At 37.1% G+C, this 57,671-nt stretch carries 62 protein-coding genes (2 of these 62 only partly in view); 16 read left to right on the top strand and 46 right to left on the bottom strand.

The window, feature by feature from the left end:
- The 4 genes from NST98_RS01455 to NST98_RS01440 all read right to left on the bottom strand — a co-directional run.
- Positions 1 to 722 carry the 5' end (the start) of a site-specific DNA-methyltransferase gene (locus NST98_RS01455; protein WP_340714213.1) on the bottom strand. Its footprint begins 883 nt before the window's first position, so the window shows 722 of its 1,605 coding nt (coding positions 1-722); its start codon is at positions 720 to 722; its stop codon lies beyond the left edge, outside the window.
- 372 nt (positions 723 to 1,094) lie between these two features.
- Complete coding sequence (locus tag NST98_RS01450; RefSeq protein ID WP_445684016.1) at positions 1,095 to 2,741, bottom strand: site-specific DNA-methyltransferase; 1,647 nt, start codon at positions 2,739 to 2,741, stop codon at positions 1,095 to 1,097.
- On the bottom strand, positions 2,726 to 5,599 hold the full coding sequence (locus NST98_RS01445) for an SNF2-related protein (protein WP_340714211.1): 2,874 nt from the start codon (positions 5,597 to 5,599) through the stop codon (positions 2,726 to 2,728). The genes NST98_RS01450 and NST98_RS01445 overlap by 16 nt, the downstream gene beginning before the upstream one ends.
- 462 nt (positions 5,600 to 6,061) lie before the next feature.
- A complete protein-coding gene (locus NST98_RS01440; protein WP_340714210.1) occupies positions 6,062 to 6,262 on the bottom strand; it encodes a hypothetical protein in 201 nt (66 codons plus the stop codon).
- A gap of 89 nt (positions 6,263 to 6,351) precedes the next feature.
- Between NST98_RS01440 and NST98_RS01435 the strand changes: the two genes are divergently transcribed.
- Positions 6,352 to 7,251 (top strand): aldo/keto reductase, encoded by a 900-nt coding sequence (locus NST98_RS01435; RefSeq protein WP_340714209.1) that lies wholly within the window; start codon positions 6,352 to 6,354, stop codon positions 7,249 to 7,251.
- Positions 7,248 to 7,733: a VanZ family protein gene (locus tag NST98_RS01430; RefSeq protein WP_340714208.1), complete on the top strand. Its 486-nt coding sequence runs from the start codon at positions 7,248 to 7,250 to the stop codon at positions 7,731 to 7,733. The genes NST98_RS01435 and NST98_RS01430 overlap by 4 nt, the downstream gene beginning before the upstream one ends.
- A gap of 75 nt (positions 7,734 to 7,808) precedes the next feature.
- On the opposite strand, the gene NST98_RS01425 is transcribed toward NST98_RS01430, so the two are convergent.
- The 3 genes from NST98_RS01425 to NST98_RS01415 all read right to left on the bottom strand — a co-directional run bounded on the left by NST98_RS01425 (position 7,809) and on the right by NST98_RS01415 (position 10,443).
- Complete coding sequence (locus NST98_RS01425; RefSeq protein WP_340714207.1) at positions 7,809 to 7,958, bottom strand: hypothetical protein; 150 nt, start codon at positions 7,956 to 7,958, stop codon at positions 7,809 to 7,811.
- Positions 7,959 to 8,453: 495 nt separating this feature from the next.
- The gene (gene ltrA / locus NST98_RS01420) at positions 8,454 to 9,716 is read right to left on the bottom strand and encodes a group II intron reverse transcriptase/maturase (RefSeq protein WP_340715641.1); all 1,263 of its coding nucleotides are present in this window, start codon (positions 9,714 to 9,716) and stop codon (positions 8,454 to 8,456) included.
- Positions 9,717 to 10,308: 592 nt separating this feature from the next.
- Positions 10,309 to 10,443, bottom strand: a complete 135-nt coding sequence (locus tag NST98_RS01415) for a hypothetical protein (protein ID WP_340714206.1) — start codon at positions 10,441 to 10,443, stop codon at positions 10,309 to 10,311.
- Positions 10,444 to 10,726: 283 nt separating this feature from the next.
- Between NST98_RS01415 and NST98_RS01410 the strand changes: the two genes are divergently transcribed.
- On the top strand, positions 10,727 to 12,067 hold the full coding sequence (locus tag NST98_RS01410) for an amino acid permease (protein ID WP_340714205.1): 1,341 nt from the start codon (positions 10,727 to 10,729) through the stop codon (positions 12,065 to 12,067).
- Positions 12,068 to 12,222: 155 nt separating this feature from the next.
- Here NST98_RS01410 and NST98_RS01405 read toward each other — a convergent pair whose 3' ends face one another.
- Positions 12,223 to 12,465, bottom strand: a complete 243-nt coding sequence (locus NST98_RS01405) for a YqkE family protein (RefSeq protein WP_016836889.1) — start codon at positions 12,463 to 12,465, stop codon at positions 12,223 to 12,225.
- Positions 12,466 to 12,504: 39 nt separating this feature from the next.
- Positions 12,505 to 13,686, bottom strand: coding sequence for an acetyl-CoA C-acetyltransferase (locus tag NST98_RS01400; RefSeq protein WP_016836888.1), 1,182 nt, complete (start codon positions 13,684 to 13,686; stop codon positions 12,505 to 12,507).
- Positions 13,687 to 13,918: 232 nt separating this feature from the next.
- Between NST98_RS01400 and NST98_RS01395 the strand changes: the two genes are divergently transcribed.
- Positions 13,919 to 14,848: an alpha/beta hydrolase gene (locus tag NST98_RS01395; RefSeq protein WP_340714204.1), complete on the top strand. Its 930-nt coding sequence runs from the start codon at positions 13,919 to 13,921 to the stop codon at positions 14,846 to 14,848.
- A gap of 762 nt (positions 14,849 to 15,610) precedes the next feature.
- Here the strand turns inward: NST98_RS01395 and NST98_RS01390 are convergent.
- The 4 genes from NST98_RS01390 to NST98_RS01375 all read right to left on the bottom strand — a co-directional run bounded on the left by NST98_RS01390 (position 15,611) and on the right by NST98_RS01375 (position 18,535).
- Positions 15,611 to 15,838, bottom strand: a complete 228-nt coding sequence (locus NST98_RS01390; RefSeq protein WP_096550754.1) for a YneF family protein — start codon at positions 15,836 to 15,838, stop codon at positions 15,611 to 15,613.
- A 304-nt stretch (positions 15,839 to 16,142) separates the two neighbouring features.
- Positions 16,143 to 17,228, bottom strand: a complete 1,086-nt coding sequence (gene phaC / locus NST98_RS01385) for a class III poly(R)-hydroxyalkanoic acid synthase subunit PhaC (RefSeq protein ID WP_340714203.1) — start codon at positions 17,226 to 17,228, stop codon at positions 16,143 to 16,145.
- A 35-nt stretch (positions 17,229 to 17,263) separates the two neighbouring features.
- The gene (locus tag NST98_RS01380) at positions 17,264 to 18,043 is read right to left on the bottom strand and encodes a beta-ketoacyl-ACP reductase (RefSeq protein WP_340714202.1); all 780 of its coding nucleotides are present in this window, start codon (positions 18,041 to 18,043) and stop codon (positions 17,264 to 17,266) included.
- A gap of 39 nt (positions 18,044 to 18,082) precedes the next feature.
- Positions 18,083 to 18,535, bottom strand: a complete 453-nt coding sequence (locus NST98_RS01375; RefSeq protein ID WP_096550752.1) for a polyhydroxyalkanoate biosynthesis repressor PhaR — start codon at positions 18,533 to 18,535, stop codon at positions 18,083 to 18,085.
- Between the two features lie 210 nt (positions 18,536 to 18,745).
- Here NST98_RS01375 and phaQ point away from each other — a divergent pair, with 210 nt between their 5' ends.
- Positions 18,746 to 19,315, top strand: a complete 570-nt coding sequence (phaQ, locus tag NST98_RS01370) for a poly-beta-hydroxybutyrate-responsive repressor (RefSeq protein ID WP_339288779.1) — start codon at positions 18,746 to 18,748, stop codon at positions 19,313 to 19,315.
- A 76-nt stretch (positions 19,316 to 19,391) separates the two neighbouring features.
- Positions 19,392 to 19,886, top strand: coding sequence for a hypothetical protein (locus NST98_RS01365; protein ID WP_016836881.1), 495 nt, complete (start codon positions 19,392 to 19,394; stop codon positions 19,884 to 19,886).
- Between the two features lie 108 nt (positions 19,887 to 19,994).
- Here the strand turns inward: NST98_RS01365 and sirA are convergent, their stop codons facing one another.
- Positions 19,995 to 20,420, bottom strand: coding sequence for a sporulation inhibitor of replication protein SirA (gene sirA / locus NST98_RS01360; RefSeq protein WP_340714201.1), 426 nt, complete (start codon positions 20,418 to 20,420; stop codon positions 19,995 to 19,997).
- 227 nt (positions 20,421 to 20,647) lie between these two features.
- Between sirA and NST98_RS01355 the strand changes: the two genes are divergently transcribed.
- The 5 genes from NST98_RS01355 to NST98_RS01335 all read left to right on the top strand — a co-directional run bounded on the left by NST98_RS01355 (position 20,648) and on the right by NST98_RS01335 (position 24,167).
- Positions 20,648 to 20,995 (top strand): lmo0954 family membrane protein, encoded by a 348-nt coding sequence (locus tag NST98_RS01355; RefSeq protein WP_016836879.1) that lies wholly within the window; start codon positions 20,648 to 20,650, stop codon positions 20,993 to 20,995.
- A gap of 13 nt (positions 20,996 to 21,008) precedes the next feature.
- Positions 21,009 to 21,653, top strand: coding sequence for a PspA/IM30 family protein (locus NST98_RS01350; RefSeq protein WP_340714200.1), 645 nt, complete (start codon positions 21,009 to 21,011; stop codon positions 21,651 to 21,653).
- 102 nt (positions 21,654 to 21,755) lie between these two features.
- Positions 21,756 to 22,439, top strand: coding sequence for a cell wall-active antibiotics response protein LiaF (gene liaF / locus NST98_RS01345; RefSeq protein ID WP_340714199.1), 684 nt, complete (start codon positions 21,756 to 21,758; stop codon positions 22,437 to 22,439).
- Entirely contained in the window at positions 22,436 to 23,536 is a 1,101-nt protein-coding gene (locus tag NST98_RS01340; RefSeq protein ID WP_340714198.1) for a sensor histidine kinase, read from the top strand. Before liaF ends, NST98_RS01340 begins: the two co-directional genes overlap by 4 nt.
- Complete coding sequence (locus tag NST98_RS01335) at positions 23,529 to 24,167, top strand: response regulator transcription factor (RefSeq protein ID WP_340704188.1); 639 nt, start codon at positions 23,529 to 23,531, stop codon at positions 24,165 to 24,167. The genes NST98_RS01340 and NST98_RS01335 overlap by 8 nt, the downstream gene beginning before the upstream one ends.
- 208 nt (positions 24,168 to 24,375) lie before the next feature.
- Here the strand turns inward: NST98_RS01335 and tkt are convergent, their stop codons facing one another.
- The 4 genes from tkt to yneA all read right to left on the bottom strand — a co-directional run bounded on the left by tkt (position 24,376) and on the right by yneA (position 27,781).
- The gene (gene tkt, locus NST98_RS01330) at positions 24,376 to 26,370 is read right to left on the bottom strand and encodes a transketolase (protein ID WP_340714197.1); all 1,995 of its coding nucleotides are present in this window, start codon (positions 26,368 to 26,370) and stop codon (positions 24,376 to 24,378) included.
- 129 nt (positions 26,371 to 26,499) lie between these two features.
- Positions 26,500 to 26,730, bottom strand: a complete 231-nt coding sequence (locus NST98_RS01325; RefSeq protein ID WP_016836873.1) for a DUF896 domain-containing protein — start codon at positions 26,728 to 26,730, stop codon at positions 26,500 to 26,502.
- Between the two features lie 66 nt (positions 26,731 to 26,796).
- Complete coding sequence (locus NST98_RS01320; protein ID WP_340714196.1) at positions 26,797 to 27,453, bottom strand: YneB family resolvase-like protein; 657 nt, start codon at positions 27,451 to 27,453, stop codon at positions 26,797 to 26,799.
- Positions 27,440 to 27,781: a cell division suppressor protein YneA gene (yneA, locus tag NST98_RS01315; protein ID WP_340714195.1), complete on the bottom strand. Its 342-nt coding sequence runs from the start codon at positions 27,779 to 27,781 to the stop codon at positions 27,440 to 27,442. The genes NST98_RS01320 and yneA overlap by 14 nt, the downstream gene beginning before the upstream one ends.
- 167 nt (positions 27,782 to 27,948) lie before the next feature.
- Here yneA and lexA point away from each other — a divergent pair, with 167 nt between their 5' ends.
- On the top strand, positions 27,949 to 28,566 hold the full coding sequence (gene lexA / locus NST98_RS01310; RefSeq protein ID WP_016836870.1) for a transcriptional repressor LexA: 618 nt from the start codon (positions 27,949 to 27,951) through the stop codon (positions 28,564 to 28,566).
- A gap of 51 nt (positions 28,567 to 28,617) precedes the next feature.
- Here the strand turns inward: lexA and NST98_RS01305 are convergent, their stop codons facing one another.
- The 12 genes from NST98_RS01305 to NST98_RS01250 all read right to left on the bottom strand — a co-directional run bounded on the left by NST98_RS01305 (position 28,618) and on the right by NST98_RS01250 (position 39,662).
- Positions 28,618 to 29,322, bottom strand: a complete 705-nt coding sequence (locus NST98_RS01305; RefSeq protein WP_340714194.1) for a gamma-glutamyl-gamma-aminobutyrate hydrolase family protein — start codon at positions 29,320 to 29,322, stop codon at positions 28,618 to 28,620.
- Positions 29,323 to 29,683: 361 nt separating this feature from the next.
- Positions 29,684 to 29,929, bottom strand: coding sequence for a hypothetical protein (locus NST98_RS01300; RefSeq protein ID WP_340714193.1), 246 nt, complete (start codon positions 29,927 to 29,929; stop codon positions 29,684 to 29,686).
- A gap of 361 nt (positions 29,930 to 30,290) precedes the next feature.
- The gene (locus NST98_RS01295) at positions 30,291 to 30,578 is read right to left on the bottom strand and encodes a hypothetical protein (protein ID WP_340714192.1); all 288 of its coding nucleotides are present in this window, start codon (positions 30,576 to 30,578) and stop codon (positions 30,291 to 30,293) included.
- A gap of 95 nt (positions 30,579 to 30,673) precedes the next feature.
- Positions 30,674 to 31,429: a prepilin peptidase gene (locus NST98_RS01290; RefSeq protein ID WP_340714191.1), complete on the bottom strand. Its 756-nt coding sequence runs from the start codon at positions 31,427 to 31,429 to the stop codon at positions 30,674 to 30,676.
- A gap of 28 nt (positions 31,430 to 31,457) precedes the next feature.
- Positions 31,458 to 32,147, bottom strand: coding sequence for a potassium transporter (locus tag NST98_RS01285; RefSeq protein ID WP_340714190.1), 690 nt, complete (start codon positions 32,145 to 32,147; stop codon positions 31,458 to 31,460).
- Positions 32,144 to 32,731 carry a hypothetical protein gene (locus tag NST98_RS01280; RefSeq protein ID WP_340714189.1) on the bottom strand — a complete coding sequence of 196 codons (588 nt, stop codon included), beginning with the start codon at positions 32,729 to 32,731 and terminating at the stop codon, positions 32,144 to 32,146. Before NST98_RS01280 ends, NST98_RS01285 begins: the two co-directional genes overlap by 4 nt.
- Positions 32,728 to 33,705, bottom strand: coding sequence for a type IV pilus biogenesis protein PilM (gene pilM / locus NST98_RS01275; RefSeq protein WP_340714188.1), 978 nt, complete (start codon positions 33,703 to 33,705; stop codon positions 32,728 to 32,730). Before pilM ends, NST98_RS01280 begins: the two co-directional genes overlap by 4 nt.
- Positions 33,706 to 33,823: 118 nt before the next feature.
- Positions 33,824 to 34,270: a prepilin-type N-terminal cleavage/methylation domain-containing protein gene (locus NST98_RS01270; protein ID WP_340714187.1), complete on the bottom strand. Its 447-nt coding sequence runs from the start codon at positions 34,268 to 34,270 to the stop codon at positions 33,824 to 33,826.
- Between the two features lie 112 nt (positions 34,271 to 34,382).
- On the bottom strand, positions 34,383 to 35,591 hold the full coding sequence (locus NST98_RS01265) for a type II secretion system F family protein (protein ID WP_340714186.1): 1,209 nt from the start codon (positions 35,589 to 35,591) through the stop codon (positions 34,383 to 34,385).
- Positions 35,588 to 36,631, bottom strand: coding sequence for a type IV pilus twitching motility protein PilT (locus NST98_RS01260; RefSeq protein WP_340715640.1), 1,044 nt, complete (start codon positions 36,629 to 36,631; stop codon positions 35,588 to 35,590). Before NST98_RS01260 ends, NST98_RS01265 begins: the two co-directional genes overlap by 4 nt.
- Positions 36,632 to 36,644: 13 nt before the next feature.
- On the bottom strand, positions 36,645 to 38,312 hold the full coding sequence (locus NST98_RS01255; protein WP_340714185.1) for a GspE/PulE family protein: 1,668 nt from the start codon (positions 38,310 to 38,312) through the stop codon (positions 36,645 to 36,647).
- Between the two features lie 15 nt (positions 38,313 to 38,327).
- On the bottom strand, positions 38,328 to 39,662 hold the full coding sequence (locus NST98_RS01250) for a VanW family protein (RefSeq protein WP_340714184.1): 1,335 nt from the start codon (positions 39,660 to 39,662) through the stop codon (positions 38,328 to 38,330).
- Between the two features lie 491 nt (positions 39,663 to 40,153).
- Here NST98_RS01250 and NST98_RS01245 point away from each other — a divergent pair, with 491 nt between their 5' ends.
- The 4 genes from NST98_RS01245 to NST98_RS01230 all read left to right on the top strand — a co-directional run bounded on the left by NST98_RS01245 (position 40,154) and on the right by NST98_RS01230 (position 44,306).
- Entirely contained in the window at positions 40,154 to 40,612 is a 459-nt protein-coding gene (locus NST98_RS01245) for a hypothetical protein (protein ID WP_340714183.1), read from the top strand.
- 884 nt (positions 40,613 to 41,496) lie between these two features.
- A complete protein-coding gene (locus NST98_RS01240) occupies positions 41,497 to 41,901 on the top strand; it encodes a type IV pilus modification PilV family protein (RefSeq protein WP_340714182.1) in 405 nt (134 codons plus the stop codon).
- On the top strand, positions 41,894 to 42,400 hold the full coding sequence (locus NST98_RS01235) for a PilW family protein (protein ID WP_340714181.1): 507 nt from the start codon (positions 41,894 to 41,896) through the stop codon (positions 42,398 to 42,400). The genes NST98_RS01240 and NST98_RS01235 overlap by 8 nt, the downstream gene beginning before the upstream one ends.
- A gap of 1 nt (position 42,401) precedes the next feature.
- Positions 42,402 to 44,306, top strand: a complete 1,905-nt coding sequence (locus NST98_RS01230) for a hypothetical protein (protein WP_340714180.1) — start codon at positions 42,402 to 42,404, stop codon at positions 44,304 to 44,306.
- Between the two features lie 60 nt (positions 44,307 to 44,366).
- On the opposite strand, the gene glnA is transcribed toward NST98_RS01230, so the two are convergent.
- From glnA to mutL, 16 genes are all read right to left on the bottom strand, one after another.
- A complete protein-coding gene (gene glnA / locus NST98_RS01225) occupies positions 44,367 to 45,701 on the bottom strand; it encodes a type I glutamate--ammonia ligase (RefSeq protein WP_340714179.1) in 1,335 nt (444 codons plus the stop codon).
- A gap of 43 nt (positions 45,702 to 45,744) precedes the next feature.
- Entirely contained in the window at positions 45,745 to 46,149 is a 405-nt protein-coding gene (locus NST98_RS01220) for a MerR family transcriptional regulator (RefSeq protein WP_016836852.1), read from the bottom strand.
- A gap of 204 nt (positions 46,150 to 46,353) precedes the next feature.
- Complete coding sequence (locus NST98_RS01215) at positions 46,354 to 46,971, bottom strand: Bax inhibitor-1/YccA family protein (RefSeq protein WP_340714178.1); 618 nt, start codon at positions 46,969 to 46,971, stop codon at positions 46,354 to 46,356.
- A 62-nt stretch (positions 46,972 to 47,033) separates the two neighbouring features.
- Positions 47,034 to 47,636 carry a histidine phosphatase family protein gene (locus tag NST98_RS01210; protein WP_340714177.1) on the bottom strand — a complete coding sequence of 201 codons (603 nt, stop codon included), beginning with the start codon at positions 47,634 to 47,636 and terminating at the stop codon, positions 47,034 to 47,036.
- The gene (locus NST98_RS01205) at positions 47,626 to 48,702 is read right to left on the bottom strand and encodes a pyridoxal phosphate-dependent aminotransferase (RefSeq protein ID WP_340714176.1); all 1,077 of its coding nucleotides are present in this window, start codon (positions 48,700 to 48,702) and stop codon (positions 47,626 to 47,628) included. Before NST98_RS01205 ends, NST98_RS01210 begins: the two co-directional genes overlap by 11 nt.
- Positions 48,677 to 49,630 carry an adenosylcobinamide-phosphate synthase CbiB gene (cbiB, locus tag NST98_RS01200; RefSeq protein ID WP_340714175.1) on the bottom strand — a complete coding sequence of 318 codons (954 nt, stop codon included), beginning with the start codon at positions 49,628 to 49,630 and terminating at the stop codon, positions 48,677 to 48,679. Before cbiB ends, NST98_RS01205 begins: the two co-directional genes overlap by 26 nt.
- Positions 49,627 to 50,307 carry an adenosylcobinamide amidohydrolase gene (locus NST98_RS01195; protein WP_016836846.1) on the bottom strand — a complete coding sequence of 227 codons (681 nt, stop codon included), beginning with the start codon at positions 50,305 to 50,307 and terminating at the stop codon, positions 49,627 to 49,629. Before NST98_RS01195 ends, cbiB begins: the two co-directional genes overlap by 4 nt.
- A gap of 188 nt (positions 50,308 to 50,495) precedes the next feature.
- Entirely contained in the window at positions 50,496 to 51,746 is a 1,251-nt protein-coding gene (locus NST98_RS01190) for a methionine gamma-lyase family protein (RefSeq protein WP_340714174.1), read from the bottom strand.
- Positions 51,747 to 52,020: 274 nt separating this feature from the next.
- Positions 52,021 to 52,164: a hypothetical protein gene (locus NST98_RS01185; RefSeq protein WP_172597779.1), complete on the bottom strand. Its 144-nt coding sequence runs from the start codon at positions 52,162 to 52,164 to the stop codon at positions 52,021 to 52,023.
- Positions 52,165 to 52,628: 464 nt separating this feature from the next.
- On the bottom strand, positions 52,629 to 52,931 hold the full coding sequence (locus tag NST98_RS01180) for a rhodanese-like domain-containing protein (RefSeq protein ID WP_016836844.1): 303 nt from the start codon (positions 52,929 to 52,931) through the stop codon (positions 52,629 to 52,631).
- Positions 52,932 to 53,045: 114 nt separating this feature from the next.
- Positions 53,046 to 53,195 (bottom strand): hypothetical protein, encoded by a 150-nt coding sequence (locus tag NST98_RS01175; RefSeq protein ID WP_340714173.1) that lies wholly within the window; start codon positions 53,193 to 53,195, stop codon positions 53,046 to 53,048.
- Between the two features lie 464 nt (positions 53,196 to 53,659).
- Positions 53,660 to 53,884, bottom strand: a complete 225-nt coding sequence (gene hfq / locus NST98_RS01170) for an RNA chaperone Hfq (protein ID WP_096550720.1) — start codon at positions 53,882 to 53,884, stop codon at positions 53,660 to 53,662.
- 54 nt (positions 53,885 to 53,938) lie between these two features.
- Positions 53,939 to 54,865, bottom strand: a complete 927-nt coding sequence (gene miaA / locus NST98_RS01165; protein ID WP_340714172.1) for a tRNA (adenosine(37)-N6)-dimethylallyltransferase MiaA — start codon at positions 54,863 to 54,865, stop codon at positions 53,939 to 53,941.
- Positions 54,849 to 55,739: an alpha/beta fold hydrolase gene (locus NST98_RS01160; protein ID WP_340714171.1), complete on the bottom strand. Its 891-nt coding sequence runs from the start codon at positions 55,737 to 55,739 to the stop codon at positions 54,849 to 54,851. Before NST98_RS01160 ends, miaA begins: the two co-directional genes overlap by 17 nt.
- Positions 55,732 to 57,399 (bottom strand): glycerol-3-phosphate dehydrogenase/oxidase, encoded by a 1,668-nt coding sequence (locus NST98_RS01155; protein WP_340714170.1) that lies wholly within the window; start codon positions 57,397 to 57,399, stop codon positions 55,732 to 55,734. The genes NST98_RS01160 and NST98_RS01155 overlap by 8 nt, the downstream gene beginning before the upstream one ends.
- A gap of 36 nt (positions 57,400 to 57,435) precedes the next feature.
- Positions 57,436 to 57,671 carry the 3' end of a DNA mismatch repair endonuclease MutL gene (gene mutL / locus NST98_RS01150; RefSeq protein ID WP_340714169.1) on the bottom strand. The gene runs 1,639 nt beyond the window's last position, so the window shows 236 of its 1,875 coding nt (coding positions 1,640-1,875); its start codon lies beyond the right edge, outside the window; the stop codon is at positions 57,436 to 57,438.

Raw genomic sequence — 57,671 nt, 5'->3', positions numbered from 1 at the left:
GTTAAAACCCAACATCGTCCCTCTGGCGGCAAAACCCTTCTTCCACTAGGCGTAATTATTTCATAGACTTTTTCCTCAACTACAGGACCTACTGATAAATTATCCGACATCCAAGGTCCTCTAGGATCGTTATCTGGATTTGAATATCTATTGTTGGCATCTTCTCCCCTTGGTAATTTATTCAATTGAAACCCTTCTATTTCTTTAGCGTAGACTAATATTGTATCATGACTTCTTGATAACGTTTTCTTCAAATTAATTGGCGAATAGGCCCTTTGCCAAATTACCTCATCCACGAAATTTCTACGTCCAAAAATTTCATCACATAGCACTTTCAAATAATGACTTTCGTCCGCATCTATAGAAATCCATATACTTCCATCATTTGAAAGTAAATTTCTTAAAATTTCGAGCCTTGGCTTCATTAATGATAACCAGGCTGAATGCTCCAATCCATCATCATAATGTTCAAACGCATTTCCTGTATTATACGGCGGGTCGATATAAATACACTTAATCTTTCCCGTAAACTCTTGTTCCAATGCTTTCAATGCTAACAGGTTATCGCCGAAAATAAGCCGGTTATCAAAAATATCATTTTCCGTCACTCGTTCCTTCGCATGATAAGAAAGCTCCGGATCTTCAAGAAGAATGCGCGGTTCGAGCTTTGGTTGTTCGTCTTTGCCAATCCATGTTAGTTCTAATCTTTGTTTTTGAGCCAATGTACTCCCTCCTATTGTTACACGATTCTCCAATGTTATCACAAAAAAAGATGTTCTGTTTAGATGCACTACTCCAACTTTTTCTCTGCTTCTTCAAATAGTCGATCGTTTTGTGCATCAATGTATGTTCATATTGTGTTGCGGGTTCTGCCCCATGCACGTCAAGTTAAGAAATAACTTTCTTCCCTTTCCGGTATTCCATCGGATTAGGAGAAGAAATTGAAACGCGAAAGGATATGAAAGATTCGCTGATGATGAAAAAAAAGTTTTCTTAAGTTGATGGCTATGGGGTCTGCCCTGGGCTTAGTGATTCTTTTTGCGGTTTTCAAAGGTTAAGCCGGGATAAAGCAGCTTTCACAATGCGATTCATAACTAAAATAGCTCTAATTGTTCCGGTTCTTTTTCTTTCATTGGTAATTCATTAATTTTTAAACTGTAATCATCGCGACCAAACTCGCATTTGTTTAAAATAGCTTGCGGAATTTTTTTAATCGTCACTTGCGGGAAATCCTCAACGTTAACGTTATATGCTTTACAGCAAATTAACAATGTTTCATGTTCTTTCATTTGTTCAACGATTCCCTCAACCATTTGTTGCGTGACAAGCTGTGTTGTTGTATAAATAAAATCGTTCTCCGTCGATTGACCTTGCTTCCAAAACACTTCCGGGTCTGGATTGTACGTAAATCCTTCATGTTTGCACATCGCTTCCGCCAGCATTTCCGCATTGTATTCCGGATTAATAACCCAATTCCCAAATTTATCCTTCTTTAATAAACTTGGCGCTAACTTGTAATAGCGAAAACCGCCCCCACCTTTCCAATTCACCGCTTTACTTATCCCGCCTTGATCGGTCCCATCAATGACTTGTTTCATGCGCGGAATAATATGCGTATGGCAATGCTCACCAAGCTCAATCATTATCCAACGCCGTTTCATTTTATGAGCTACCGCTCCAGTCGTACCAGAGCCAGCAAACGAATCAAGAACCCAATCTCCTACGTTTGTTGCAAGTTCAATTATTCTTTTTATTGTCTTTTCTGATTTCGCCGTTGGAAAATATCCATTATTCTCATATGTTAATAAATCGGTCCAGTTATTATTGATCATTATCCCACCTTTAGGCGGAATCCAATATCTAATTCCTTTATCCTTTGCTTGACTTCCTTCTACTTTTTTAATATACGACTCTGTTTTTCCTCTCATTTCCCAATAATCCTTTAACTCGATAAACCCATTTTTTTTGCAATATTCTTCATATCTCTTGTAATTTTCCACAGCCTCATACGCTTTTTCCTTGCTCCATATCCAATGGCCGCTATCTAACGTTTCACCAAGTATTTCATATTGCATAGTTTTTCTGTCATCGCGTTGATAAAAAGTTTTCCACTGTCCTTCCAAGTGCTTTTTGTCATCAGAAGGTTTGTAAACCTTATTTAATCGACTTTTTTCGCTTTTTGCATAACATAAAATCTGCTCCACTGCGTTATTGTAAGATTTTAAATATTCATTTTGACTATTATTCGTTTTTATAGTCCTGGAGACATAAAAACGATTTCTAAAGTTTCCTCTTCCGAAAACTTCATCACAAAGCACTTTTAAATAATCTGCTTCATAATCATCAATCTGTATAAATATAAAACCGTCCTCAGATAACAGTTTTTTCAAAATTTCTAACCTAGGTTTCATTAGATTCAACCACGCGCTATGTTCTAAACTATCATCATAATACTCAAAGGCACTTCCTGTATTATACGGCGGGTCGATATAAATACACTTAATCTTTCCCGTAAACTCTTGTTCCAATGCTTTCAATGCTAATAGGTTATCGCCGAAAATAAGGCGATTATCAAAGATATCATTTTCCGTCACTCGTTCCTTCGCATGATAAGAAAGCTCCGGATCTTCGAGAAGAATGCGCGGTTCGAGCTTCGGTTGTTCGTCTTTGCCAATCCATGTTAGTTCTAATCTTTGTTTTTGAGCCAATGTACTCCCTCCTATTGTTACACGATTCTCCATTTTATCGTAAAAAGATGTTCTGTTGAGGTGCGCTGTTCTAGCCTTTTCTCTACTTCTTCGAATAGTCGATCTTTTTGTTCATCAATTTCATCTTGCTGATCATAGAGATTTCGCCGCATCTCGTTTCGCTTCTTTTCAAGTTCCTTAATTTGCTTATTCATTTCAAGCTTTTCTGCTAGATTGCGCGTCAGTTTTGCTTCTCTTTTTAAATGTTCAATTTCAACTGTCATTTCATCTATATCTTTTTCGAGCTTATTTTTCAAGTCTTGTGACCATTTTTCCAGCTTTTCTAACTCTGAATCAAGATAAGCCGATGCCCTTTCCATAATTTCATTTAAGATTGCTTCTTGTTGTCCTTCACTAATACGGCGAAGCGTATTGCAAATCGACTCGGAAAGCTCAATCGCTTCCCCTTCAACAGCAGGTAGTTCAAACATTTTTTCGCACATTTCTTGATCGAGTTGCTGTCCTTCTAAATCCATCGCTGAAAAAACAAGGTGCTGTTCATTTTCTAGCGATTCGACATGAAGCAAATCTAACGATAGCCACCCTTCTTTCCCTATCAATCGCTCTAATATACTAACTTTCCCTTCATAATCAGAATAACGGAACGTAATTTCTTTTGGTATGAGTTTTCTCTTCTTTGCTTGCTCAATCCATTTTTGTGCAAGCGGATGAGAAAAACGATAGTGATGAACATTTGGTCTGTCTTGCTTTTTCACTTGCGAAATCATTTGATATGTTTCATGCTCTTTGACAAAACTCAATGTTTCATCATCAAACGTTGCTTCCCTCGCACCTTCATATTTCGATAGATTCCAAAGGTAGCGTTCCATGCGATTGAGATGTAAGCTCGTTTGATGGTAATGGTCACGTAGTTTTTCTCTTACCTCATCATCAAAATTTTCCAATAAATGCATACGCGTTTCTTTCATTTTTAATTGTATTTGCTCATCCAGCTCCGCTTGTAAATTTTTAAATGCTTGTTCAATTTCTTCTGCGGTGCGACAAGTTTGATAGATTTGTTGAATTCGTTTTTCAAAATCGACACCAGATTCTAACGACCCTAGTACCTCATCTGAAGAACCAAACACTCCTTCAAACAAGCGGAATTTTTCTGAGAGAATTTCATACACTTTTTTATCGGCTTCATTTTTATGGTTTAAGAAGTTAATCACAACGACATCATGCTTTTGACCGTAACGGTGACAACGGCCGATCCGCTGTTCAATCCTCTGTGGATTCCAAGGCAAATCATAGTTAACGACTAAACTACAAAATTGCAAGTTAATCCCTTCTGATGCCGATTCTGTCGCAATCATAATCGACGCTTGTTCTTTGAAATATTCAACAAGGGCTGCACGCATATCCGCAGTTTTCGAACCGGTAATTTTGTCATCGTGCTGATGTTTTTCTAGCCATTGTTCATAAATTTGCTTCGCCTGTTCATCTTGGTTTTCTCCATTAAATAATACAATCTTGCCAGCGTAGCCGTTGCGCTCGAGAAATTCACGTAAATAAGCTTGCGTTCTTCGTGATTCTGTAAAAATCACCGCCTTTTCATTTGCACCTAGCATTCTTAATTTCTCAAATCCTTTTTCAAGCGCAATTAACAATGCTTCCGCTTTTGAATTTTCTTTAATCGATTTAGCTAGCAAGTAATATGCTTCTAATTCTTGTTTTTCTTCTTGAATAAGGCGTTTCATTTCATCTAGCGATAATTCACCTGTGTATGATGACTGTTCCTCTTCTCCCCACTCTTCCATTGTATCATCAAATTCATCTACATCTGCATAAACGTCCGAATGCTCTGCTGCTATTTCTGTTTTTCCTCGCTCTAGTTCCAGTAGTAACTGCTCAAGTCGTTTAATTAGAGAAAGCAATGTGTCAGAAATAGCGAAGGAAGAAGATGCCAGCAATTTCCGGACAACTAATGTCATTAATGCCCTTTGGCTTGTCGGTAACGCAAAAAGTTGTTCTCTCTGCAAGTACGCAGATACTTTTTCGTATAATTCCCATTCCGCATTCGTTGGCATAAACTCCTGAGTAATCGGAATACGCTGTGTATAATTCACATACTCGGTAACTTGCCGTCTTAACGTACGATGACAAACAGGCTTAATACGTTGCTTTAAATCAATAAAATCCATTTCCGACATTTCTTTCGTGCCGCGGGCAAATTGACGTCTAAACGTTGTTTCATCTCCAAAAATATGAGGGTCGATAAAGCTAATAAGCCCGTATAATTCCATTAAAGAGTTTTGTAATGGCGTCGCCGTCAATAAGATTTTCGGATAACCAGCTGTTGCCGCTCTCAATGTACGTCCAATTTTATTTGATTTTTTATACACATTCCGCATACGATGCGCTTCGTCAAAGACAATTAAATCCCAATTTACTTTTTGTAGCATATCCGCTTTATTTCGAGCGTATTGATACGAAGTGATAACAATTTGATCTTGTTGCAAGAAAGGATTCCGATGACCAGAACGTACCATCTCGTTGAAGTTTTTACTTTCTAGAATAATAGATGGGATATAAAACTTTTCCCAAAGTTCTTGATTCCATTGTTTTCTTAGTGGAGGTGGCACGATAATAAGAATATTCCGCTTTCTTTCTGCCCACAATTGACTAATAATAAGTCCCGCTTCAATTGTTTTTCCTAATCCTACTTCATCCGCTAAGATCGCTCCTCTCTCTAATGGAGCACGAAAGGCGAATAAAGCTGCTTCCACCTGATGTGGATTTAAATCCACCGTCGCATTAATGAGTGATTGACTTAACCGCCCTATCGAATGTGAGGAATTTTGTTTCGTTAATTCATAAGCAAAGTATTTGCTCTGATATGGTGTTGTCACTCATTAGACCTCCCAAATGTAAAATCCCACTATTACTTTTATTATATTTTACATTATTTTACAACATCGGACATTCGGCAATAAATGACAATGTTTTTTAAGTCTCATTTTCTTCCCACCATTATTCTCGAATGTCTAACAAGAAGAAAGCTACCTATTCGATTCAATCTTTTCTAATAGAATAAAATAATAAGTGTGCTTTGAAATTAGGTATGCTCTTTAGAAAGTTTTTGAAGAATCTGATTACCTTTATGCGAAATAATCTCCAAAAGTATTCCCTTCCAATTTACTATAATGCAATCATCCCATCCTGAAGTCCCATTTTGGGTATTTCAAAAAATGGGAAAGCATATCATCAATTGCTCTACCGTCCCATATTCAATCGCGGAATGAGTTATTCCCATTCCGCGTGGATAGCCTTAATTGAAAATGTATTTCCAAGCCCCATTGCTTCAAAGCTTTTCAATTTTGCCGAATCCAACTTTTTTTCAATCGAGCCATCTTTTCTTTGATTTCAGCTGATTTTTCACGATAATTCGCAACGATTCGCTGCTGTTCTTTCAATGGGATTCTCGGATTCGGCAATGATTCAACCTCTTTATTGAAAGATAGATAGTGCTCATGATGGGCGTTTAATTTAAATGAATGATCCGTATTCTCCAACCCCTTGCTATTGCTAGCTTTTGAATGCGTTTTATGATAATTTTTTTATGACCATAAGTGAGAGAAAACGAAAGAATGCGGGGGATTCCATGAGAAAAAGAAGATTAGGATCAAGCGCTTTTGAAATTTCTGAACTTAGTTTAGGATGCATGTCTCTGCCGACATCAGTGGACGAGGCAAGACCAGTGATTGAAGCCGCCCTTGAGCACGGCATCAATTATTTTGATACGGCAGATCTTTATGATAAAGGCGTCAATGAAGAAGTTGTCGGGGAATGTTTAAAACCTTACCGCGATCAAGTCTACATCGCCACAAAAGTGGGAAACCGCTGGAATGAAAAGGGCGACGGCTGGTACTGGGATGCCTCAAAAGAGCATATCGAAGAAGGCATCAAAGACAGCCTCCGCCGATTAAAAACCGATTATATCGATTTATATCAACTTCATGGGGGCACCATTGACGATCCGTGGGACGACATCATTGAAACCTTTGAAAAATTAAAACAAGAAGGCCTCATCCGCGAATACGGCATCTCCTCCATTCGTCCAAATGTGTTTCAGCCGTTTTTTGAAAAAAGCAACGGAATTTCAAATATGATGCAATACAGTATTTTCGACCGCCGTCCGGAAGAATTTTTCCCGTTTTTTGAAGAAAAGAAAGTTTCGGTTGTCACAAGAGGCTCTATCGCACAAGGATTATTGACGAATGAATGGAAAAGACGGGTGGAAAAAATCAACTCCTATTTAAACTATTCTAAAGAGGAGCTCGTTTCAATTTTAGAAAAAATCGAAAAGGAATTCGGCTCCGTCCATAAAGCTGCTATCGCCTTCAATTTAAGCCAGCCTGCTGTTGCATCTATTGTCGTTGGAGCGAGAACAAAGGAACAGCTGCTGACAAATATTAAGGCTTATGAGGAAGCACAAACTATTCAAGGCCTTTCTTTCATACAAACCATTACTAAACAAAATATTTACACCGATCACCGATGAAAAAATATTTGTTTTTTGTCATCATCGCGCTCCTTGTTTTATATTATTTATCTAGCATGCCTTATGAACAGCAGACGATTGTTCCTGAATTAAGAGTGCTTCTAAGCAACCAACCTTTTTATGACTTGTTAAGTAAAATTGAAGTAACATATTGGGGAAGAACTATTTCTGTCGAAACCCGTGGATATTATTATTTTGTTGAATTTTTAATTCGTAAAGCATTGCATTTTATTGGCTATGGAATCGTTGCTGTGCTATTATATTTGCTATTTCGTCGCTTGAAATGGACATTTGCAGCGATTATTTCTTGTGTAGTTACATTCTTCATTGCCATGTTAGATGAATATCACCAAACTTTCGTTGATGGACGTACCGGTGTATTTGATGATGTTTTAATTGATACGGCTGGTGCCATTACTTTTATTTTTTGTCTCAAGGTATATTTTTTTATAAAATATTTGTTGAATCGAAAATCTTTTTAAATTGCATCGAGTAGGAGGGAGCGATTAACTCCCGTCCTCTCACACCACCGTACGTACGGTTCCGTATACGGCGGTTCAATTAAGATCATTGACGCAAGTCTTTATATAACTTCCGTGAATAGCTGTTCTCTTTATGCCAGTGGTCACTCCACCCTCCAAGAGGTCCCCCACGGGATTCACCGCTTCCTTCCTCAAGTGAGGTACTACGTTTTCTGTGTTCATCATGACTCACTGAATGCCAAGGGCTATTCTCTCTTAATTGTTCGGTCCTTCTTAGTAGTTCTAAACCAACTAATACTATGACCTCTGCTGACTTCTGACGGTTCAGCTACTTATCACTAAGTAGGTTATGAAGCGTACTTCACCTATCCGCCAGACCTCCCCGGGTAAGTACATGCACTTTCACACCATCTATCCGCCTCATTTACTCGATATGACCTTCGACAGAAAGAGCTTTGTTTTGTTTGGCAAACTCACTCAATCATACCTAGCCTTATATGAGGTTCGTGTTCCTCGGACCGGTGTTTTGCCTCCAGCTTCCTTCAGATTCCGCGTCACCACGGACACCCTTGCTCTTGGCTAACCTCTACTTCTGTCTTCGGGGTTCGGGACTTACACCCTATAGTTCATGTACATGCCGGGCGCAATCGAGTAGGAGGGAGCGATTAACTCCCGTCCTCTCACACCACCGTACGTACGGTTCCGTATACGGCGGTTCAATTAAGATAATTGACGCAAGTTTTCATAACGAGCTTCAAGACTTTTCAGCCCTTGGTTTCTCCAATAGGAGTTACCAAGGGTTCTGTGTAATATTGGACTTTTTGAAATACGCCAATAACTCTTCCGAGTATTTCCCCATTCATACGCTTGCCATTGTGGTACGCCAAGTTGAATAAGGTTGCGTATCTTTGTTTTCGGTTTCTTCCAGTTCTTCCATAGACACATTCGAAGTCTTCTACGAATCCATTTATCTAATTCAGGGAATATAGATTTGGTGTCTGCTAACGCAAAATATCCACACCATCCCATTAGATATTGATTCAGTTTCTGAATGCGGTATTCCATCGGGTAGGGCATCTTGCGTGATGTGATTTCACGAACTTTATTCTTCATTCGTTTAAGGCTTTCTTTTGCGATACGAACCTTTGGCTCTTTATGATAGGTAAAGCTAAATCCTAGAAACTTACGTTTCCATGGACGGTCGACCGCTGATTTCTTTTCATTTACTTTCAGTCGTAGTTTTCCTTCAATAAATCGCTGGATACTTGCCATTGTGCGAAGTCCTGCTCGTTTACTTTTCACGTAAATGTTACAGTCATCCGCATATCGAACGAATTTGTGTCCTCTTCTTTCCAATTCTTTATCTAGTTCATCTAGTACAATGTTAGATAGTAGCGGACTTAATGGTCCTCCTTGTGGAGTTCCTTCTAATGTGCTTGACACCACACCATTAATCATGACGCCCGATTGTAAATACTTACGAATCAATTTCAGTAATGGTTTATCTTGGATTCTCTTCGCGAGTGTACCCATTAATCTGTCATGGTTGACCTTATCAAAGAATTTCTCCAAGTCCATATCTACAACCCATCGATATCCATCTCTTATATATTCTTTCGCTTTCCTCACCGCATCATGAGCACTTCGGTTTGGTCGAAATCCGTAGCTGTTTTCAGAGAATGTAGGGTCATACACTTTTGAAAGTACTTGGGCGATTGCTTGTTGAATCAAACGGTCTGTTACGGTAGGGATTCCTAGTAAACGAACACCGCCATCAGGTTTCGGGATTTCGACTCTGCGGACTGGCATCGGTTCATAAGTTCCCTTGAGAATTGCTTCTTTAATCGATAGCCAGTTTTCAACTATGTGCTGTCGTAGATTTTGTACGGGCATCATATCTACTCCGTGGCTTCCTTTATTCTGTTCTACACGTTTTAGTGCTTGAAGCATGTTCTCCCGTGACAGGATTTGATTCAAAAGCATCGTTATTCTCCTTCCGTGAATAGCTTGTCTTCTTATGCCAGTGGTCACTCCACCCTCCAAGAGGTCCCCCACGGGATTCACCGCTTCCTCCCTCAAGTGAGGTACTACGTTTTCTGTGTTCATCATGACTCACTGAATGCCAAGGGCTATTCTCTCTTAATTGTTCGGTCCTTCTCAGTTGTTCTAGACCAACTAATACTATGACCTCTGCTGACTTCTGATGGTTCAGCTACTTATCACTAAGTAGGTTATGAAGTGTACTTCACGTATCCATCAGACCTCCCTGGGTAAGAATGTAATCTTTCCTTCCATCTATCTGCTTCATTTACTCTGTATCACCTTCGGCAGAAAGGACTTTGTTTTGTTGTGCAAACTCATCCAATGATACCTAGCCTTGTATGAAGTTCGTGTTCCTCAGACCGGAAGTTTGCCGCTCGCTTCCTTCAGATTCCGCGTCACCACAGACACCCTTGCGTTAAGCTAACCGTTACTTCTGCCTTCACGGCTCGGGACTTGCACCCTATAGATTACATCCATGCCAGGCGCACCCAAAAAAACAACCTAGCTTCTATATGCTAGGTTGTTTTTCTTTTTATCTATTATCATCTAATAATATATCATGCTCTCTTACTGCTTCTTCCACTTCGCTGAACGCCCAATGTGTTTTTGGAACATCTAAAAACGTTGGAGTTTCTACATTAGTTAATGGCCCTCGTTTGAAAAGCATGTTTATTACTTTTACCGCTTGAGCTCTTGTTAGTTCCGGGATGATAATACGAGCAGTGTCAAAACCTTGTTAAAAATTCTCGTCTCGTTGGTATTTTCTACTCAAAATTACGTTTACGAATTCTATTTCGATATAAGATATTGAAAGAAAAATAGTTTATTGATAAACTTTTGAAGTTACCATCAAAAAAAATGATGATTTTGTTTAATAAAAGTGATAACTAAGATTAGGAAAGCGCAAATTGTCATTCCTTTCCTAGTTAACGAGTCTTGGGGGCAACAAGATGAAACAGAAAGAATTAAAAAGAGAATTAAAAAACAGGCATGTACAATTAATTGCAATCGGGGGAACAATCGGTACCGGACTGTTTTTAGGATCTGGTGCTGCAATTTCTAAAGCAGGTCCATCCATTTTATTAGTTTATCTTATTGTTGGGACTGCCCTATTTTTTGTGATGCGTTCCCTAGGAGAGATGCTGTTATCCAATGCTGGGTATCAATCCTTTACCGATTTCGCTACAGATTATATAGGTTCTTGGGCAGGGTATGTAACAGGATGGACATATTGGTTCTGCTGGATTATGACAGCGATGGCTGATGTGATTGCTGTTGGTGTATATGTTCGTTATTGGTTCGATATCCCTCAATGGATTCCAACATTGATTGCGATTATTTTATTGCTCTTATTGAATCTATTAACTGTAAAACTATTTGGAGAGTTGGAATTTTGGTTTGCAATTATTAAAGTAATTACGATTATTGCTTTAATTGTAATCGGTTTTTTCTTAATCATGATTGGATTTGAAACGGATACTGGTCATGTGTCAGTAAGCAATATTTGGAGTCATGGTGGAATTTTTCCTAATGGTATGATTGGGTTCCTTTTTGCATTCCAAATGGTTGTATTCTCATTTGTAGGGGTTGAACTTGTGGGGGTAGCGGCTGCGGAGACTTCGAATCCCGAAAAAAATATACCCTCTGCAATCAATAAAATTCCTGTTCGTATATTGCTGTTTTACGTAGGAGCCATTTTTGTTATTTTATGTATTAATCCTTGGACTGAATTAAGTGCTGCCAATAGCCCGTTTGTACAAGTCTTTACTTTGGCGGGAATTCCATTGGCTAGCGGCATTATCAATTTCGTTGTGTTAACATCAGCAGCTTCCGCCGGGAATAGTGGTTTATTTTCAACAAGCCGCATGATGTTTAATTTAAGTAAAAACCATTTAGGGCCTAAATTCCTATCAACATTAAATAAAAACTTTGTCCCTGGTAATGCACTTTTCATTTCTTCCATCGTTGTTTCAATAGGGGCTCTATTAAGTTATGTTATTCCAGATACAGCTTTTAGTATTGTCACCACAATTAGTGCTATCTGTTTTATTTGGGTTTGGAGCATTATTTTAATTGCTCATATAATTTATTTAAGGAAAAGACCGGATTTACATAAAACATCCATTTTTAAAGCTCCTCTTGCACCATTTGTAAATTATATTGTGTTGATATTTTTTGTGGCTGTATTAGTCGTGATGTTGATTTCCGAAGAAACAAGAATAGCGGTTTTACTTACTCCGATTTGGTTTATTATTTTGTTTATTACTTACGCCCTTCGCAAGAAAAAATAAGCGCAGGGCGTTTTTTCTGGAAATTCCCTTTTATGTATGTGATACGTAGATTGAGGTATGATGATTGAAGAACTCATTACCGAGACAGAGATACGAATCAATCTTTAAGCACACTAAATGAAAAAAGTGTCGCATTATTTTGCGACACCTTTTTATTAGTACTTAGAGCCTTTATCTCCATACTTTTCAAGCAATTCTGCAAAGCTCATATTTTTCTCCCGCTGTTTTCTTTCAAATTCGAGCTGTGCTTGTCGTTCTTCCTCTTTTCTTTTTTCCTCAGCGGCTAATTCTTTCTTTGCTTCTTTTAATTTTGCGATTAACTCGCTATCTAGTTGATCTTGAAGAGTAATCCCTTCATTTGTTGCTTGATGATTAGTGTTCTTATTCTTTTTAGCCATATTCTCACCTGCTTACTTTTTTGCGGTGGAAACAACAGCTTATCGTTGAATAATTGTTGCGACTCCTTGTCCACCACCAATGCAAAGTGTGGCAAGCCCGTACTTCACATCTCGTTTTTGCATTTCATGAAGAAGCGTCACTAAAATACGTGTTCCACTTGCACCGATTGGATGTCCAAGGGCAATTGCTCCACCATTTACATTTAGTTTATCAGAATCAAAGTGAAGTTCGCGATCAACAGCAATAGACTGAGCTGCGAAAGCTTCATTTGCTTCAATTAAATCGATTTGATCGAGCGTTAAGTCAGCTTTCTTTAAAGCTTTTCGAACAGCTTCAGCTGGACCAATACCCATAATCGCAGGATCTACCCCAACTGCAGCGTTTGCCACAATCGAAGCGAGCGGTTTAATTCCTAACTCTTCCGCTTTTTTCTTAGACATGACCACAACTGCTGCAGCACCATCGTTAATTCCGGAAGCGTTTCCAGCAGTGACTGTTCCATCTTTTTTGAAAGCTGGACGTAATGCGGATAATTTTTCTACCGTTGTGCCAGGGCGTACAAATTCATCTGCATCGAAAATAATTGGATCCCCTTTGCGTTGAGGAATTTCTACTGGCACAATTTCATCTTTGAATTTCCCTTCCTCAATCGCTTTTGCTGCACGAGCTTGGGAACGTGCCGCGAACTCATCTTGTTCTTGTCGCGTAATATGATATTGAGAAGCTAAATTTTCTGCTGTTACCCCCATATGATAATCGTTAAATGCACACCATAATCCATCATGAATCATGCTATCAATTAGGTTTTGATTGCCCATTTTAAAGCCGGAGCGAGCATTTTTTAATAGATAAGGTGCTTGACTCATATTTTCAAACCCGCCAGCCACAACGATGTCGGCTTCACCTACTGCAACGGCTTGTGAGGCAAGGTGTACCGTCTTTAAACCGGAACCACAAACTTTATTAATTGTCATAGCCGGAACTGTTTTTGGAAGTCCCGCTTCTATTGCTGCTTGGCGAGCTGGATTTTGTCCTAACCCTGCTTGCAGAACATTTCCCATGATGACTTCATCCACTTGATCCGGTTGAATTCCTGCACGACGTAACGCTTCTTTAATGACAATCGCGCCTAATGTTGTGGCAGGGACATCTTTTAACGAACCTTGGAAAGAACCTATTGCTGTTCTAACCGCACTTACAATAACTACATCATTTAACATGAACATCTCCCCCAATTTCAGTTTACATTGTATACACGATTTTGTGTGAATCCTAGAAACTAAAAATGTATTAGTAGAAAACAATTCAAAACCGTGCAATATTATTCTACCAAATGATATGTTATATTTTGTTTCATAATCAACATTTTTTTGTTAATTTGCGTTCATTTTCGACTTTTCAAAATTTATTGTCTTTATACATATTATCAAAAATGCGAAGGAGGAGTCCTAGATGAAAAAGAAAAAACGTAAAATTCTTTGGTTTTCAACTTTCATTACAATGACAGCTAGTGTACTGACTACAATTTTTGGTTTTGCATTAACAAATCGTCTTATGTACATCCAAAAGAAAGATGACGATTTTATATTAGATCGAGAATTGAAAGCGAATCGATTTGATGAAAACTGGTATAATCACGTGAAAAGAGATGAATTTACAATCGATTCCCCTAACGGCTATCCAATTAAAGGCATACTTTTACAACCTTGCCCTACGAAAAACACTGTGATTATTTGTCACGGTGTCACGGAAAATAAAATAAATTCAATTAAATATGCGCGAATGTTTGAAAGGTTAGGATTTAATTCTTTTGTTTACGATCATCGAAGACATGGAGAGTCCGGTGGAAAGACAACAAGCTATGGCTATTATGAAAAGTTCGACTTAGACGCTGTTGTCAAAATGGTTCGTTCAGTTATTGGAGAAGATGCAAAATTAGGGATTCATGGTGAGTCGATGGGTGCTGCAACCATGATTTTATATGCAGGTACGGTTGGAAATCATGTAGATTTTTATATTTCGGACTGCGCTTTTTCTGATTTTGAAGAATTATTGCGTCACATCGTCAAAAATTCAACCCGCATCAATCCTGATATTCCTATTCATTTAGCGGATTTCTTTATTCGTTTCCGAGATGGCTATCGCTTTAAACATCTCACACCGAAAGAAGCAGTAAAAAATATTAAGAAACCTATGCTATTTATTCATAGCATTCCAGATACATTCATTCCTTGTAAAATGACAGAAGAAATGTATGAATTGAAGAATGGCCCAAAAGCATTAAAACTATTTGAGATGGGAGCTCATGCCCAATCATTTAATGAAAACCCAAGAGAATACGAAGAAACGGTTCGCGAGTTCTTAGAGAAATATATATATTAGAGAGGTTTGATTAGCATCAAATTCTTTTCCTATACTTCTTTTGTATTTAATTCGGACAAAAGAAAACAAGCCCTGGATTGATAAAGCTTCTAATGAGGGCTTGTGTAGAATCCAGCGCCATTATAGATGGATTTAGTGCAATAGTTTCCCTTTTTATGTATATTTCAAATCCTCATATGCTGAAAATCCATCAGCTAGTGTATTTATCTCACCAACTTGTGCACTTACTTCTCTTGCTCGTGCATTTCTCTCACCAACTCGTGCACTTAGCTCAATCGCTTGTGCATATAACCACTAGCTTGTGCATTTACTTCTCTTGCTCGTGCATTTCTCTCACCAACTCGTGCACTTAGCTCAATCGCTTGTGCATATAACCACTAGCTTGTGCATTTAGCTCACTCACTTGTGCATATAACCACTAGCTTGTGCATTTAGCTCACTCTCTTGTGCATATAACCACTAGCTTGTGCATTTAGCTCACTCTCTTGTGCATATAACCACTAGCTTGTGCATTTAGCTCGCTCGCTTGTGCATATAACCACTAGCTTGTGCATTGATCATACCCGCAAGAGCAGATACATACCAATCTCGTGCATATCATTCATCAACTCTGCAAAAAACTCACACGTATAATACAATCATATCTGCATAGATCTCCTCAACTGCAAATACACTATGACCAATGCATAAACCTCATCAATCCACAATAAAAAAAGGTTATCCCTTTCCAGAATAATTCCGATACAGGACAACCTTGTATGATTATTTTTGTTTTTCTTGAATTTTATTTAATTGAGCCATCATTTGACGAACTTGTTTTTCAGATGGTTTACGGCCCATTTGTGCCATCATTACACGAATCATTTGTTCATTAATTGGTGGGTTTTCTTTTAAATATTTCATCATTGATTGACGAGCTAGGAAGAATCCTAACGCAACGCCAGCTACTAACGCAATAATAATTAATAATATCGCTAGCCAAGTTTCCAAAATACTTACCTCCCTCTCAACTTTTCCCGAGAAAAACTTTACTCTCCACGATGGATTATACACTATCCATAACAGCGATTCTAGTTTTTCCCGAATTTTTCTAAACCCATACACTTTGCATACCTTATGTATTTTAACCAAATTCCTCTATAATATAAAGATATTTTTCCAAAATAAAATATTTTTAATTTTCATACTTTATTAAAATGATACCTTTTCCAACTCAAAAAAATCCGAACTTATTTGAAACTCTCTGTACTAGAGTTTCAAATATTGTTCGGATGCTGTGATCATTCAAAATTCGTTATTTCGAATTTTCAGTAATCCATTGTTCAATAAATGGATAGTTTTCAGCTACGGCGCGTTTACCAGTAATAACCGAAACGTGTCCAGCATTAACAACATGCAATGTTTTATTTTTGCTGGAGACTTTATCATTCAACGGTTCAATTTGTTGCGGTAACACAATATTATCGCGAGTGGCAACAATATTTAATAAGTTCGCTGTAATGTTTGACAATAATACTCTTTCACCACGAACTTCTAATTCATCGTTATTCAATTTGTTTTCTTGGTAAAAATTGCGTATCCATTGGCGATATGCCTCACCCGGAAATGGCACACCATCATTTAGCCATTTTTGCATTAGCTTCCAGTTTAAAATTTTCTCTTCATTTTCAATATTAGAAGCAACATTGACGTAAACACCTACAGTATTTGAAAGTGGATTTAATAATTTATTACCAAAATCAATGAATTCAAACGGTACATTTCCGAAAGTTTCTACAATATTATCTAATTTGAAGTAGCGTTTATCTAACCAATTTGTATAAAGTCCGGCATCTTCGAAATCAATTGGACTTGTTAACAAGACTACATTGCGAATCGGCAATTTCTTTTGATAAAGAGCAGTAAAAATCGCCGTCATCGTTCCGCCCATGCAATACCCAAACATCGTGATTTCTTTTGCGCCAGAATGTTTTAGCACTTTTTTTACAGCCCGTGGTATATAATCAACAATATAATCTTCTAATTTCATATGGCGGTCCTCGAAACCAGCCGTACCCCAATCTAGTAAATATACATCATGGCCGCGGTCTGTTAAATACTCTATAAAACTATTCCCAGGGTACAAATCTAATATATAAGGTTTATTAATGAGTGCATAAATCATTAAAATTGGCACTTTATTCGTTTTTACTTTATTTGGCTGATAACGATATAATTTCGCTTTATTTTTTGTCCAGATCATTTCTTTTGGCGTTTGACCCACTTGAGGTTCTGGATCGGTAAATAATACTTTATTGAAACGTTGCAATTTTTCGAAATCTTTGTTTTTAGGCAAACTTTCAAACCATTCTTTTAATGGTGTTGTATCAACAGTAACCACAAAATCCCTCCCAACAATTGTTCCAATTAAACGATTTACATATATAGACCACCGTTTACAGCAATCGCTTGACCTGTTACATAGTCTGCTTGAACAAGATATAACACCGCTTGAGCAACTTCGCTCGGCAGTCCTAATCGTTTCATTGGAACTTTTTCTACAATATTATTCAGTACTTTTTCCGGCATAGCAGCTACCATTTCCGTTCCGATGTATCCAGGGCACACTGCATTCACCGTAATACCTTTGGAAGCAGTTTCTAATGCTAAAGATTTCGTAAAACCTAAAATCCCTGCTTTTGTCGCTGAATAGTTAGTTTGTCCAAAGGCACCAGCTTGGCCTACGATGGAGCTAATCGTTACAATGCGGCCATCATTTTGCTCTAACATATGTTGGATGACTGATTTCGTTGCATTGAACACACCATTTAAGTTTACATTGATTACGGCATCCCAGTCTTCTTTTGACATATTTTTAAATGTTCGATCTTTTGTAATTCCTGCATTGTTTATTAAAATATCAATTTTTCCAAACTTCTCTATTACTTCTGCTGCTAGTTTTTCAGTATCATCAAAAACGGATACATCCGCTTGAAGGGCATGGAATTTGCCGCCTTCTTCTTCAATTACTTTCGCAACATCTTCAATTTGTTTTGGGCTGTTATTATATGTGCCAATAACCGTTGCACCATTTCTGGCTAACACCTTTGCAATCTCTGCACCAATTCCACGGGATGCACCAGTTACAATTGCCACTTTTCCTTCCAATGGTTTTAATGAATTCACTTTTTCTACTTCAAATACTGTAGTTGTCATAAAACAGTCTCCCTTTCTGAATATATTTTTATCTAAAGATTATTTTGAAACCGTTTTGTTTGCTGTTGCCGCTACAGTAGCATTTGAGTCTGATATTGATTCAATCGACTTATTTAATAATTCAATGACCTTATCGAGTTTCTTTTCTAATGAAGAAACGGATTTTTTCAGAGCATCCATTTCTTTTACTAAGCGCTCTTCTTTCTCATCTATTTCATCTTCCAATTGATCAATTTTTGAATCAACATCAATAATGAGGGAAGCCACATTGGCAATTTCATCACGTGATGGTATATTTGTTTGTTTTAAATAGCTTTCCGTCATTTTATTGACAAGTTCTTGAAATTGAACATATTGACTTTGAATTTGTCCTAAACTTTCAGCAAAAGATTTTTTCTCTAGTGTTTCTTGAATGGCATCATGCCATGCACTTTCTGTTTTGTTATAGATTTCTTTCCATAAAGAAAAAACATCAAAGGTTGATTGGGTCAACGAAGATCATCTCCTCTACAAATCTTTTTATTTTTTTCATAACATATTTCAATATATTATTTATGCAGAAATTTCATTCTTATGAAAAATTTACAAATTTATGAATTTTTTGTAATAAAATAAATAATTTCAAATAAAAACAGTTGACAACAAATACATCTATGTGTAAATTACATATATAAGTAAATATCAGAGGGCGGTGTAAAAATATTGGTATCGAAAGATGAAAAAAAGAAACCGAAAAGTCCAAGTATTGGAGCGCCGAAAAACTTTTTAATCCCCATCATGTTGTTACATTTACGTGAATTTAACACTCATGGTTATGAACTGATGGAGAAAATTACAAAGTTTGGCATTGAATCATTGGATCACGGAAATTTTTATCGCCTATTAAGACAGCTTGAAAAAGAGAATTTAGTAACTTCTGTTTGGGATACAAGTTCTGGAGGACCAGCAAAACGCATTTATTCCATTACAGAAGCTGGCGAAAAATATTTAGATATGTGGGCTAATTCTTTAAGTGAATATCAACGTTTATTAAATCAATTTTTCAATTTATATAATCCATTTTTCACACCAAATACGACATCGAAACGATTAGAAGAACAATTCGCAGCAACTCCTCAAGCAACAGACGTACCAACCAAAGAAAAAACATCTACGAAAACCACTTCAACGAAAGCAAAATCCACAGCATCCACGACAAAACCTAAATCCACTCGTACTCGCAAAACAAAAGCACAAAGTTCCAATGCACCAGAAGAGCAACCACAATCTTAAATTTTTGGATGTAATGCATGAAAATGCATTCATTATAAATATAAAGTCTGCTTACATTAAAGGAGGAAATCAAGTAATGGCAAAAGAGCAACTTGCAAAAGGTGTAGATTTAGTATGGGACAGCTGGGTAAATAGCTTAAAGACGATTGAAAAAGTCCAAGAAGACTTTGAAAAAAGAGCTCTACAAACATTTAACGTACAAAAGGAATTTATTGAATCTTCCGTAAATGCCATTAATGCCATTGAAGAAGAAGGGAGAAAAGCTTCAAGAGAATGGCAAGAAAGACTTGAAAATAGCTTCAAAGAATTAGGTAAAGAAGGTCAATTCGATGACATTTCAAAATGGTTGGAAAGCGTTCAAGAAATTACAGACAAAGCACAAAATTTAGCTTGGAAACCAAACAACGCACTTCTTGATTTATTTACAAATGCGCAAAAACAAATCGAAATAACACTTCAACAAGCAATCGAGCAACAAAAACAAGAACGCATTGAAACATTAAATAAAATTGAAGAAATTGCTAATCAATTAAAAGAAACTCATAAAAAATTGTTGGCAGTTGCAGAATAATTTTTCCTACTAAACTTATAGTTAAATCCCCTTTTAATTAAAAAAATCCCCTAACTCCTCATTGAAACCCTGTTGTCCCATGTTGCCAACAGGGTTTTTCATTTCATTCTAATACGACGCATATTTCACCGGCTTTAACCAACCACATTCATGTTCCTCTTTATTAAATGCAAGAAAAGAATCATTCATTTGGCTTAAACTTTGGAACAAATCTAAATCAAGCATTCGCGATCCTTCACAAATGGCTTCAATATAATATTCGAACACTTTAATTTTAATTCGGCCTTTTAATTTATGTTCAAACCCTAAGTAATCATCCATCCAATGCATTTCAGGAAAAGATTTTTGAAGATGCTGATAAATTTTTCCCTCTACATCCCCTTCAATTGGTTCGCATAGATAACTTAATTGTTTTCTTGTAGAGGACTCCTGTTGATCATCTATTTTTGCAACCATTTCTAGCAGCATTCTTTCCCTTCCAAAAACGAATGATTGATATTGTTTTTTTATGATGAATATTGAATATATTCTCATCTGTCTGTCCTCCTCCCTAATCTCATTATAATTGAAAGATTTTGAATTTTTTGTCAAACCTTGTCCCAATTATCGATATTTTTTTGCCAAATTCCGATAAAATCTTTCTTCTATTTTTATATTCCAAATCTCGGTCTTGAGTCTTAGTCGAAAATACAATTCAAGGTCATTTTGAGAAATAGTGATGCATTGTAACATTAAGGTACAAACGAGAAAGGAGAATGAAAATGAAAAAATTACTCTTATTGCTTGCAGCAGTGGTTCTAGTATTCATTATCCTTGGAACATTAGGACCTTTGTTAGGGCTAGCTTTTGCCTTAGCTTTTGTATTCCTAGGAATGCACTATTACGTTAAAAGTAATTCTGTTTTTAGCAAGGTGATTTGGATATTCATTGGTTTAATTGGATTATTGATGGCTGTATCCAATATCCCTGCTTTAGTTGGTCTTGTAGCAATCGTCCTCTTATATGCGCTATATAAAAAATGGAAAAATGAAGATATTACACTTCCTATCAAAGAAGAGGATGATCCTTTCACAAACTTTGAAAATGAATGGTCAAAAATTACAAAATAAGGAGAGATTTTAAATGATGAGTTTATTAAAACGTTTCCGCTATACATTAGAAGCAGATTTACATGCACTGTTTGACAAAAAAGAAGCGAAAAATCCAATTGCTATGTTAAATCAATATATTCGCGAAGCTGAAAAACAAACAGAACAAACAGGGAAACTATTAGAAAGACAAAGATTATTAAAAGAAGAATTGGAACAAAATTTAAAAGAAACTGGCAAAATGCTGGAGAGAAGAACAAATCAATTGGAGTTAGCAAAAGCTAGCGGTGAAGAAGATTTAATTCTCTTTGCGACACAAGAAGTGGAAACTTACAAAAGCCGCCAAATGACATTACAAGAAAGCTTAAATCAAGCGAATGAGGAAGTCATTCAATTAGAACAAAAATTTGAAATGATGAAGCATAAGATTCAAGATATGAAAGTTCGACAACTGCAATTAATGGGGAAAGAAAATGTCGTGCGAGCGAATGTAAAGATGAATCGTGTATTAAATTCTGAAGATATGAACTTCCATGAGCTATCAACTTATATTGATCAACTATCAAATAAAATTGAGAAAAACTACGAATATACTCAACTCGAAACTCGCTTAGCCCTATTAGAACAACAATCAACCAAAAATAACGATGAAACATCGATACTCTCATTAAAGGAATAATCGAACATGCTATAATGAAAAAGATAAGAAATTAAGAAGGGAATTTTCTCCCTTCTTTATTATTATTAAACATTTATCGTGCAACATGAAGGAGGAACCACGTTGAAAAGTTTGACGACGAAGCAGTTAACAACCATTTTTATTATGATGTTGCTTATTGTTTTTGCGGAGCTAACCATTTTCAATAACGGTGGTGCCTTCTTTCTAATTATTGGTGCATTTCTTCTTTATAAAAGTTTTGTAAAAGAGAAAAAGCTGTATTTTTGGTTAGGTGCTTTTTTTATCTTTTTAGCTATTATCACCATTTGGAGTTTGCGATTCTTTATCGTCTGCGTAATCATTTATATTCTCTTTAAACATTTAACAAAACATCATAAAGAAGTAACCATATTAGCAAAAGACTTTGAATTAGGGACAGTTCAGAAAAATGATTTTCTACACACCTCATCCATTCCAATGGAAAATTATAAATGGCAAGATATCCAAATCCAAAACTTTTTAGGCGATTACACGATTGATGTGACAGAAACGATTTTACCAACAGGTACTTCTGTCATAACGATTCGCCAAGGGATAGGAAAAATAAAAATTATTTTACCTTATGAAATTCCTTTCCGCATTCAATATTCTACTCTAATTGGTGAGGCAAAATTATTGCATTATTCACCGAAAAGATTGTGGAATGAACGGCTTGTTTTTGAAGATGGTGACCCGAATGAAGCAAAACGAAAACTAGTTATTCATGTGGCTACTTGGCTTGGGGATGTGGAGGTGATTCGGAAATGATTTCACTGATATTCCGCACCTTTACGATTTCACTGATTATTTTAGGTATGTTTTTTGGACTTTTCTATTTATTATATGGTGTACCAAATGAAACAACTTGGAGTCCTATATGGGAAAATTATTATAACGAGCTGCCGCTTTTTGCAATTATTGTAATTGGTACGTTCATTATCAGCTTTTTCATAAGCTTATGGTGGATGATTGTAGAAAAATCAAAAGAATTCACTACATTACATTATGTAAAGCAATTGGCTGAGCCTGAGCTAACTGTTAAACGAAACGTTTCCTATCCACTCCGAAAAGCTTTAATTGAAACGAATGAATTAATCGAAACGCAACGAAAAAGTCTGCAACGTTTATCCAATGAAAAAGCAGAAGCAAGTGACAAAATCATTCAGGAACGTATTATCGCAGAAAGACAAAGACTTGCAAGGGAACTTCATGATTCCGTTTCTCAACAATTGTTTGCTGCGTCGATGTTGTTATCTTCCATAACAGAAACGGAGACTCCACCGGATAATGCAAAACATACGCTAATACAAATTGAAAAAATGGTGCAGCAAGCCCAATTAGAAATGCGTGCATTGTTATTACATCTCCGACCAATCGCATTAAAAAACAATACCCTTGCTCAAGGGTTAAAAGAATTAATTAACGAATTAAAGCAAAAAGTCAACGTTGAAATTGAATATGAAATTGAAGAGATTCAGCTTTCAAAAGCTGAGGAAGACCATTTATTCCGCATCGCTCAAGAAGCGTTATCGAATACGTTGCGCCATGCAAAAGCAACGGAAGTGGAACTGCTACTGATCGAAAGAGATCAACTGGCAATATTAAGAATTCAAGACAATGGCCGCGGATTTGATATGAATAAAGAATCCAATACGACTTCTTATGGATTACGAAACATCGCGGAGCGTGCTGTGGAAATTGGAGGAAAATATAAAATAGTTTCGGTGCCTGGCGAAGGAACCATTGTTGAAGTAAAAGTACCATTGAAAGCACAAGATGAGATGGAAGAAAAGATTTCACTTGATGAAATACGGGAAAAGCATTTGATGGAACAGAAAAATTCGGGAGGTGAATCAGATGATTAAAGTATTCATTGCCGATGATCATGAGATGGTTCGCATCGGTGTCTCTGCATACCTATCAGCCCAATCAGATATGACCGTTGTCGGAGAAGCAAGTAATGGTCAAGAGGCAGTGGAAAAAATTCTCCAGCTTAAGCCTGACATTGATATTATCTTGATGGATAATGTGATGCCAGTTATGAACGGTGCTGAAGCGACGAAAGTAATTTTAAAAGCATGGCCGGAAGCAAAAGTTATGATGGTGACAAGTTTTCTTGATGATGATAAAGTTTACCCTGCACTAGAAGCTGGCGCTATCAGCTACATTTTAAAAACTTCCAATGCCAAACAAATTGCAGAAGCGATTCGAAAAACCGTTAGTGGCGAATCCGTTTTGGAGCCTGAAGTCACTTCAAAGATGATTAACCGGATGCGAAATACAAATAGCCATCCCCTTCATGAACAATTAACTGATCGGGAAATGGAAGTATTATTACTTATAGCCCAAGGTAAATCAAATCAAGAAATTGCAGATGAATTATTTATCGCTTTGAAAACCGTAAAAACGCACGTGAGCAATATCTTATCGAAATTGGAAGTTCAAGACAGAACCCAAGCAGTGGTATATGCATTCCAAAATGGGCTGGTGAAATAACGCGTTACGGGGTGTTTAGAAAGTTGTATGCTTTCTGGGCATCCTTGCTTCTTCTATGCTCCCCCGCTAGTCGAACGAATTCCCACGATTCTTTCAAATAAACTCAAAATGTCCTTTCAAGGTTCGCCTAAGGAAATTTACTTTAAATTCTTCTATTTCACTAAAAAAAGAGGATACCCTCTATATAGAAGATATCCTTCTTTCACCATTATAATGCTTTTACTTTTGCCACTACATTGTCGACAGTAAATCCGTATTTTTCCATTACCACTTCTCCTGGGGCACTTGCACCGAACTTATCAATCGCAAGTACATCTCCTTCAGTGCCAACATATTTATGCCAGCCTAAAGAAGAACCCATTTCAATAGCCAATCGTTTTGTCACCGCTTTTGGCAACACAGATTCTTTATATTCATCAGATTGCTGTTCAAATCGATCAACAGACGGCATCGATACAACCGATACATCGATACCATCTTCACGTAATTTCTCTTGGGCTTTCACCGCTAATGCTACTTCAGAACCTGTAGCGATTAGAATAGCATCGGGTGTATCTTTTGTCGCTGGTGATACGACATATGCACCTTTTGCAACACCTTCTTTAGCTAGAGCTGCTGTATTTTCAAGCACAGGCAAGTTTTGGCGTGAAAGCACTAAAATTGTTGGTTGATTTGTTGATTGAATGGCAAGTCTCCATGCTTCTTTTGATTCATTTGCATCAGCAGGGCGAATTACAGAAACATTTGGCATAGCACGGAAAGATGCTAAATGTTCAATTGGCTCATGTGTTGGCCCATCTTCTCCTACAGCGATTGAGTCGTGCGTGAACACATAAGTAACTGGTAGTCCCATCAATGCAGATAAGCGAACTGCTGGTCGAATATAATCAGAGAAGACGAAGAATGTACCACCAAATACTCTTAAACCACCATGTAGCGCCATACCGTTTAAAGCTGCACCCATCGCAAACTCGCGCACGCCAAACCAAATATTGCGACCTTCAGGTGTTTGCGCTGAAAAATCGCCTCCACCTTTAATTGTTGTTTTGTTAGAACCAGCAAGGTCGGCACTTCCTCCAAAGAAATAAGGCACTTTTTTCGCTAATGCATTAATTACATCGCCAGAAGATGAACGAGTCGCAATAGATTTTCCAGGCTCATATGCAGGAATCTCTTCATCAAAATCTTCTGGAAGTTCATTATTCATAGCTTTCATAAATTGCTCTGCTAATTCTGGATATTCCTTTTTATAGTTTTCAAATTTCTCGTTCCATTCTGCCTCAGCCTGTACACCGTTTACTTCAGCAGCTGCTTTGAATGTTTCATACACTTCTTCCGGAATTTCAAACGGCTCGTGCTTCCAGCCATAGAATTCCTTCGTTAACTGAACTTCGTCAGCTCCAAGTGGTGCACCGTGAACATCGGATTTTCCAGATTTATTTGGTGAACCATAACCAATTACTGTTTTTATTTCAATTAATGTTGGTTTCCCTTTTGACTGCTTTGCTTGTGCAATGGCGTCATTAATTGCATCCACATCTGTGCCATCTTCTACACGAATATAGTTCCATCCACAAGCTTCAAAACGCTTTTGAATGTTTTCAGAGAAGGCTTTTGAAAGATCGCCGTCTAATGAAATATCATTTGAATCGTACAGTAAGATTAATTTTTCAAGTTGTAAATGTCCTGCTAATGAAATAGCTTCGCCAGCAACGCCTTCCATTAAATCTCCATCACCGCAAAGAGCAAAAGTATAATGATCTACTATTTCATGACTAGGTTTATTGTATATAGCTGCTAAGTGACGTTCAGCCATCGCCATACCAACAGCCATTGCAATACCTTGTCCAAGTGGGCCAGTTGTTGCTTCAACCCCTACTGTGTGACCGTACTCAGGATGCCCAGGCGTTTTTGAACCCCATTGGCGGAAATTTTTGATTTCTTCCATATCTAAGCCATATCCACCTAAATGGAGAAGGCTGTATAATAACATGGAACCGTGTCCTGCGGAAAGAATAAAGCGGTCGCGGTTAAACCATTTTGGGTTTTTTGGATTATGGCGCATTTGTTTCGTCCATAATGTGTATGCCATTGGAGCTGCACCCATTGGAAGACCTGGATGCCCAGAGTTCGCTTTTTCAATGGCGTCAATTGATAAAGTTCGGATTGCGTTAATTGCGAGTAAATCCGCTGTAGTCGTCATATGATTGACATCCTTTCTCGTGCTAAATATTTGTTCCGTATTCAGTTTAGACAACATTTACAGAGAAAACAATCTAATTTTTAGGAATGTCATATTTTTTACTTTAGATAGCAATATACTTATAACTCGTTAATTTAATTTATTGCGGCGAAGCTGTTTTATTTTATCCGGTGTGACATCGTTACCTTCGATATCATATACTTGCACATTTTCAATCGTCTTTCTAAATGACTCACGGAAAGCCTCTAAATATTCTTTCCTTAACATTGTGCGCTCTTTCGCTTCTTCTTCTGTTAATTTGCCCTCCTTCGCTTTTCTCGTCAATTCATTGATGCGGGCAATTTTTTCTTTAGACAACATTCCATTCACACCTTTCCTTTTCAATACATAAAAGGATATGCAAAAAAGACTCGAAGTGCAAGTAGATTAATCTTCGAGTCTTTCTTTATATTCCATATATCTGCGATGAACAGTTGCTTTACTTACCTCATATCCTAAACCTCTCAAAATTGAAGCAATTTCTTGGAATGTTAACCCCTTTTCCCGTAAATTGACAACTTCTTCAATCGGAACATCAATCCGTTCTCTCCCTTCACGTTTATGTTTATTTTTAAAATTCCGTTCAGGGCGATATCCGTTTTCCACTGCTCGACGCATTCCTCGTTTTATTTTGGCATTATGTATTTTCCGCTGATATTCTTCAACAATAGCTAAAATTTCTAACAGCATCGTATCCATTTCATTCATTGTTAATGGACCGGCATCATTAAGAGAAAATATTTCTATATCGCTTTTTTTTAGCAAATGCAATACTGCAACGCGGGCATGTCCACGGCCTAAACGCGTTTCATCTTGAACGAAAACACTTCCAATATTGTGTTCCACAATATAATCCATCATTTCGAGCAACCCTTCTCGGTTTACATCATATCCGCTATGTTGATCTTCGAAAATATTGACTACTTGAAACCCTAATTGTTGGGCATAGATTGAGAGTTCCTCTTTTTGTCGTTCTAATGAAGTTTCTTGCTCGTTTTTTTCAGTGCTTACCCTTGCATATATAACCGCTTTATTTTCTTTCATTGTCTTTTACAGCTACCTTTATTGATTGAATTTCTTCTTCATTCATCGCAATATAGATTGCATCTTTCGGAATAGGAATCATTAATGTCTCACCTGCAATGATATAATCAACGTTGATGTTGTTTTCCTTCGCTACTGTTCGAATCCATTCCTCCGTCGTCATATATCCTTTATAGCGCTCTGCTAATGTCCAAAGCGTATCGCCTTCTTTAATTGTAATTTGTTCAAACGTCATATCTCCATCATCTGTAATGAAAATATAAGCAATAATGAGTAATGTTACAATAGATAGAATTTTAATATAATGATTCTTCTCTAACCAACTCATTTTCCGTTCCCCTTTTCTCGAATGTTTGTTCGGAATATCTGTTCTTAATATAATACGAACGTACGTTTTTGTCAATAGGTTTTTCGAACTTGTGTTTGCATTGTTCGAGATGTGCTGTTATACTATATGTAAAATATGTAAAACTATTCACATTAGAGGTGACCAACATGGAGAAATTATCAAAAAGACAAAAGGATATTTTAGAATTTATAAAAGAGGAAGTTCGAGCAAAAGGGTATCCTCCATCCGTTCGCGAAATAGGTGAAGCAGTTGGGCTTGCCTCTAGCTCAACAGTACACGGTCACCTTACGCGCCTAGAACAAAAAGGATATATTCGGAGAGATCCTACTAAACCTCGAGCAATAGAAATATTGGATAGTGACGAAGTGGTTCAAAAACAGCCAGTTGTCCATGTGCCATTAGTCGGTAGAGTAACTGCTGGTAGTCCAATTACAGCGATTGAAAATATAGAAGAATATTTTCCGCTACCTGCTACATACGGAACAAGTGAAGATCAGCTGTTCATGCTAGAAGTAATGGGAGATTCGATGATTGAAGCCGGTATTTTAGATGGAGATTACGTCGTTGTGAAAAAGGCATCTACTGCAAACAACGGAGAAATTGTAGTTGCCATGACGGAAGAAAATGAAGCGACTGTGAAACGATTTTATAAAGAAAAGAATTATTTCCGCTTACAACCTGAAAACTCTTCTATGGAACCAATCATTGTCGATAATGTCACGATTTTAGGAATTGTAGTTGGTTTATATAGAAAATTTCATTAATTACTAGAAAAACTCGCAAACTATTCATCTGAATGCGAGTTTTCTTCATTATTATTCTTTTGTACAAGCAGCAACAAATGCTTTGAATAATTTTATTGCTCCTTCCTCACCATTAAAAGCCAGCTCTTCTGGATGCCATTGAACACCGATGCAAAATGGTGAAGTTTTATGTTCTACCGCTTCCACGATACCGTCGCTAGCCACTCCGACAATTGTCAGGTCTTCTGCAATTTCTTTTACAGCTTGATGATGGAAGGAATTCACTGCTATTTTTGTGGAGCTTACAACTTGCTGCAATTTACACTTATCTTGAAGATGAACAAAATGGGATGTTTCGGAACGATGAGAATTTTGGGTATGCAGAAGAATTTCTTTTTCATTTTGTGAGTAAATATCTTGGATAATTGTCCCACCTAGCGCTACGTTTAACACTTGCAATCCACGGCAAATTGCAAGAATCGGGATATTTCGTTGAAGTGCAATCTTTGTCCATTGAATTTCCCTTTCGTCACGCTTTGTTACAACTCTCCCCAATTTTGGAAGCGGTTCTTCACCAAAAAAAATGGGATTGATATCTCCTCCTCCTGTGAGCAATAATCCATCGATTTTATTTATCAATTGTTCTCCATCTTCTTCTGAAATATAAGGAAGGCAAATTGGAATTCCACCTGCATTGAGAACGGCTTGCACGTATGAATCATTTACCCGATATGTTCCCCCCTCCCAATCCATTGTTATACCTATAATTGGTTTCATATAGTCATCCCCCTTGCCATTATATTATGTAATATATTTTATTATATTTGAATTGTATAGGAATATTTTGGTATTTTTTGAGTATTCATTTTATAGGAGACTCTTTGCATAATTGTGAATCTTTACACAAGCGAAACGAATTATTTGCTCCTGATACTTCATATCTGCGCAAGTGGGCACCCTTTTCGCACAAGAATACTCTATCTACACTAGTGGGCACTCTAAACATGTTGTTTTTTTTATCTGCTCAAGTGGACACCCCTTTTATACACACATGTTGGTATTATTTGCACTTTATTCGCACAAGTGGCTGTTCTATCTACACAAGCAAGTACTCTATTCGCACAAGTGGCTGTTCTATCTACACAAGCGGGTACTCTATCTGCACATGTTGGTACCCTATCAACACAAGCGGATACCTATTCGCACATGTTTCAACTTTATCTACACGAGCGGACACTCTATCTGCACAAGCAAGTACTTTATCCGCACGAGTTGCCACCTTATCTACACAAGCAGACACCCTATCCGCACGAGTTGCCACCTTATCTACACAAGCAGACACTCTATTCGCACATGTTTCAACTTTATCTACACAAGCAGACACTCTATCTGCACATGTTGGTACCCTATCTACACAAGCGGATACCTATCCGCACGAGTTGCCACCTTATCTACACAAGCGGACATTCTATCTGCACAAGTTGGTACCCTATCTACACAAGCAGACACCCTATCCGCACGAGTTGCCACCTTATCTACACAAGCGGACACTCTATTCGCACAAGTTGCCACCCTATCTACACAAGCAGACACCCTATTCGCACATGTTTCAACTTTATCTACACAAGCGGGTACTCTATATGCACAAGTTGGTTCCTTATCTACACAAGCGGACACTCTATTCGCACATGTTTCAACTTTATCTACACAAGCAGACACTCTATCTGCACATGTTGGTACCCTATCTACACAAGCGGATACCTATCCGCACATGTTTCAACTTTATCTACACGAGCGGGTACTCTATCTGCACAAGTTGGTTCCTTATCTACACAAGCAGACACCCTATTCGCACATGTTTCAACTTTATCTACACGAGCGAACACTCTATCTGCACAAGCAAGTACTTTATCCGCACGAGTTGCCACCTTATCTACACAAGCAGACACTCTATTCGCACATGTTTCAACTTTATCTACACAAGCAGACACTCTATCTGCACAAGCAAGTACTCTATCCGCACAAGTTGCCACCTTATCAAGCTTCCAAAACCTAACCTCACACACTATTGTTTTAACCCAAACAAAAAAGCACCACCCAAAATAGGTGATACTCTCCTTGATGAATTTTAATGAAACAACCACCAATACCACCGGATGATTGTATCGCCGTAAAAATACACGATGACCGCTGCCAATGCAATGGACGGGCCAAATGGAACAGGAGTTTTGCGACCTTGATTTCGCACCGATAACACAATCATACCGACAATCATGCCGATGACGGATGCTAAAAATAAAGTTAGCAAGGTTTTCAAAGTCCCTAAAACCAGACCGATTAAGAAAAATAGTTTAATGTCGCCGCCACCCATTCCTCCTTTTGAAATTACCGCTATCAAAAGCAATATTCCAAAACCTATCACCGCACCAAGAAAAGCATCCCACCACGGTTCAATCGGCGAAAGAATGCGACCTAAGATTAGCAATGGTAAAAAGAAAAGAAGCACTTTGTCCGGAATAATCATATATTTTAGGTCAGATACGACAATGATCACTAATAATGAAATAAAGAAAAGCGCAATGGCCAATTCAATGGACAATCCGAGCTGTATATAACTAAATGTAAACAGTAAACCTGTTGCAAGCTCTGAAACTACATAAATCGGCGAAATCTTCGCTTCACACGTCCGGCATTTTCCTCGTAACCATATGTATGAAAATACAGGAACTAAATCAATCGCAGTCAGTCGCCTTTGACAATTCGGACAATGGGATGGTGGAGTAATGATTGACTCTTTCTTAGGAATTCTTAGGCCTACAACGTTAAAAAATGACCCAAACACAATTCCAAATAGAAAGAAAAAAATTCCATACACAATTTCCATGTAAAGCGCTCCTCACAAAATCGATTGACTATTCATCTCCTTCATAATAGAAGGTTGTCACTTGAACAGTTGCTTCGATGCTATCCACTGGATCCTCAGCGAATTCATTTTCTTCCCCAGGCAGAGAAAAATTGATAATATCAATATGCATAATACGTTCTATTTTTTCAATTTCTTTAATAAAATGGACTAGATGCTGGAAATCTGGGGATTCCACATTGACTTCAAATGTAATTAATTTTAACTCTGGAGGTAAAGATTCTTTTGCAATTGTCGAAACAGGTCTTTCGTTTGAAGACGTTTCTTCCCCAGAGTCATCTACATTTTCACTGTCTTCTGTTGGAGCGTTAGGGTCTTCCAACTCGGAATTAGAAACAAGCGTATCGTAGTTGTTAAAATCAACCGATAAAATTTTTGTGCCCGATACATATTGAGTTTCTTCTATATTTAATATGAGATCATCTAAATTTCTTGTAGCAGGAACTTTCTGACGCATTTCAAAAAGCGTTGTTTCGTCAATGCTTTTACTAGCATTAATCTCCTCAATTTGTTGTTGAATTGTGGTCATTTCAGAGCGAGTCGAAGCAATGGACGTTTCGAGTGAGGCGACTTCCTCTTTTTTCGGTAAAATAACGTAATAATATACAGCAAATAACAGTGCTGCTACGAGGGCAATAATCAACAAGGTGGATGAATTTTTGCCACTTGTTAATTTCATCTGTCAACACCTCCAGCAGCTAAATATTGTTGATCGATAAAGAGCGTAAATACTACTTCATATCGAGGAATTTCGTTGAAGTTTGTTGCGTCATCCTCTTCCTCGAGATCACTAGGATCAAAATGTTCTATGGAAGTCACTTGCACATCTTTGAAGTAAGCGCTTCCTGTTAGTCGAGACAAATAGTTCGCTATGTCGCTTAATGTTTCAAAGTCCATTGTTACCTCTGCTGTCTTTGCGTCAAATGTATATTCCCTTAAATAAGAATGTCCCGTCTGCAAACGAATCGTTTCATCGATTATGGGTGAAACTGGATACGAAATTGTCTCAACAAATTCAATGGATTGCTTTAACGAACCTGTGTTAACGGTCATGCTGTCGAGTTCTTCTTGCAATTGATTCCGCTCTGCAATCACTTGTTGTTCTTCGCTTCGCAAATGTGCAATTTCGCCTCGAATTTTAAAATATTGGAACACAAAAAAAGCAACGAGAAGTAAAACAACAATTGTTAAGAGAATATAGAGATTTTTCGATGCGGACTGCCTTTTATCGACTCTCGGCAACAGGTTAATATCTGGGATCATGATTTAACCTCCTTTAAGGCCAGTCCCATTAACGATGCATGTTTTGCCTTCAATTCGGGATAATATTGTTGAATAAACGAATCATTAATTAATTGCATAGGTAAATCAAAACTTTGTTGCAGAAAAGAATGAATTTCATCAAGATAGGGGTTATCCCCCATGACGATGATTTCATCGACTCCCTTTTCTCCTTTATTTAAAGAGAAACGGAAGAAATTCATGATGCGATCGAGCTCTAACACCTGGTCTGAAATGAGCATGCGATAATCTTCAAATTCGCCAATGTACGAAAAATCGAGATGGTGCTCGTCCGTTTGTTCCGCTTTCCAACCGTTCAAATCCGTTTCAATCGGTTGGAAGCGTTGGAACTCCACATTTCCTTTGGAATAAATGGTAATGGACAATTCATTAATCAGCCAATTGGTCAGTAAGTATGTTTTCTCGTCATCCAAAAGGTTCAGCGATTCGAGCAGTCGCAAATTGCAAAGGGCCCGAACATCCGCCGCTTCCGGATGCATCGAAATATCTAAAAATAAATGTATGTATTTATTCACTTGTTCAGAGCTTGCGGCAAACAGCATCGCCTTGCCGTCCCCTTCTTCCGGGTCAAACACATCAATAAGGGGCTCTTCAAATGGAAGATGAATGGAGTAACCTATTTCCATTTCCGCGTATTCTCTTAATTTAGTTGCTTCAATATCATTCGGATGTTCAAAAGATTTTAATAGAATGAAAGAATCCGGAACGAGAAAACGAACATGTTGGTTTTTCCCACCCCATTTGGGAGCGTATTTTTTTAAGAGTTCATACAGAGTCAACTCATCTTTTACGTCAGATTCTTCAATTACCCCTTCTGGAATGGCAAACTCCACTACTTTCGCCTGCGATAGATCTGATCCCTTCATTACAAGGGAGCGAAGTACGTAATCATTGATTTCAATGGATACATGAGATTTTTTCTTTCGACTAAACATACGCAGGCCTCCTTTTAAGTAAGTTAGTAAAATTTTTTCTGATATTTAAAATTTAATTGCCTAATGAGACAACTAACCAAGTATGGGTTAGTTGTCTGATAGGGAATTAATTATTTAATTATTTTGTAAAACTAAAAGAATCAGTAGGGTCAGGGCTATCAATTTTTAAATTATCTACTGTTGCCCCTGAAATTTTTACTGTTTTGCCTGCAACTGTTATTGTCTTGTTATCTGAAAGAGATAATGAATTTGGTGAACCTTTAGTTACTTGAACTGATTCCTTTACTTCATCTAATACTCCCCACGTATCAACATAATCTTTTAACTGAGTATATCCTACAGTTTTACCGTTAGTTTCTCCTTTATCAGCAAAATAAATATTAGCTGCTGATAATACATTCGCAACATCAGCTTTTGCGGATTTAATCTCACTATTGTTAATAATATTCCCGATAGCCGGTATTGCAATTGCTGCAACAATTGCTAAAATTACAACTACTGCTAACACTTCGACTAACGTTAAACCTTTTTCATTTTTCAAACGTTTTTTCAATAATTTTAACATATAAAAACCTCCTTTAGGATTAGCATGTAACTCGTTATGACTTAGTTCGGACTACACTTTTACCCGTTAACCTCACCCCCTTAAAATAGTCTGAAACTATTAATCTATTTTCCTACATTTGTTCATACAAGCTGAACATCGGCAAGAAGATGGCTGCAACGATTCCACCTACGATTACTGCCAGAAATAGAATCATGATAGGTTCAATTAACGACTTTAACGTATCCACATTGCGTTCCACTTCTGCCTCATAAAATTCCGCAACTTTTTCTAGCATATAATCGAGAGAACCCGTAGATTCTCCAATCGATATCATCGATGTGACAAGCGGTGGAAATAACCAACTTTTCGCTAAAGGTTCTGATAGTGGACTCCCTTTTTCAAGACTATCTCTTGCTTCTCTTACAACTTGTGAAATCACCGGATTCCCGACCACTTTTTCTACAATCGTTAGACTTTGCAAAATCGGTACTGCACTACTAAACAATGAAGACAAAGTGGATACCATCCGTGCAATAACAGATTTTTGCAATAGTGGACCAAATATTGGAAATTTCAACAATAAATAATTCATCATATAGTGAAACACTTTATTGTTTTTATAAAGAAAATAAGACAGCACAATTGCGATTACAAGAATACCAAGTACTACCCACCAAAAATTTCGTAACCAATCGCTAATTTTGATGGTGATGATGGTAACTGTTGGCAACTCTGCCCCCATGCTTTCAAAGGATTCAGTAAATGAAGGAACAATAAAGACCATCATAAATATGGCTACTGCAATAGTTAAAACAAGCAATATTAACGGATAAGTCATCGTCGATTGAATCTTTTTCTTTAAGTTGTATTGCTTTTCGAAGGTTGTAGCCAATTTATCCAAAGTAATATCCATATTCCCCGATACTTCTGCGGAAGCGATCATGTTAGTAAACAATTCGGGAAACACTTTCGAATGTTTTTTTGTCGCATCGGAGAAGGAAATCCCCGTTCGAATATCCTCCTCCACCATCTCCAAGGCTTTTTTTAACGGCTTGCTCTTTGTTTGGCGAGATAATATATTTGTAGAATCAACAATCGATACACCTGCGCGAATCAGCGTAGCAAATTGTCGGCAATAGATGACGAAATCCTGGTTTTTTACTTTTCCCCCACCGAAATTCAGCTCTTTGTCAAGGATGCTCGACGATTGATTGACTTCCCGAGGGTTGATGCCTTTCTCCCGAAGTTTTGCAATCGCAGCTTTTTTACTTGTTGCATCGATTTTGCCTTTTATGACTTGACCTGTTTTCGTCCTTCCTACATACCTGTAAATGGTCAATGGTAATCACCAACGTTCATGTAAGGTTTCACTTCCTCAAACGACACGATGCCTCTTGAAAGCAACTCTTGAATTGAATGTTGCAACGTATGCATGCCTAGTGCACGGCTCGTTTGCATGATATTTTGAATTTGGTGAATCTTTTCGTTGCGAATTAAATTTGTCACTGACGGCACAGCCACAAGAATTTCGGTTGCTGCTACACGGCCGCTTCTATCTTTTCGAACGAAAAGTCGTTGGGAAATTATTCCTTGCAACACATTAGCAAGTTGATTGCGAATTTGATTTTGCTGATGTGGTGGAAACACATCGATAATACGATCAATCGTTGTCGGTGCACTGGATGTATGAAGTGTACCAAACACTAAATGCCCTGTTTCTGCAGCAGTAATTGCAGTTGATATCGTTTCTAAATCCCGCATTTCTCCAACGAGAATGACATCTGGGTCTTGACGAAGAGCAGCTCTTAGTCCTGTTGCAAAATCTTTTGCATCAATTCCAATTTCCCGTTGATTGACAATGGATTGATTATGTTGATGAATAAATTCAATCGGGTCTTCTAGCGTAATGATGTGTTTTGCCTTCGTTTCGTTGATATGGTGAATCATTGCTGCCAACGTAGAAGATTTACCAGAACCTGTAGGCCCCGTTACGAGCACAAGTCCTTGTGGTTTATCCGCCAAATCATATAACACTTTCGGCATTCCGAGCGATTCAATGGTCGGGATTTTCGTTGGAATTAATCGAAAAGCTAATGCTGGTGCATTTCGTTGATGATAAGCATTGACACGGAATCGAAAATTTTCGTTAAAAGCGTAATTAAAATCTGCATCTCCTTTTGAACGATATTCTTCTAATTTGTTATCCGGAATAATAGCGTTCACCATGTCAATAATCTCTTCAGCAGTCAACTCGGAATCTCCAAACCTTTCTAATTGACCGTGAATTCGGTACACTGGTGGAGTTCCAACCGTAATGTGTAAATCTGAAGCATTGTATTCATAAGTTTTTTGTAGTAAATCTTGGATTGAATATCCCATCGCATATCCCTTTCTATTCAACCGTTGCTACGCGTAGTACTTCTTCTGTCGTTGTCAAGCCATTTAATACCTTTAAAAATCCGTCTCCAAGTAAAGTTCGATAGCCTTCCCGCTTCATGTAGTCCATGATGGTTGGAATTCCTTTTCGTTGTAAAATGTAATCTCTCACCGTACGATTAATTGGTAAGATTTCATGAATTGCAATTCGGCCTTTATATCCCGTGTGGTTACATGCGGGACATCCTCGACCTCGAAGCACCTTATCAATTTGCAATCCTTCCCTAGAAAAGATTTCCTTTTCTCGAAGGGTTGCAGATACTGTTTCTGCGCAGTCGCGACATACCCTTCTTACTAATCGTTGTGCAATAACTCCTACGACAGAAGAAGCGATTAAAAACGGTTCTATTCCCATGTCCTCAAGTCGAGAAATCGATTCAACGGCACTATTAGTATGAAGGGTGCTTAAAACTAAGTGACCAGTAAGGGACGCTCGAGTTGCAATTTCTGCTGTTTCGGTATCCCTTATTTCCCCAATCATTACAATATCTGGGTCTTGACGGAGGATGGATCGCAACCCTGCCGCAAATGTTAATCCAACCTCTTCTTTTACTTGAATTTGATTGATTCCCTCGAGTCGATATTCCACTGGATCTTCAACGGTAATAATGTTTACCCCTTCTTGGTTCAGTTCAGATAAAGCGGCATACAATGTCGTCGATTTACCTGAACCGGTTGGACCGGTGATTAACACGATGCCATTTGGTCTTGAAATCATGTTACGGAATAATTGTTCGTTTTGTTTACTAAATCCTAATTTATCGATACTTGTAGCCGCATTGCTCAAATCGAGAATACGCATAACGATTTTTTCACCGTAAATCGTCGGCAATGTCGATAAGCGAATATCCACCGGCCGGAAATTAACGGTCATTTTAATGCGGCCGTCTTGTGGTATACGATTCTCAGTAATATTTAAATTCCCCATAATTTTAATGCGGGCTGTCACCATGTTTTGCATATGTTTTGGAAGGGAACGCTCCGTTCTGAGCACACCATCTATCCGGTACCTTACCCGAAATTCCGTTTCTTGCGGGTCAAAGTGAATATCACTTGCCTTTTGCAATACCGCATTGGAAATTAATTGGTTTACTAATCGAACAATCGGTGAATCGTCATCGGTGATTTGCTGATCTACTGTTTCTTGAGCGGTGATATTTAAATCAGCCATCGCCGCATCCATCGATTCTTGTAAATCATAATATTTCGCAATGGTTCTGTATAAATCATCTTTCGCAGCTATCCCCGTCTCGATGTGACATCCAGTTGCCATTCGAACCTCTTCTATAGCAAAATAATCCATCGGGTCTGCCATTGCGATAAACAATCGATTTTTATCTCTGCGAATGGGCATAATTTGTGCTCGTTTTGCCAACTCTGCAGGCACTAACTGAAGTACTTCTGGATCGATTCGATATTGGCTTAAGTTTATATGCGGAACACCTAATTGAAACTCAAGCACTTCAATTAATTGTTGCTCTGTTAAAAAGTTTTCTCGGATTAAGAAATCCCCTAATTTTTCGTTGCTCGATTTATTTTTTAGTGCGTATTCAAGTTGCTCAGTTGATATAACCCCTGCTTCAACGAGCAGATCCCCTAATCGCTTCCGATTTTTCGTAATCATTTTGCCCTCTCCTTTCTATGGAGTTACTAAATTTCCGCCTTTATCATAGTAACTTCCAGGAGGCAACCCATCCTCGAAATGATGATTTTTGACTTCGTAACGGTCGTCATAATCCGGTAATCCATCACCATCTAAATCCACATTCTCCACAAGATTAAAGCCTGCTTGATTACCTTGTTCTTCCATCACGCCGCTGCCTTCAGAAACTGGTTGTCTTGCTGAATTCAAAACAATTCGATTTTTTGGAGGATAATAATCTCTACTAATCTCTTGTATTCTTTCGTCCCCATTTTTCGAAATTGTTCTCGTAACCGTTACTCGAAGCCCTTGTTTTCCTTCTTGAATGAGCTTTGTTGTTCCCATTGGTAAATCATTAGAATAGCGGTTAATGATTCGAGGATTAATAGTCTGTTGATGAACAGAAATGTGAATAGTTGCATCTTTTACTGTAGAATGTAACGCTACTTTTAATTGGTCACCTTCGACTGTTGATTTAAATAGATAAGGATGTTCAGAAACATTGACAAATTGCAAATCTTTTTCGAAAAATGCATCTACATATACGTCCATTCCTGGTTGCAAATAAGTAGGAATTTCTTTTTGAGAATGTCTCTCTAAAATATCAACTTCCCCTTGTAATACGGTATTGTAAATCAGCGAGCCAAAGAAATTGAATCCTTCCATATTTGCCGCATCTGTTAGATTCTCGAAATAGGTTAATAGAGAGAATGGTTCGTTTGGTTTTAATATGTAATCGTTCAACGATTCCGCTAATACTTGTACGCCTCTTGCCTCAGTTGGAATTTGTTCAATAGATAATGCGATTCTTTCATTTTCAAGTTGCGTCGTATCTGTGACTGTTGCCTCAACTTCATGGGATTTTAAATAAGAAGCTTGCATAACAACTTGATTGTATGTTTCTTCTGTATCCCAAACGGAAATGTTTGAAATTCGATTTTTTACAACTTCACTATCTGAAATGTGAATTGGTATATGAACGACCTTTTCAGATGTCCAAAATAGAAAAAAAGGCTTGTCTGTTAAATCTCGATAATTTTGTATCGACCGTTCTATATCAAATTGTATTTCTTGCGGATCAATTGAAAGTTCCGCACCGCCACCCTGTATGATAATTGGTTCTGATTTCCATTCAACAATTGCACTTTCTAGTACTTCTTTTATTTCATCATCTTTTAGACCAGAAACGCTAACTCCTCCAATCGTAGAACCGTTTGTTTGTTTTCCGTCCGCAAAAGCTTTTAATGAAGTTTGCATCGGAATCAATATACAAATCATTGCAACAATCACTAGGATGAAGGTGAATGCTTTGTGAGATTGTAAATATTTCAACGTATCCACCTCATTACACAGCACTTTTTGTGCCAATATTAATCATAATTTACTATATCTCCTAGTAAAAAATACCCCAATCAAATTCATATAAAATAGGATACATTAATTTACAATTTTTAGCATGATTCTTTATACCTATTATCTTTAAAATTTTTTGTACAATAAATTTATAGACTAAAAATCATCCATTTTACTGGAAATTTTTTATTTTATAATATATATCCATTCCTGAGAAATAATAGTTCCCTTCTACTATTATTATATTTTTGATCGCCTTTGTTATATGTATATAAGATTTGTAAAAAATGGTTCATTTTTGTTACAAAAACAATATGTTACGATTCCATAATGTTTTGTAAGCAAGATAAATCAAAGCATCAATAGATTGTGACAATGAAAGCACAATTCTCTATCTTCTATAGCAATTTTCAACGTTTTTCATTACATTGAAATTAGAATTCATTCTACATGATAAGTAGGTGCTTATAGTGAAATATCTATTCAACCAAAGAGGCGGTAAATCGCTAGTTGTTACAGCAATCACGATTTGTGTACTTTTCCTTATTTCAGGCGGTGCAATGATTTATTTTACAATTAAAGATCAAAATATCGAATTTTCTGAAGAAGTGGTAGCTGAGGCTACAAGAGTGGCAGAAGCGGAACTTAATAAAGCCTATGCGGTTGCGGAACAATATCCATTTGAAAAGCGTTTCGAAGCAATCCAATCGATTGGCTATCGCGAACCAAAGGAAGGCGAATATGCCATCTTCACCTTTGAAAAAGAATATAAAGAAGATGATGAATTTTACGTTATTTTAAAAATGAAACCACATGCTGAATATGAAAATCTTACAAGAGTTTATGTTTCAGTTTTTGATAAAGAAAACGGAGCACTTATTGTTGAAAAAGAAAATGTTTTGAAATGGGAAGCGGAAGGAAAGGAATAAAAAAAAAGGGGGCTGTCCAGAAAGTCGAACACTTTCTGAACAGCCTTACTTCTTATAGTAATCTTCTCTTAAAAACTTTGTTCCTGCAGTGGTCACATCAAACACGCCTCCTCGTCGCAATTTATCTGCGGCGAAAGCATGTGCGACAGCCGCAATTTATATACGGCTAAGCATGTGCGACAGCCGCAATTTATCTGCGGCGAAAGCTTGTGCGACAGCCGCAAAGGGGGCGTCTTGAAATGACTTTTCAGACGCCCCCTTTTTTATTGGATTGATTCAATATTAATATAAACATTTTAAGGATCTCTAATGAGTGAGCAGAAAAAATCACTTTATTGTCAATATTTCAATAGAAATGTAATTTTCTTCATTTATCCTTCACATATAATGATATTGAATAAGAAAATTTTACTACTCATCCCTTAACGAGAAAATATATTGTTTTATTACACACAATGACATTTATTGTTGCAAACAAACTGGATATTAAAAATGTAAAAAAAAGAAGTGGAACGACCTACACTCCAAAAGAAATTATTACTAATTCCTAAGTCATTAATGGGAGTTCATAGCATTTTTATGCACTTTATACCTATTTTCAACCACCTATTACATTTGTATTATATTAATAATTAATCTTAAATCTATTCTATTTAAAATATGTCTTTATTACTACTATTTCATCAAATCTGAAAGTTTACTCATAAAATACAATGAAAAAGATTTCTTCAATATTTGGGATCATTCATTCAATAAATAATAATCACTGCTACTCAAATCCATACTTTATGCATTCGTTTTTCATTGATCAATCTCTATTCATCAAAGACATTTTTTGTTGTTATGACAGGTAGGTGAAGAAATTGTATTTAAAAATTTTTAATATGATTAAGAATAATCAAGGTTTTTCGTTAGTTGAAGCTGTCGCATCAATTGTTTTAATTACAATCGCTTTACTTAGCTTTTATTCATTATTCATTTCTTCGTTTAATACTGCTAATTACAATAATGACAAGTTAATTGCTATCAATTTAGCTGAAGCAGAACTTGAAAGAATAAAGTTATCTCCTTTTGAAACCGGTAATTTACCCCCAGTAGATCATTCGGTAAATTATAATCAAACTATTCGAAAAACAAAAGAAATATATTCGGGCGGCGATACTTACGACCTCGAAATTATTGCAACACAAAATAACAATGAAAAAAACAACAAATTAATTAACGTTATTGTTACTGTCGAATATAACGGTAAAAAAAGTACTGTAGAGGGGTACGTAATATATGAATAATCAAAGAGGTCTCACTTTAGTTGAGCTACTTGCAGCAATCATTATTTCCAGCTTTGTACTTCTTTTTTCTACTACCCTTTTAATCAATTCTTTTAAAACACAAGAAAAGGTAACCTCCGAAATTGCTATAAGAGACGCAGCGGATTTTATTATGTCGAGTCTAATAAAAGAAATATATACCTCAAAAAATTCTGAATTTAAATTTATAGAAGATCCTAGTCACAATAATTATTATCTTGAAAAAATTGATGATTCTTCAACTATTACCGGATTTAAAAATGGGCAAATTTATTTAAATGGTTCAACACTTCAATACAATGATGCAATCGTTGAAGTTGTATGGGAAAAAAGCGAAATTGGGTACACTGAGGATACCAATCTTAATCGTACATATACTATCATGTTGACTTTACAATCTACCAAAAATAATTTTGAAAAAACCTTTAAAACTGAAGTTCGATCAATCAATAATCTTAAAAAAGAAGAAGAGGAGGGTTAGTATGTTAAAAAAATATATTAACAATTCACAAGGATACACCCTATTCCTTACCTTTGCGATTATCATATTATTTTCAGTAATAGCTTTTTCATTAGTTACATTATCAATGAACGGGACCGTAAGAAACACTACTCGCGAAGAAAGTGTTCAATCATTAAATTTAGCAGAAAAGGGTTTAGATTATATTGTAAATGATATCAATACTAGCCTTGCCGATTTTACAAAAAGCGGAAAATCAAAAGATGATTTTATTGATGAGTTAGAAAAATATGACAAAAATCATCCGAAATATCGATGTACATTCGACTCTAACGGGAATCTTATTAGCGGATTAGTCGTTACAACAAGTAAGGCTTCCGATCAATCTATCGCTTGTATTAAAGATGTACATCCAGTTTATGATGAAGACGGGGAATTAAATGTATTAAAAAGAAAATTAGAAATAGTAAGCATTGGTAATGTTAATGGGAAAAGAAAACAATTAACAACATTTGTAGAAATTGGAGCAGATAAAGTTCCTGAACAGTTAAAATATGCACTCACTTCACAAGGAAATATTCATTTAAACGGTGCGGTACAAATAACTGGCGATCTAAGGTTTAACGGAAGCTTAACCACTTACGAAAAAGCTCATATAATAAATAATTCTAGTCACTATTGGGTTGAAAGCTTAAAGCCAAGTATGAAATCAACAAGTAAACGTAGTAGCCCAAAAATTGTAGTAGGTAATAATAGTAAATTTTATCAAGTGGTAGACAAACTAACTAATAAAGAACGTTACGATGGGATTCACTTATTGAATAATAGCGTATTAAGTAACATCGAAAAAGATAAAATAAGCGATTTATTTGATACTAGCGTATTTGATACTGCTCCTTCGATTATAACTACCGATTCAGAAATAAAACCAGTGGATATAGAGAGTAAAAAATCTGCTTATAAATACGAAAGAAATTCACCCAATACAACAGATTTACAATCAATTTCAAATAGTTACAACATATCAAGTGGTACTTATAAAGGTAAAAGATACTTAGTTTATACAGAAACTTATTTAGATTGGTGTGGATTATTCTTTTGTACAAAAACAAGATACTATGTACCAAATAATACAAAAACCTTTGAATTAAACGGTAATTTTGAGTTTGATCGCCTCGCTACGAATGCGAATATAAGAATTGCAGGCGGAGATAGAACTTCTACAAAAGTCAATATAAACGATACTTTGTATGTAAATGGTGATTTGACGATTACAGGTAAAGTTGAACTGCAAGGTAGTATCTTTGTGAATGGAAACCTCATTATTGAAAATTCTGACTTATCAGCTAATGCATTAATTTATGTAAATGGTCAATCAGGAGTTGATATTCAATATTCGAAAATAAACAGCCTTACTTACAAAAATGATAATGGCGAAAATTCAAATGGTACGTTAGTTATTTTCTCAAAAGGAAAAATAAAATTAGCTAATAATTCATTATGGTCTGATCATGATAATCCGAGTGAAATTTATGGTTATTTTTATTCAGATCAAGAACTTGAAATATACGGTGTAGGATCCAATATGAAAATCCATGGCGGTATTTATGGGAATAGAATTACTTTACATGCTATCAGGGGAAAATCTAGTGAAAGTTCGTTTTCGAATAGTAAAAAATATGGAAGCGATTATTTCTTAATAAGTGAAAAACAAGATGATTATGATACTTACAATTCGTATCAATATCCGAACGATTCTCGCTGTAGTTATCCGAATAAAAATAACCAACAAAAATGCTATAAATACCACTCACGTTTGCAAGTTCATTATAACGAAGATGTAGTTGCCACATATCTTCAATTAAATCGAACAGAAGAACTAATCTACAATGTTGACATACCGAGATATATAGATAAACAAATGTAAAAATGTAAACCAGCAGCCAATAGGTAATTCTAAGGCTGCTGTCTTTGTATACTTCACTAATTAATACATCTTCAAATAATGCTCTCTCTCCCACGGGTGAACTGTGGAGCGGTACATTTCGAATTCGATTTCCTTCGCTTCTTTAAAGTTTTGGTAAATATGTGGTCCAAGTGCGTTTTTCACCACTTCATCTTGTTCCAACAAGCGTAGCGCATCGTCCAATTGCGCAGGCAAGTTTTCAATTCCGTTTTCACGGCGCTCTTCCTCAGTCATGATATAAATGTTTCGGTTAATTGGTGCTGGCGGCGTTAATTTATTTTTAATTCCGTCAAGACCAGCCGCTAAAATAACTGTCATTGCTAAATATGGATTCGCTGATGGGTCAACGGAACGCACTTCAATACGTGTTGACACTCCGCGAGAAGCTGGTACACGAATTAATGGAGAGCGATTTTGTGCAGACCAAGCGACATATACAGGGGCTTCAAACCCAGGTACTAAACGCTTGTAAGAGTTCACTGTTGGATTTGTAATGGCCGTAAAGCTTTGTACGTGTTTTAATACACCAGCCATAAATTGCATCGCTGTTTCGGATAATCCAAGTTCAGTGTTTGGATCAAAGAAGGCATTTTCATTTCCTTTGAATAAAGAAACGTTGCAGTGCATTCCTGAACCGGCTTCGCCAAATAATGGCTTCGGCATAAATGTTGCGTGTAAACCATGTTTGCGGGCAATGGTTTTCACCACTAATTTGAAAGTTTGAATATTGTCGCAAGCTGTAATAACATCCGCGTATTTGAAGTCGATTTCATGTTGTCCTGGCGCCACTTCATGGTGAGACGCTTCCACTTCGAAGCCCATCTCTTCTAACTCTAATACAATATCGCGGCGGCAGTTTTCTCCAAGGTCAGTTGGAGCTAAATCAAAATATCCACCATGGTCGTTAACTTCTAAAGTAGGTTCGCCGTTTTCATCCAATTTAAATAAGAAGAACTCTGGTTCAGGCCCTAGATTGAAATCGGTAAAGCCCATTTCTTGCATTTCTTTAATAATTCGTTTCAAGTTTGTGCGAGGGTCACCTAAGAATGGTTCGCCATCAGCAGTGTAAATATCACAAATAAAACGAGCTACCTTTCCTTTCCCAGTTGTCCAAGGGAATACCATGAATGTATCTAAATCCGGATATAAATACATATCAGATTCTTCAATTCGCACAAATCCTTCAATGGAAGATCCGTCGAACATCATTTTATTGTTCAATGCCTTATCCAATTGGCTTACAGGAATTTCCACGTTTTTGATTGTTCCTAAAATATCTGTAAATTGTAGTCGGATGAATTTTACTTCCTTTTCTTCTACTAAACGATAGATATCTTCTTTTGTATAACGACTCAAAAAATCCACTCTCCTAATTATGTTAGCTTTGCTTTGACGATTGTTATTGATAGAGCCTATTAACGTCTCCATAACGCAAGGAAGGTTTTTGCAAACGGGATTGAGCAATCTTCATTTCTTCCCGCAAAATGCTGCGGATTTTATCTTCTGATAGTTCTTTTCCGATTTTATTATGCTCATTTTCCTCTTTTTTCATTTCAAAGACTTTTTTGATTCCCGCAATGTTTAAGCCTTGTTCAAGTAAATCTTTAATTTCTAGCAGTTGATCAACATCATTTAACGAAAACATTCGTTGATTGCCTTCTGTACGATGTGGACGAATTAAATCATGTTCTTCATAATAACGAATTTGGCGCGCCGTAAGATCCGTTAATTGAATTACCGTACCAATTGGCAATAAAGGCATAGATTTTCGAATTTCACTCGTCCGTTTCTTTTGATTTGACATGTCACTCCTCCCCAATGAGGAAATTTTACTACCTGTCATTTTATTTGTCAATGTCATGTTAGAAAACCTAACATCAGTAATTTATTGTATATTCGAGATAAATTGCCGTTTATCTAAGAAAAATTGTTTATTTTTTATTTTGACGCAAAACAAAAAGACTGTGGAAAACTTGATTGTCATTTTCCACAGTTTTTTCCTTTATCATTATCCTTTTTTCCATCGGTAAATCCATTCTAATAAATGGATCAATAAATTGATAAAAACTAAATATAAACTCAAAGCCATCTTTACAACTTCATCTTCTTTTACATAATGATTCCGAATTAAATTAACATCATACACAGTGAAAAGAGCAAATACCAATACGATTAAAGCTGCAATCAATATATGTACTGTACTGCTAACTGTGATAAAGAAATAAATAAGGGAAAATATAATACCAATAAGTAAAATTGCCACTAAATACATTCCCCAGCTAGAAAGATCCCGTGGTATATTTAATCCCACTAACGCAAGTATAATAAATAGAATTACCGTTCCAAAAAATACGGAAAGCAAAAATGCTGCTCCTAGTGCCTCTATAAAAAACTGACCTAACCAAAAGAACATAATACCTGTTAAAAATGGAACAGCATATAAAATTCCACCCGCTAAATATGCATTGCGTACAAAAACGACGACAATTAACAAGAAAATATTCATAATTGCAATGGCCAAAACAATTGAGGATGGCAATAACATTCCAATCAATAAACCAATGGCCGTTAAACCCCACATTAAAGCAAAATGTTGTAATACAAGTCTTAAATGATGGGCGTACATGTAAACAACTCCGTTTATCTTATTTAGTTCAATATATTTTTCATTGGAGTTGTATATTCAAACTAAAAGACCTTTCCGATATATTCAATCATTCGATTTTCCTTTGTCACGATAATTTTTGTGACACTTGCTCCTTCAATTTCAAAGTCCCATATATGTTGAATTGGTAATCGTAAAATCGATAATATTAGGGCGCGAATGGCTACACCATGGGATACAACAAGAATTTTCCCCGAGCTCAATTTTCTTGCACAAAATTGAACAAACTCGTCCATTCGTTGAATAACTTGTTGGAAACTTTCCCCGGTATCAGGGGTGTATCGTTCTGGATAACAGCAATATTCCTCGTATCTTTCTGCATCATCATTTTGAATTTCTGCAATCCGCTTTCCTTGCCAACTACCTAAATGAATTTCTTGCAATCTAGCATCTTTTTCAATCGTTAAATAATGACCTACTAATATTTCGGCAGTGTCATAGGCTCTTTTTGAAGGACTAGAAAAAGCCGCATCAAATGAAATGTCTTGAAGTTGCCCTTTTAAACGCATGACTTGCTCAATGCCCATTTTCGTTAAATTTGAATCGAGCCACCCTTGCAGCCGCCCTTCTTTATTCCATTCTGTTTCTCCATGGCGCACGATATAAAGTTCTAATTTATTTTCCATACCATTCATCCATAACTTGCTGAAATTTTTCGATTGCTTTTTCGCTTTTAATTCCAATTCGAAGCCATTTGCCATCCATACCAACAAAATTTTCTGTATGTCTTAAGACAACTCCATTACGAAGGCAATAAAAATAAAAATCTCTTGTTTTTTCCGATTCTTTCAATTGAAAGCATAAAAAGTTCGCAACGCTTTTCGTTATGATGCATTGTTGTTTGTGCAAATAGTTTTCTAGATTTCTTTTTAATGATTGGTGATTTTCAATGCTTTCTTTTCGAAATTTATCATCTTCTAAACACAATCTGCCGATTTCGATTGCCAAAGCATTTACGTGCCAATGAGGAAGCTTTTCTCTCAACTGATTGATAACATTTTCGCTTGAAACTAAATATCCTAATCGAATGCCAGCAATACCGTACATTTTCGTCATCGATCTCATAACCGAAAGATTAGAATATTGTTTTATTAGGGAGATAACAGATTCAGATTCATCGGTCCAATCCATAAAGGCCTCATCAACTAACAGCTCACAACCTACTTCTCTTCCGTAAATCAAGAGTTCTTCAATTATATCCTTTGAAATAAGGGAGCCCGTTGGATTATTCGGATTACATAAGTAGAGGCAAGAAGCATCATGCATGCTCTTTTTGATTTGATTCATTGGAAGTTTGTATGTCGTAATTTCTTGAGCCACATGTTCAATGATTTTGGCTCCTTGCACTTCCAACGTCGATTTATATTCAGAAAAGGTTGGATGAACGATGATTACTTGTTGATTAGTAAATCTTCCAGCAAAAAAGGTTAATAATTCTGCCGCGCCGTTTCCAATGATAAGGTTTTCCCGTTGAACATTTAGTTTCTTTGCTAGCATTGTTCTTAACGGTTCTGCTTCTGGATGCGGATAGGTGGAAATATGGTGAATGAATTGGGACCAAGCTTCTTTCACTTTCTGAGGAAAGCCAAATGCATTCACATTTTCACTTAAATCATATACTTTTTCAGGAATTGGAATCTGAAAACGTTGATAAAGCGTTTTGTAATTAGCCCCATGCGGCGGTAATTGCAACGACGCCACCTCCCATGATAATCGTAAATAGTGCTGAAACGATAAACATATGGCGAATTGCTTCTTTAATATGGTTTACCTCTAACGGCACATCCGCTTTTCCCATATAAGCTCTAAAGGATTGTACACCTTGGTAAGAGTTGTAGCCTCCTAGTCTAATTCCAAGTTGATAGCTGGTAGCAGCTTCTAAATAACCGCTATTAGGACTAGGATGTTTTTTTGCATCTATCCTCCATAAACGAATCCGTTCAGTTAACGAGCGATGGGTTTTATTTTTCGTGAACAATAAAATAATCAAACCTGTTAATCGACTTGGAATAAAGTTAGCCACGTCATCCAACTTTGCACTAAATTTTCCAAACTCAATATATTTTTCATTTTTATAACCAATCATGGAATCTAACGTGTTAATTGCTTTATAAGCCCATAATCCAGTTGCTCCAAAAAGACAAGCGTAAAATAGTGGTGCTGTTACCCCATCACTTGTATTTTCAGAGACTGTTTCTACAACACCGCGCACAATTTCCGATTCCTCTAAATGTTCGGTATCGCGCCCCACAATCCACGATAGTTTTTTTCTAGCTTCATTTAAATCTCCTGCAATTAACGCATTATATACTTCCATTGCTGCTTCTTTTAAACTTTTTTGGGCTAGTCCAATCCCAATCAATACCCCTTCAATGAGTATGCCTACTATTACATGAATTTTATAAGCTAAATACACTATAAGAAAAGTTGTAATAGCTACAACAGATACAACGAGAATACCGGTAATCATTCCTTTAAGAAAGCGGTAAGATCCTTTATTGAAACGATAGGTAAGGAATCTGATGAATGAACCGATCCACCGAACAGGGTGGGGAAATTTTGGAGGGTCACCGATAAAAGCATCTAGCAATTGTCCAACAATCACTGCAACAATCGTCATGTTTTCGATATTCCTTTCGTATAAGCAATATATTCATCAACGGCCATTGTTAACGTTTCATATAAGGCTTTTCCAACAAACGAACCAAGTTTTGTAATGGACCCTCCATATTCATGAAATTCCCCTTTTTGAGTGGAGGCAATGCAAACGCTATCAGTAGAAGTACCTGTCGCAATCGTGCCGGAATTGGAATCGATAATGTTTCGTTCCGCGAGCACTTTTGTTTTCACTTCAATAGCGCAACATAATGCTTGAATTAATGCCTCATCCGTTAAATAACCGTTTATGAAAATAAAGATATTGATTGTGCCATTTGCTGGTTTATAAGAATATGCATGAGATTTTGTAACATCCACCGCATTACTCAATCCAGCAGTAACAAGTAAAACGATGGAAGTTTCACCCTCCTCGTAAAAACGTGAAAATGCAAATTTCATATCGACAGCCGTCATCATCGCTACGGTTTTATCAAGTGGAAAGCCTTTGGATAGAAGAAATTGTTTCATTTCCTCATGGGCATCCTGAGGAAAGTAGGATTTATCAACAGTACGATTAATAAAATATTGATAATGACCATAACCAGGATTGTGCATAGCTGAACTAAACGTGCGCATGGGTTCATTCGCTTCAATTGCAATAAATTCTCCATAATTTTTGATACATTCAAGTGTTATCATTCTATTCCCTCTTTTTGACTACTCTATTAAGTAAGTTAACACAAATCGAAGTTTAAGTGAACAAACAATACAGCAGGTTAAGAAAACTTATGACTGATTGTTCAGGTGTTTCCTACTAATTGCAAGTAACCTGCTAACGTAGTAGATTTTTCAATAAAACGAAAAAAAGCAGCTCTTAATGAACTGCTTTAAATAGACTTTAATTTTTGAACTGCGCTGCAAACCGCATATTTTACATGCTCGTATGTTAAGCCACCCTGTACATATGCAGTATACGGCGGTCGTATTGGACCATCTGCTGTTAGTTCAATACTTGAACCTTGAACGAAAGTGCCTGCCGCCATGATGACATCATCTTCGTATCCAGGCATGTATGACGGAACAGGCGCATAATGGGCATTAATTGGAGAGGCTGCTTGTATTTCTTGACAAAAGGCAATCATCTGCTCCGAAGTTTGGAACGATACGGATTGTATTAAATCCGTGCGGTATTCCGTAAAATGAGGAGTTGTTTTCATTCCAACTTCCTCTAACATGGCAGATGTAAAGATTGCTCCTTTCAAACTTTGCGCCACAATATGAGGTGCTAAGAAAAAGCCTTGATAAAAATCGATTAGCGTATTTAAAGATGCGCCAGCTTCTCCACCAATGCCAGGGCTCGTCATACGATAAGCGCATTTCTCAACTAAATCAGCTCTACCAGCGATGTATCCACCTGTTTTGGCAAGTCCTCCTCCTGGATTTTTGATAAGTGAACCTGCCATTAAATCAGCCCCAACTTCTGTCGGCTCTAATCTTTCTACAAACTCACCGTAGCAATTGTCAACAAAGATTACGACGTCTTGTTTGATTTCTCTTATTTTTTCACACATTTCACGTATTTGATCAATTGTAAAGGAAGGTCTGATTGCATAACCTTTTGAGCGCTGGATTGCAACCATTTTCGTCTTTTCATTGATGGCTTGTCGAACACCTTCCCAATCAATTTCATGATCATTAATTAAATCAATATGTCGATACTGAATATCGAAATCTTTTAAAGAACCTGTATCTTTTTCACCACCATCAACAATCGATTGGAGGGTATCGTAAGGTTTCCCTGTGATATAGATTAATTCATCTCCAGGTCGTAGCACACCAAATAAACTTAACGTAATCGCATGAGTTCCAGAGATAATTTGACTTCGAACAAGGGCACTTTCTGCACCGAACACTTCCGCATAAACTCGTTCTAAATTATCTCGTCCCTCATCATCATATCCATACCCTGTTGATGGATTAAGATGAAAATCGCTTACTTGATGTTTACGAAAAGCAGCTAATACCTTTTGTTGATTGAAAAAAGCTGTTTCATCCACTCTTTCATGGTAAGGCTTTACTTTTACTTCGATTTTTTTTGCAAGTTCTACAATTTCAGGTTTTAAGTTAGATACGAACATTTGTGATACTCCTGTCTTTTTTGCTTTTGAAGGAATTTCTTTTATTTTTATCCTTTACCATCTTATCAGTTCGTTGAAAGGAGTCAACTGTATTGCTGGAAATAGACAACCTAAACACTTGAATTTATTTAAATACTTTCGCCTTTTCCTCAAATACATGCTGCACTGGACAAAATTCCTGGAGTTATCAACTCGCTCAAATCGAGTAGGAGGGAGCGATTAACTCCCGTCCTCTCACACCACCGTACGTACGGTTCCGTATACGGCGGTTCAATTAAGATGATTGACGCAAGTCTTTATAACTTCCGTGAATAGCTGTTCTCTTTATGCCAGTGGTCACTCCACCCTCCAAGAGGTCTCCCACGGGATTCACCGCTTCCTTCCTCAAGTGAGGTACTACGTTTTCTGTGTTCATCATGACTCACTGAATGCCAAGGGCTATTCTCTCTTAATTGTTCGGTCCTTCTTAGTAGTTCTAAACCAACTAATACTATGACCTCTGCTGACTTCTGACGGTTCAGCTACTTATCACTAAGTAGGTTATGAAGCGTACTTCACATATCCGCCAGACCTCCCCGGGTAAGAATGTAATCTTTCCTTCCATCTATCTGCTTCATTTACTCTGTACCACCTTTGGCAGAAAGGACTTTGTTTTGTTTAGCAAACTCATCCAATGATACCTAGCCTTATATGAAGTTCGTGTTCCTCAGACCGGAAGTTTGCCGCTCGCTTCCTTCAGATTCCGCGTCACCACGGACACCCTTGCGTTAAGCTAACTGTTACTTCTGCCTTCACAGTTCGGGACTTACACCCTATAGATTACACCCATGCCAGGCGCACTAAAAAAGGGGAGTCCTCTCAAGAACTCCCCCGAATAATTCATTATTTAAACTCTAATTCTCCATCGTACGCTTCCATGCCGCCTTCTAAATTTGTCACATTATACCCATTTGATTCTAAAAATTGGCAAGCATTAGCACTGCGAACACCCGAACGGCATACAATAATATATTCTTTTGTAGGATCTAATTCCTTCATGCGTTCAGGGATAGATCCTAAAGGAATATGAACAGCACCTGGAATCATTCCGTTTGCCACTTCAAAATCTTCGCGTACATCAATAATATTTAAGTCCTCATTTGCATCCAATAAATTAATCAATTCTTCCGTTGTCATTGTTTTCATACGAATACCTCCAAACTTTCATCTGCCAAATATTATAATCGACAATCGAGTAGGAGGGAGCGATTAACTCCCGTCCTCTCACACCACCGTACGTACGGTTCCGTATACGGCGGTTCAATTAAGATGATTGACGCAAGTCTTTATATAACTTCCGTGAATAGCTGTTCTCTTTATGCCAGTGGTCACTCCACCCTCCAAGAGGTCTTCCACGGGATTCACCGCTTCCTTCCTCAAGTGAGGTACTACGTTTTCTGTGTTCATCATGACTCACTGAATGCCAAGGGCTATTCTCTCTTAATTGTTCGGTCCTTCTCAGTTGTTCTAGACCAACTAATACTATGACCTCTGCTGACTTCTGACGGTTCAGCTACTTATCACTAAGTAGGTTATGAAGCGTACTTCACCTATCCGCCAGACCTCCCCGGGTAAGTACATGCACTTTCACACCATCTATCCGCCTCATTTACTCGATATGACCTTCGACAGAAAGAGCTTTGTTTTGTTTCGCAAACTCACTCAATCATACCTAGCCTTATATGAGGTTCGTGTTCCTCGGACCGGTGTTTTGCCTCCAGCTTCCTTCAGATTCCGCGTCACCACGGACACCCTTGCTCTTGGCTAACCTCTACTTCTGTCTTCGGGGTTCGGGACTTACACCCTATAGTTCATGTACATGCCGGGCGCACAAATAAAAATCGGCGAGTAGAATACTGCCGATTTTCATGCGTTTACTCTTCTGATTGAAGGGAAACATTTTTTGATGGTGAAAATGTTGAAATGGCATGTTTATAAATTAAATGTTGTTTACCTTCCGATTCAATTAACACCGTAAAGTTATCATAAGACTTAACAGTTCCCTTTAATTGGAAACCATTTAATAAAAAGACAGTTACAAATGTATTGCTTTTACGCAAATTGTTTAAGAAAGCATCTTGTAAATTCATTGATTTCACACCGCACACCTCATCTATTTTTTTCTCTAGTGTAAATTATTCGATGCAAATGGATTATTTTCCTTCTTTATTATAAAAAAATTTAGACATTTTTAAAATACTTTCCCAATCATTTCCTATCCATTGCACATCCATTTTGTTTCGAAAATAGGTTAACTGCCTTTTTGCATATCGACGGGAATTTTGCTTAATTTGTTCCACCGCTTCTTCCAAGGAAATATGGCCATCCAAATAGTCATATAACTCTTTGTAACCAATTGCTTTTATGGATTGTACACCGCGGATATTTTTCTTCCACAAGCTTCGGACTTCTTCAAGCAACCCTTGTTCCATCATTAAATCAACCCGTTCGTTGATTCTTCTATACAATTCTTCCCGGTCGATATTCATACCAATAATTAAATGGTTGTACAACGGAACATTACCTCGATTCAGTTCCTCCGATTGTTTAGAAACGCCATGCAGTTCAATTAATTCCAATGCCCGAATGACGCGGCGTGTGTTGTTCGGATGAATTGTTTTTGCCGTTTCCGGATCTAGTGCTGCAAGTTTCTCATGCATTGCTTTTGGCCCTACTAATGCGAATTCCTCGTAATATTTCTTGCGCGCTTCTTCGTCCACTTTTTCTTCAGTAAATTGAAAATCGTATAATACAGCCTGAATATATAAACCTGTTCCGCCAACGATAATTGGCAGTTTTCTTCTACTTTGAATTTCCTCTATTTTTTCTCTTACTAATCGTTGGTATTCCGCTACGGAAAAGCTTTCAGTCGGTTCTTTGAAGCTTAATAGATAATGAGGGATGCCTTCCATTTCTTCTTCTCGGATTTTTGCAGTCCCAATATTAAGACCTTTATAAACTTGCATTGAATCGCCGTTAATGATTTCACCGTCAAAAGCTTTCGCCATTTTGATGCTCAATGCCGTTTTTCCAGAAGCGGTAGGGCCAACGATTGCTACTACATCAATTTGTTTTTCCATTTTTTAACCACCGTAATAGGACTTGATATACTACTTCTTTATTTTGTTCATTTAATATTTCATGTCGCATGCCTTCAAACAAATAAACCGCAACATGCTGAAGGCCTGCATCTGTTAATTCTTTTGCGACTTTAAACACCCCTTTACCATTGTTCCCAACCGGATCTACACTGCCGCTAACTAAAAGAACAGGCAAGTCTTTTCGTATTTTTTTATTTTCATCTTTTTGATGAATTAACAGCAGCCCTTCTGTTAAATCTTTAAAAAATTGATGGGTTGGGATGAATCCGCAATAAGGATCTTCCAAATAATTTTCCACTTCTTTTATATTACTGCTTAACCAATCAAATGGGGTTTTAGCGTTTTCAAATTGTTTGTTGAAGCTTGTGAAAGTTAATTCATTCATCCATTTACTTTCCATCTCTTTTCCTTGATAACGAGCAAGAAATTTGGCAAGGACATTCCCTACATAATGCAAAGCTGTTGTTGAGCCCGTTCCACATAAAATACATTGATGGACGAGACTTGAATGAAGTTGAATAAATCGGCGGGCAATAAAGGAACCCATGCTGTGGCCAAATAAAATACACTCAAGCTCATCATTCATCGTTTCATTCATGACTTCATACACATCTTGCACAACTCGCTCAAAACCATCTTCGTCACAAAAATAGCCAAACTTTCCGCTCGCTTCACCCGTTTTCCCGTGGCCCCGGTGGTCATGTACAACCACTCGATATCCATTCTGACACAGTATACGGGCAAATTCATCGTAGCGATCTCCATGTTCTCCCATGCCGTGAAGAATATAAAAGTTTCCGATTGGCTGTTCTTGTTCATAAATTCTTGTGTAGATTTGTACTCCGTCACTCATAGTGATCCATCGTGCATTTTTCACCGCCATCACCCTTCGCATCTTGAATAAATTGATTTAACTGCATGGAATAAAATAACTTTTCATTTTCAGAATAGCCAAGCCTTTTACTCATTATTTCAATGACCACATCTTTTGTTCGTTCCACGAGTGCAAGATCAAAATACATGAGGCCTGTTCTGCGGATGAAAAAATCAGCTGGTGTGTATGCCATTTCATAATAAATGCTATAAAGCAACTGAGCAAACAACGTTTTTGGAAGTTTATCAGTCGGTTCTTGTGATTCTAGTAAAGTAAATACCCGTTCGACATTCCTTCCATACATGCTGGCAAGCATCTTTGCTTCTTCGAAAGGCAGTCCAACCTTTGTCCCTTCCATTGCCTTGTGATTTACAAATGCCTCAAAATTGTTAGAGTGAAGACCCTCAGCACCAGAAAGCGATAAAGTTTTTGTTTTGCATTTTGTCGCATGGCGAAAACGATGTTTCTTCACGATTTTATCAACAATTTGTTCCGCCATTAGACGATACCCAGTGAGCTTTCCCCCTGCGATAGTCATTAATCCGCTTTTTGAAGTCCAAATTTCATCTTTTCTTGAAATCTCAGACGGATTCTCTTCTTTTTCAAAAATGAGAGGCCGAATTCCAGCCCAGGTAGACTCTACATCTTTACTATCTAAAGATAGGGTTGGAAATACGGAACGCAGAGCATTCAACAAATATTCCACTTCTTCTTTTGTTGCAACCGGATGAACAAGGTCCTCATGATAAAACGTATCTGTTGTTCCGACGTATATTTTTTGATTTCTCGGGATGGCAAACACCATTCGACCATCTTCTGTATCGAAATATATCGCCTGCTCTAAAGGAAGCGCGGACTTGTCTATTACAATATGAATTCCCTTTGTTAATTTTAATACCTTTCCTTTTTTATTATGTGGAACATCTTTAGATAAAAGTTCATCTACCCAAGGCCCTGTAGCATTGACAATTTGCGTGGCATGGATTGTTACTCTTTTCCCAGTTATTTCATCACGTACTTTTGCTGCAACAATTCGATTTTTCTCATAAACAAATTCCGTTACTCTTGCGTAATTTAAGCAAATCGTTTTATACTCTACCGCTTTCTTAATTGCCTCGATGGTCAGTCTTGCATCGTCTGTTTTATACTCCACGTAATAACCAGCGCCGCGCAAGCCGTCCTTCTTCAAAAACGGTATGAGTTGAAGTGTCTCTTTCTTTGAAAGCATTTTTCGGCGTTCTGATTTGCGTACTTGTGCTAATGAATCATAGATTTTTAAGCCAATGGAAGTGGATAGTTTCCCTAAAGAACCATTTTTGTAAATAGGAAGTAGCATTTTTTCAGGAGTTGTAACATGGATGCTATTTCTATAAACAATTTCTCTTTCTCTCCCTACTTCCGCTACAAGAGCAAACTCCAATTGTTTTAAATAGCGAAGTCCTCCGTGAATCAGTTTCGTTGAACGGCTGGAAGTGCCTGCTGCGAAATCTTGCATATCCACTAACGCCACGGAAAGACCTCTTGATGCAGCATCCAACGCAATACCTGCACCAGTAATTCCACCGCCAATAACCAACACATCAAACGAATAGTTATTTAACAGTTGCAACATGTTGGAACGATTTTGAAATGAAAACATCCGAACACTCCTTTATTAAGTTTTTGCTACTTCCTTTTACATAACCCGTTTAAACATTTTTTCAATTTCATAAGTGGAGAAATGAATCATCACCGGACGTCCATGAGGGCAAGTAAACGGATTTTCCGCTTTGCGCAGGTCGTTAATAAGCGCCACCATTTGTTCTTTCGTTAAATAATAGTTCGCTTTAATGGAACGTTTACAGCTCATCATGATGGCTGCTTCTTCTCTTAATTTTTTTACATCCGTTTTTCTAGTTTTTAATACTTGTT

The organism is Ureibacillus sp. FSL W8-0352 (assembly GCF_038004345.1).
GTDB classification, from domain to species: domain Bacteria; phylum Bacillota; class Bacilli; order Bacillales_A; family Planococcaceae; genus Ureibacillus; species Ureibacillus thermosphaericus.
Note: the sequence above shows the minus strand (reverse complement) of the source record. Positions and strands in the feature narration are given on the sequence as shown.

What these genes read in the sequence shown, in the direction of transcription:
- NST98_RS01450 (WP_445684016.1), bottom strand. Translation starts at nt 2,741, where the DNA reads ATGGAGAATCGTGTAACAATAGGAGGGAGTACATTGGCTCAAAAACAA.
- NST98_RS01350 (WP_340714200.1), top strand. Translation starts at nt 21,009, where the DNA reads ATGATGAGTTTATTAAAACGTTTCCGCTATACATTAGAAGCAGATTTA.
- NST98_RS01305 (WP_340714194.1), bottom strand. Translation starts at nt 29,322, where the DNA reads ATGAAACCAATTATAGGTATAACAATGGATTGGGAGGGGGGAACATAT.
- NST98_RS01405 (WP_016836889.1), bottom strand. Translation starts at nt 12,465, where the DNA reads ATGGCTAAAAAGAATAAGAACACTAATCATCAAGCAACAAATGAAGGG.
- NST98_RS01235 (WP_340714181.1), top strand. Translation starts at nt 41,894, where the DNA reads ATGAATAATCAAAGAGGTCTCACTTTAGTTGAGCTACTTGCAGCAATC.
- NST98_RS01340 (WP_340714198.1), top strand. Translation starts at nt 22,436, where the DNA reads ATGATTTCACTGATATTCCGCACCTTTACGATTTCACTGATTATTTTA.
- NST98_RS01335 (WP_340704188.1), top strand. Translation starts at nt 23,529, where the DNA reads ATGATTAAAGTATTCATTGCCGATGATCATGAGATGGTTCGCATCGGT.
- NST98_RS01185 (WP_172597779.1), bottom strand. Translation starts at nt 52,164, where the DNA reads ATGATGAACACAGAAAACGTAGTACCTCACTTGAGGAAGGAAGCGGTG.
- NST98_RS01255 (WP_340714185.1), bottom strand. Translation starts at nt 38,312, where the DNA reads ATGATTACGAAAAATCGGAAGCGATTAGGGGATCTGCTCGTTGAAGCA.
- NST98_RS01320 (WP_340714196.1), bottom strand. Translation starts at nt 27,453, where the DNA reads ATGAAAGAAAATAAAGCGGTTATATATGCAAGGGTAAGCACTGAAAAA.
- NST98_RS01325 (WP_016836873.1), bottom strand. Translation starts at nt 26,730, where the DNA reads ATGTTGTCTAAAGAAAAAATTGCCCGCATCAATGAATTGACGAGAAAA.
- NST98_RS01415 (WP_340714206.1), bottom strand. Translation starts at nt 10,443, where the DNA reads ATGCTTTTCAAACGAGGGCCATTAACTAATGTAGAAACTCCAACGTTT.
- pilM (WP_340714188.1), bottom strand. Translation starts at nt 33,705, where the DNA reads ATGTTTAGTCGAAAGAAAAAATCTCATGTATCCATTGAAATCAATGAT.
- NST98_RS01435 (WP_340714209.1), top strand. Translation starts at nt 6,352, where the DNA reads ATGAGAAAAAGAAGATTAGGATCAAGCGCTTTTGAAATTTCTGAACTT.
- ltrA (WP_340715641.1), bottom strand. Translation starts at nt 9,716, where the DNA reads ATGCTTTTGAATCAAATCCTGTCACGGGAGAACATGCTTCAAGCACTA.
- NST98_RS01160 (WP_340714171.1), bottom strand. Translation starts at nt 55,739, where the DNA reads ATGAGTGACGGAGTACAAATCTACACAAGAATTTATGAACAAGAACAG.
- NST98_RS01215 (WP_340714178.1), bottom strand. Translation starts at nt 46,971, where the DNA reads ATGTACGCCCATCATTTAAGACTTGTATTACAACATTTTGCTTTAATG.
- NST98_RS01365 (WP_016836881.1), top strand. Translation starts at nt 19,392, where the DNA reads ATGGCAAAAGAGCAACTTGCAAAAGGTGTAGATTTAGTATGGGACAGC.
- NST98_RS01400 (WP_016836888.1), bottom strand. Translation starts at nt 13,686, where the DNA reads ATGTTAAATGATGTAGTTATTGTAAGTGCGGTTAGAACAGCAATAGGT.
- NST98_RS01395 (WP_340714204.1), top strand. Translation starts at nt 13,919, where the DNA reads ATGAAAAAGAAAAAACGTAAAATTCTTTGGTTTTCAACTTTCATTACA.
- miaA (WP_340714172.1), bottom strand. Translation starts at nt 54,865, where the DNA reads ATGGAAAAACAAATTGATGTAGTAGCAATCGTTGGCCCTACCGCTTCT.
- NST98_RS01380 (WP_340714202.1), bottom strand. Translation starts at nt 18,043, where the DNA reads ATGACAACTACAGTATTTGAAGTAGAAAAAGTGAATTCATTAAAACCA.
- NST98_RS01190 (WP_340714174.1), bottom strand. Translation starts at nt 51,746, where the DNA reads ATGTTCGTATCTAACTTAAAACCTGAAATTGTAGAACTTGCAAAAAAA.
- NST98_RS01155 (WP_340714170.1), bottom strand. Translation starts at nt 57,399, where the DNA reads ATGTTTTCATTTCAAAATCGTTCCAACATGTTGCAACTGTTAAATAAC.
- NST98_RS01410 (WP_340714205.1), top strand. Translation starts at nt 10,727, where the DNA reads ATGAAACAGAAAGAATTAAAAAGAGAATTAAAAAACAGGCATGTACAA.
- NST98_RS01285 (WP_340714190.1), bottom strand. Translation starts at nt 32,147, where the DNA reads ATGAAATTAACAAGTGGCAAAAATTCATCCACCTTGTTGATTATTGCC.
- cbiB (WP_340714175.1), bottom strand. Translation starts at nt 49,630, where the DNA reads ATGACGATTGTTGCAGTGATTGTTGGACAATTGCTAGATGCTTTTATC.
- sirA (WP_340714201.1), bottom strand. Translation starts at nt 20,420, where the DNA reads ATGAGAATATATTCAATATTCATCATAAAAAAACAATATCAATCATTC.
- NST98_RS01355 (WP_016836879.1), top strand. Translation starts at nt 20,648, where the DNA reads ATGAAAAAATTACTCTTATTGCTTGCAGCAGTGGTTCTAGTATTCATT.
- NST98_RS01230 (WP_340714180.1), top strand. Translation starts at nt 42,402, where the DNA reads ATGTTAAAAAAATATATTAACAATTCACAAGGATACACCCTATTCCTT.
- NST98_RS01260 (WP_340715640.1), bottom strand. Translation starts at nt 36,631, where the DNA reads ATGGGATATTCAATCCAAGATTTACTACAAAAAACTTATGAATACAAT.
- yneA (WP_340714195.1), bottom strand. Translation starts at nt 27,781, where the DNA reads ATGAGTTGGTTAGAGAAGAATCATTATATTAAAATTCTATCTATTGTA.
- NST98_RS01210 (WP_340714177.1), bottom strand. Translation starts at nt 47,636, where the DNA reads ATGGAAAATAAATTAGAACTTTATATCGTGCGCCATGGAGAAACAGAA.
- NST98_RS01175 (WP_340714173.1), bottom strand. Translation starts at nt 53,195, where the DNA reads ATGATGAACACAGAAAACGTAGTACCTCACTTGAGGAAGGAAGCGGTG.
- NST98_RS01270 (WP_340714187.1), bottom strand. Translation starts at nt 34,270, where the DNA reads ATGTTAAAATTATTGAAAAAACGTTTGAAAAATGAAAAAGGTTTAACG.
- NST98_RS01220 (WP_016836852.1), bottom strand. Translation starts at nt 46,149, where the DNA reads ATGTCAAATCAAAAGAAACGGACGAGTGAAATTCGAAAATCTATGCCT.
- NST98_RS01180 (WP_016836844.1), bottom strand. Translation starts at nt 52,931, where the DNA reads ATGAAAACAATGACAACGGAAGAATTGATTAATTTATTGGATGCAAAT.
- tkt (WP_340714197.1), bottom strand. Translation starts at nt 26,370, where the DNA reads ATGACGACTACAGCGGATTTACTCGCAATTAACGCAATCCGAACTTTA.
- NST98_RS01425 (WP_340714207.1), bottom strand. Translation starts at nt 7,958, where the DNA reads ATGATGAACACAGAAAACGTAGTACCTCACTTGAGGAAGGAAGCGGTG.
- NST98_RS01195 (WP_016836846.1), bottom strand. Translation starts at nt 50,307, where the DNA reads ATGATAACACTTGAATGTATCAAAAATTATGGAGAATTTATTGCAATT.
- lexA (WP_016836870.1), top strand. Translation starts at nt 27,949, where the DNA reads ATGGAGAAATTATCAAAAAGACAAAAGGATATTTTAGAATTTATAAAA.
- NST98_RS01280 (WP_340714189.1), bottom strand. Translation starts at nt 32,731, where the DNA reads ATGATCCCAGATATTAACCTGTTGCCGAGAGTCGATAAAAGGCAGTCC.
- NST98_RS01430 (WP_340714208.1), top strand. Translation starts at nt 7,248, where the DNA reads ATGAAAAAATATTTGTTTTTTGTCATCATCGCGCTCCTTGTTTTATAT.
- NST98_RS01290 (WP_340714191.1), bottom strand. Translation starts at nt 31,429, where the DNA reads ATGGAAATTGTGTATGGAATTTTTTTCTTTCTATTTGGAATTGTGTTT.
- NST98_RS01240 (WP_340714182.1), top strand. Translation starts at nt 41,497, where the DNA reads ATGATTAAGAATAATCAAGGTTTTTCGTTAGTTGAAGCTGTCGCATCA.